The 56,303-nt window shown below is 35.4% G+C and carries 71 protein-coding genes and 2 riboswitches (2 of these 73 only partly in view); of the genes, 23 read left to right on the top strand and 48 right to left on the bottom strand.

Translation table 11 applies throughout. The annotated features are described in order from the left end of the window. From DN393_RS09195 to DN393_RS09185, 3 genes are all read right to left on the bottom strand, one after another. On the bottom strand, positions 1-37 hold the 5' end (the start) of the coding sequence (locus DN393_RS09195; RefSeq protein ID WP_064474918.1) for an SDR family NAD(P)-dependent oxidoreductase. It extends 473 nt beyond the left edge of the window; 37 of the gene's 510 nt are visible here — the first part of the coding sequence; its start codon is at positions 35-37; its stop codon lies off the left edge, out of view. 64 nt (positions 38-101) lie between these two features. Beyond that, on the bottom strand, positions 102-200 hold the full coding sequence (locus DN393_RS09190) for a hypothetical protein (protein WP_000145657.1): 99 nt from the start codon (positions 198-200) through the stop codon (positions 102-104). A 181-nt stretch (positions 201-381) separates the two neighbouring features. Continuing rightward, positions 382-837, bottom strand: a complete 456-nt coding sequence (locus DN393_RS09185; RefSeq protein ID WP_098092797.1) for an RDD family protein — start codon at positions 835-837, stop codon at positions 382-384. 131 nt (positions 838-968) lie between these two features. Here DN393_RS09185 and DN393_RS09180 point away from each other — a divergent pair, with 131 nt between their 5' ends. After that, positions 969-1,400: a DUF3997 domain-containing protein gene (locus DN393_RS09180; RefSeq protein WP_149173468.1), complete on the top strand. Its 432-nt coding sequence runs from the start codon at positions 969-971 to the stop codon at positions 1,398-1,400. 45 nt (positions 1,401-1,445) lie between these two features. Here DN393_RS09180 and DN393_RS09175 read toward each other — a convergent pair whose 3' ends face one another. Beyond that, positions 1,446-2,210: a hypothetical protein gene (locus tag DN393_RS09175; protein ID WP_064474916.1), complete on the bottom strand. Its 765-nt coding sequence runs from the start codon at positions 2,208-2,210 to the stop codon at positions 1,446-1,448. 36 nt (positions 2,211-2,246) lie between these two features. Then, entirely contained in the window at positions 2,247-2,975 is a 729-nt protein-coding gene (locus tag DN393_RS09170) for a DUF4184 family protein (protein WP_064474915.1), read from the bottom strand. Between the two features lie 215 nt (positions 2,976-3,190). Here DN393_RS09170 and DN393_RS09165 point away from each other — a divergent pair, with 215 nt between their 5' ends. Continuing rightward, positions 3,191-3,916, top strand: coding sequence for an AAA family ATPase (locus tag DN393_RS09165; RefSeq protein ID WP_000567976.1), 726 nt, complete (start codon positions 3,191-3,193; stop codon positions 3,914-3,916). Positions 3,917-3,947: 31 nt separating this feature from the next. Here DN393_RS09165 and DN393_RS09160 read toward each other — a convergent pair whose 3' ends face one another. The 3 genes from DN393_RS09160 to DN393_RS09150 form a co-directional block, all read right to left on the bottom strand. Continuing rightward, positions 3,948-5,123 (bottom strand): acetyl-CoA C-acetyltransferase, encoded by a 1,176-nt coding sequence (locus DN393_RS09160; protein ID WP_149173467.1) that lies wholly within the window; start codon positions 5,121-5,123, stop codon positions 3,948-3,950. A 139-nt stretch (positions 5,124-5,262) separates the two neighbouring features. After that, complete coding sequence (locus tag DN393_RS09155; protein ID WP_149173466.1) at positions 5,263-5,712, bottom strand: NUDIX hydrolase; 450 nt, start codon at positions 5,710-5,712, stop codon at positions 5,263-5,265. Positions 5,713-5,822: 110 nt separating this feature from the next. Further along, entirely contained in the window at positions 5,823-6,116 is a 294-nt protein-coding gene (locus DN393_RS09150) for a DUF3928 family protein (protein WP_000288329.1), read from the bottom strand. 161 nt (positions 6,117-6,277) lie between these two features. On the opposite strand from DN393_RS09150, the gene DN393_RS09145 reads away from it, so the two are divergent. Continuing rightward, entirely contained in the window at positions 6,278-6,895 is a 618-nt protein-coding gene (locus DN393_RS09145) for a hypothetical protein (protein WP_048562415.1), read from the top strand. Positions 6,896-7,055: 160 nt separating this feature from the next. Here DN393_RS09145 and DN393_RS09135 read toward each other — a convergent pair whose 3' ends face one another. From DN393_RS09135 to DN393_RS09125, 3 genes are read right to left on the bottom strand one after another with little or no spacing between them, the layout of a single operon-like run. After that, a complete protein-coding gene (locus DN393_RS09135) occupies positions 7,056-7,820 on the bottom strand; it encodes a DUF1129 domain-containing protein (RefSeq protein WP_149173465.1) in 765 nt (254 codons plus the stop codon). 13 nt (positions 7,821-7,833) lie between these two features. Then, on the bottom strand, positions 7,834-8,601 hold the full coding sequence (locus DN393_RS09130) for a DUF1129 domain-containing protein (protein WP_149173464.1): 768 nt from the start codon (positions 8,599-8,601) through the stop codon (positions 7,834-7,836). After that, positions 8,601-8,933: a PadR family transcriptional regulator gene (locus DN393_RS09125; protein ID WP_149173463.1), complete on the bottom strand. Its 333-nt coding sequence runs from the start codon at positions 8,931-8,933 to the stop codon at positions 8,601-8,603. Before DN393_RS09125 ends, DN393_RS09130 begins: the two co-directional genes overlap by 1 nt. A 195-nt stretch (positions 8,934-9,128) precedes the next feature. Here DN393_RS09125 and DN393_RS09120 point away from each other — a divergent pair, with 195 nt between their 5' ends. Then, positions 9,129-9,905 carry a 3-hydroxybutyrate dehydrogenase gene (locus DN393_RS09120; RefSeq protein WP_048562412.1) on the top strand — a complete coding sequence of 259 codons (777 nt, stop codon included), beginning with the start codon at positions 9,129-9,131 and terminating at the stop codon, positions 9,903-9,905. A gap of 94 nt (positions 9,906-9,999) precedes the next feature. On the opposite strand, the gene DN393_RS09115 is transcribed toward DN393_RS09120, so the two are convergent. The 4 genes from DN393_RS09115 to DN393_RS09100 all read right to left on the bottom strand — a co-directional run bounded on the left by DN393_RS09115 (position 10,000) and on the right by DN393_RS09100 (position 13,613). Further along, a complete protein-coding gene (locus DN393_RS09115; RefSeq protein WP_000393326.1) occupies positions 10,000-10,137 on the bottom strand; it encodes a YvrJ family protein in 138 nt (45 codons plus the stop codon). 67 nt (positions 10,138-10,204) lie between these two features. Further along, positions 10,205-11,266, bottom strand: coding sequence for an S-methyl-5-thioribose-1-phosphate isomerase (gene mtnA / locus DN393_RS09110; RefSeq protein WP_000104620.1), 1,062 nt, complete (start codon positions 11,264-11,266; stop codon positions 10,205-10,207). Beyond that, a complete protein-coding gene (gene mtnK, locus DN393_RS09105) occupies positions 11,263-12,444 on the bottom strand; it encodes an S-methyl-5-thioribose kinase (RefSeq protein WP_000542694.1) in 1,182 nt (393 codons plus the stop codon). Before mtnK ends, mtnA begins: the two co-directional genes overlap by 4 nt. 91 nt (positions 12,445-12,535) lie before the next feature. Further along, positions 12,536-12,678: riboswitch (SAM riboswitch) on the bottom strand. Positions 12,679-12,749: 71 nt separating this feature from the next. Continuing rightward, entirely contained in the window at positions 12,750-13,613 is an 864-nt protein-coding gene (locus DN393_RS09100; RefSeq protein ID WP_142315327.1) for a carbon-nitrogen family hydrolase, read from the bottom strand. Between the two features lie 14 nt (positions 13,614-13,627). Between DN393_RS09100 and DN393_RS09095 the strand changes: the two genes are divergently transcribed. The 6 genes from DN393_RS09095 (at position 13,628) to DN393_RS09070 (ending at position 18,649) form a co-directional block, all read left to right on the top strand. After that, positions 13,628-14,806 (top strand): pyridoxal phosphate-dependent aminotransferase, encoded by a 1,179-nt coding sequence (locus DN393_RS09095; protein WP_098110676.1) that lies wholly within the window; start codon positions 13,628-13,630, stop codon positions 14,804-14,806. 64 nt (positions 14,807-14,870) lie between these two features. Then, positions 14,871-14,976: riboswitch (SAM riboswitch) on the top strand. A gap of 64 nt (positions 14,977-15,040) precedes the next feature. Continuing rightward, positions 15,041-16,285, top strand: a complete 1,245-nt coding sequence (gene mtnW, locus DN393_RS09090) for a 2,3-diketo-5-methylthiopentyl-1-phosphate enolase (protein WP_064474906.1) — start codon at positions 15,041-15,043, stop codon at positions 16,283-16,285. After that, on the top strand, positions 16,282-16,941 hold the full coding sequence (gene mtnX / locus DN393_RS09085; protein WP_000027482.1) for a 2-hydroxy-3-keto-5-methylthiopentenyl-1-phosphate phosphatase: 660 nt from the start codon (positions 16,282-16,284) through the stop codon (positions 16,939-16,941). The genes mtnW and mtnX overlap by 4 nt, the downstream gene beginning before the upstream one ends. After that, entirely contained in the window at positions 16,938-17,576 is a 639-nt protein-coding gene (locus DN393_RS09080) for a methylthioribulose 1-phosphate dehydratase (protein WP_088047225.1), read from the top strand. The genes mtnX and DN393_RS09080 overlap by 4 nt, the downstream gene beginning before the upstream one ends. Then, positions 17,554-18,066, top strand: coding sequence for a 1,2-dihydroxy-3-keto-5-methylthiopentene dioxygenase (locus tag DN393_RS09075; RefSeq protein WP_000057324.1), 513 nt, complete (start codon positions 17,554-17,556; stop codon positions 18,064-18,066). The genes DN393_RS09080 and DN393_RS09075 overlap by 23 nt, the downstream gene beginning before the upstream one ends. Positions 18,067-18,373: 307 nt before the next feature. Next, complete coding sequence (locus DN393_RS09070) at positions 18,374-18,649, top strand: hypothetical protein (RefSeq protein ID WP_000054671.1); 276 nt, start codon at positions 18,374-18,376, stop codon at positions 18,647-18,649. 42 nt (positions 18,650-18,691) lie between these two features. Here the strand turns inward: DN393_RS09070 and DN393_RS09065 are convergent, their stop codons facing one another. From DN393_RS09065 to DN393_RS09050, 4 genes are all read right to left on the bottom strand, one after another. Beyond that, positions 18,692-19,024: a DUF3909 family protein gene (locus DN393_RS09065; RefSeq protein ID WP_149173462.1), complete on the bottom strand. Its 333-nt coding sequence runs from the start codon at positions 19,022-19,024 to the stop codon at positions 18,692-18,694. 5 nt (positions 19,025-19,029) lie between these two features. After that, positions 19,030-19,908, bottom strand: a complete 879-nt coding sequence (locus tag DN393_RS09060) for an NAD(P)-dependent oxidoreductase (protein WP_149173461.1) — start codon at positions 19,906-19,908, stop codon at positions 19,030-19,032. Between the two features lie 4 nt (positions 19,909-19,912). After that, the gene (locus DN393_RS09055; RefSeq protein WP_149173460.1) at positions 19,913-21,049 is read right to left on the bottom strand and encodes a serine hydrolase domain-containing protein; all 1,137 of its coding nucleotides are present in this window, start codon (positions 21,047-21,049) and stop codon (positions 19,913-19,915) included. A 90-nt stretch (positions 21,050-21,139) separates the two neighbouring features. After that, complete coding sequence (locus tag DN393_RS09050) at positions 21,140-22,432, bottom strand: GGDEF domain-containing protein (protein WP_149173459.1); 1,293 nt, start codon at positions 22,430-22,432, stop codon at positions 21,140-21,142. Between the two features lie 329 nt (positions 22,433-22,761). Between DN393_RS09050 and DN393_RS09045 the strand changes: the two genes are divergently transcribed. The 3 genes from DN393_RS09045 (at position 22,762) to DN393_RS09035 (ending at position 24,453) form a co-directional block, all read left to right on the top strand. Continuing rightward, complete coding sequence (locus DN393_RS09045; protein ID WP_000180385.1) at positions 22,762-23,379, top strand: nitroreductase family protein; 618 nt, start codon at positions 22,762-22,764, stop codon at positions 23,377-23,379. Between the two features lie 290 nt (positions 23,380-23,669). Then, a complete protein-coding gene (locus DN393_RS09040) occupies positions 23,670-23,888 on the top strand; it encodes a hypothetical protein (protein ID WP_000100492.1) in 219 nt (72 codons plus the stop codon). Positions 23,889-24,084: 196 nt separating this feature from the next. Then, positions 24,085-24,453: a DUF3915 domain-containing protein gene (locus DN393_RS09035; RefSeq protein ID WP_060749672.1), complete on the top strand. Its 369-nt coding sequence runs from the start codon at positions 24,085-24,087 to the stop codon at positions 24,451-24,453. Between the two features lie 97 nt (positions 24,454-24,550). Here DN393_RS09035 and ptsP read toward each other — a convergent pair whose 3' ends face one another. The 4 genes from ptsP to glcT form a co-directional block, all read right to left on the bottom strand. Further along, the gene (ptsP, locus tag DN393_RS09030; protein WP_000174214.1) at positions 24,551-26,263 is read right to left on the bottom strand and encodes a phosphoenolpyruvate--protein phosphotransferase; all 1,713 of its coding nucleotides are present in this window, start codon (positions 26,261-26,263) and stop codon (positions 24,551-24,553) included. Next, positions 26,263-26,526: a phosphocarrier protein HPr gene (gene ptsH, locus DN393_RS09025; RefSeq protein ID WP_000411080.1), complete on the bottom strand. Its 264-nt coding sequence runs from the start codon at positions 26,524-26,526 to the stop codon at positions 26,263-26,265. Before ptsH ends, ptsP begins: the two co-directional genes overlap by 1 nt. Positions 26,527-26,662: 136 nt before the next feature. Beyond that, the gene (gene ptsG / locus DN393_RS09020) at positions 26,663-28,726 is read right to left on the bottom strand and encodes a PTS glucose transporter subunit IIABC (RefSeq protein ID WP_098102737.1); all 2,064 of its coding nucleotides are present in this window, start codon (positions 28,724-28,726) and stop codon (positions 26,663-26,665) included. Positions 28,727-29,065: 339 nt separating this feature from the next. Beyond that, a complete protein-coding gene (glcT, locus tag DN393_RS09015; protein ID WP_048546230.1) occupies positions 29,066-29,914 on the bottom strand; it encodes a glucose PTS transporter transcription antiterminator GlcT in 849 nt (282 codons plus the stop codon). Between the two features lie 165 nt (positions 29,915-30,079). On the opposite strand from glcT, the gene DN393_RS09010 reads away from it, so the two are divergent. Next, the gene (locus DN393_RS09010; protein WP_064474900.1) at positions 30,080-30,886 is read left to right on the top strand and encodes a Cof-type HAD-IIB family hydrolase; all 807 of its coding nucleotides are present in this window, start codon (positions 30,080-30,082) and stop codon (positions 30,884-30,886) included. 70 nt (positions 30,887-30,956) lie between these two features. Here DN393_RS09010 and phnF read toward each other — a convergent pair whose 3' ends face one another. From phnF to scpA, 6 genes are all read right to left on the bottom strand, one after another. Further along, a complete protein-coding gene (gene phnF / locus DN393_RS09005) occupies positions 30,957-31,688 on the bottom strand; it encodes a phosphonate metabolism transcriptional regulator PhnF (protein WP_002194085.1) in 732 nt (243 codons plus the stop codon). Further along, the gene (gene nagB, locus DN393_RS09000) at positions 31,618-32,406 is read right to left on the bottom strand and encodes a glucosamine-6-phosphate deaminase (RefSeq protein ID WP_064474899.1); all 789 of its coding nucleotides are present in this window, start codon (positions 32,404-32,406) and stop codon (positions 31,618-31,620) included. The genes phnF and nagB overlap by 71 nt, the downstream gene beginning before the upstream one ends. A gap of 4 nt (positions 32,407-32,410) precedes the next feature. After that, positions 32,411-33,553, bottom strand: a complete 1,143-nt coding sequence (gene nagA / locus DN393_RS08995) for an N-acetylglucosamine-6-phosphate deacetylase (RefSeq protein ID WP_064475087.1) — start codon at positions 33,551-33,553, stop codon at positions 32,411-32,413. Between the two features lie 207 nt (positions 33,554-33,760). Next, positions 33,761-34,663, bottom strand: a complete 903-nt coding sequence (locus DN393_RS08990; protein ID WP_098102736.1) for a ComEC/Rec2 family competence protein — start codon at positions 34,661-34,663, stop codon at positions 33,761-33,763. A gap of 78 nt (positions 34,664-34,741) precedes the next feature. Further along, positions 34,742-35,314, bottom strand: a complete 573-nt coding sequence (gene scpB, locus DN393_RS08985) for a segregation/condensation protein ScpB (RefSeq protein WP_060488364.1) — start codon at positions 35,312-35,314, stop codon at positions 34,742-34,744. A gap of 158 nt (positions 35,315-35,472) precedes the next feature. Next, positions 35,473-36,216, bottom strand: a complete 744-nt coding sequence (gene scpA / locus DN393_RS08975; protein ID WP_001199757.1) for a segregation/condensation protein A — start codon at positions 36,214-36,216, stop codon at positions 35,473-35,475. Positions 36,217-36,385: 169 nt separating this feature from the next. Between scpA and DN393_RS08970 the strand changes: the two genes are divergently transcribed. Beyond that, entirely contained in the window at positions 36,386-36,481 is a 96-nt protein-coding gene (locus DN393_RS08970; protein WP_000510194.1) for a YjcZ family sporulation protein, read from the top strand. 97 nt (positions 36,482-36,578) lie between these two features. After that, positions 36,579-37,097 (top strand): DUF309 domain-containing protein, encoded by a 519-nt coding sequence (locus DN393_RS08965; RefSeq protein ID WP_000283580.1) that lies wholly within the window; start codon positions 36,579-36,581, stop codon positions 37,095-37,097. A gap of 20 nt (positions 37,098-37,117) precedes the next feature. Here the strand turns inward: DN393_RS08965 and ribT are convergent, their stop codons facing one another. The 3 genes from ribT to DN393_RS08950 form a co-directional block, all read right to left on the bottom strand. Further along, entirely contained in the window at positions 37,118-37,486 is a 369-nt protein-coding gene (ribT, locus tag DN393_RS08960) for a GNAT family N-acetyltransferase RibT (RefSeq protein WP_000908397.1), read from the bottom strand. Between the two features lie 67 nt (positions 37,487-37,553). Then, a complete protein-coding gene (locus DN393_RS08955) occupies positions 37,554-37,736 on the bottom strand; it encodes a hypothetical protein (RefSeq protein ID WP_064475086.1) in 183 nt (60 codons plus the stop codon). A gap of 218 nt (positions 37,737-37,954) precedes the next feature. Further along, positions 37,955-38,392, bottom strand: coding sequence for a peptidylprolyl isomerase (locus DN393_RS08950; protein WP_000853785.1), 438 nt, complete (start codon positions 38,390-38,392; stop codon positions 37,955-37,957). A 187-nt stretch (positions 38,393-38,579) separates the two neighbouring features. On the opposite strand from DN393_RS08950, the gene DN393_RS08945 reads away from it, so the two are divergent. Next, a complete protein-coding gene (locus DN393_RS08945; protein ID WP_000850512.1) occupies positions 38,580-39,446 on the top strand; it encodes a DUF1002 domain-containing protein in 867 nt (288 codons plus the stop codon). A 31-nt stretch (positions 39,447-39,477) separates the two neighbouring features. Here the strand turns inward: DN393_RS08945 and DN393_RS08940 are convergent, their stop codons facing one another. The 14 genes from DN393_RS08940 to dacF form a co-directional block, all read right to left on the bottom strand. Then, positions 39,478-40,281 carry a Cof-type HAD-IIB family hydrolase gene (locus DN393_RS08940; protein WP_064474897.1) on the bottom strand — a complete coding sequence of 268 codons (804 nt, stop codon included), beginning with the start codon at positions 40,279-40,281 and terminating at the stop codon, positions 39,478-39,480. Between the two features lie 95 nt (positions 40,282-40,376). Beyond that, positions 40,377-41,849: a spore germination protein SpoVAF gene (spoVAF, locus tag DN393_RS08935; RefSeq protein ID WP_048562394.1), complete on the bottom strand. Its 1,473-nt coding sequence runs from the start codon at positions 41,847-41,849 to the stop codon at positions 40,377-40,379. Continuing rightward, a complete protein-coding gene (gene spoVAEA, locus DN393_RS08930) occupies positions 41,836-42,405 on the bottom strand; it encodes a stage V sporulation protein SpoVABEA (RefSeq protein WP_001254417.1) in 570 nt (189 codons plus the stop codon). Before spoVAEA ends, spoVAF begins: the two co-directional genes overlap by 14 nt. Before the next feature lie 5 nt (positions 42,406-42,410). Beyond that, positions 42,411-42,761, bottom strand: a complete 351-nt coding sequence (spoVAE, locus tag DN393_RS08925; protein WP_000345909.1) for a stage V sporulation protein AE — start codon at positions 42,759-42,761, stop codon at positions 42,411-42,413. Between the two features lie 3 nt (positions 42,762-42,764). Next, positions 42,765-43,781: a stage V sporulation protein AD gene (gene spoVAD / locus DN393_RS08920; protein WP_064474896.1), complete on the bottom strand. Its 1,017-nt coding sequence runs from the start codon at positions 43,779-43,781 to the stop codon at positions 42,765-42,767. 13 nt (positions 43,782-43,794) lie between these two features. Next, the gene (spoVAC, locus tag DN393_RS08915; RefSeq protein ID WP_000147730.1) at positions 43,795-44,253 is read right to left on the bottom strand and encodes a stage V sporulation protein AC; all 459 of its coding nucleotides are present in this window, start codon (positions 44,251-44,253) and stop codon (positions 43,795-43,797) included. 14 nt (positions 44,254-44,267) lie between these two features. After that, positions 44,268-44,684: a stage V sporulation protein SpoVAB gene (gene spoVAB, locus DN393_RS08910; protein ID WP_000572950.1), complete on the bottom strand. Its 417-nt coding sequence runs from the start codon at positions 44,682-44,684 to the stop codon at positions 44,268-44,270. Then, positions 44,677-45,297, bottom strand: a complete 621-nt coding sequence (gene spoVAA / locus DN393_RS08905; protein WP_064474895.1) for a stage V sporulation protein SpoVAA — start codon at positions 45,295-45,297, stop codon at positions 44,677-44,679. Before spoVAA ends, spoVAB begins: the two co-directional genes overlap by 8 nt. A gap of 116 nt (positions 45,298-45,413) precedes the next feature. Beyond that, positions 45,414-45,512 carry a methionine/alanine import family NSS transporter small subunit gene (locus DN393_RS08900; RefSeq protein ID WP_000016829.1) on the bottom strand — a complete coding sequence of 33 codons (99 nt, stop codon included), beginning with the start codon at positions 45,510-45,512 and terminating at the stop codon, positions 45,414-45,416. After that, positions 45,512-47,038: a sodium-dependent transporter gene (locus tag DN393_RS08895; RefSeq protein WP_149173458.1), complete on the bottom strand. Its 1,527-nt coding sequence runs from the start codon at positions 47,036-47,038 to the stop codon at positions 45,512-45,514. Before DN393_RS08895 ends, DN393_RS08900 begins: the two co-directional genes overlap by 1 nt. A 136-nt stretch (positions 47,039-47,174) precedes the next feature. Continuing rightward, entirely contained in the window at positions 47,175-47,933 is a 759-nt protein-coding gene (gene sigF, locus DN393_RS08890) for an RNA polymerase sporulation sigma factor SigF (RefSeq protein ID WP_000350733.1), read from the bottom strand. Positions 47,934-47,945: 12 nt separating this feature from the next. After that, positions 47,946-48,386 (bottom strand): anti-sigma F factor, encoded by a 441-nt coding sequence (gene spoIIAB / locus DN393_RS08885; protein WP_001243399.1) that lies wholly within the window; start codon positions 48,384-48,386, stop codon positions 47,946-47,948. Continuing rightward, positions 48,387-48,737: an anti-sigma F factor antagonist gene (gene spoIIAA, locus DN393_RS08880; protein ID WP_000059133.1), complete on the bottom strand. Its 351-nt coding sequence runs from the start codon at positions 48,735-48,737 to the stop codon at positions 48,387-48,389. A 170-nt stretch (positions 48,738-48,907) separates the two neighbouring features. Next, on the bottom strand, positions 48,908-50,098 hold the full coding sequence (gene dacF / locus DN393_RS08875; protein WP_064474894.1) for a serine-type D-Ala-D-Ala carboxypeptidase DacF: 1,191 nt from the start codon (positions 50,096-50,098) through the stop codon (positions 48,908-48,910). 166 nt (positions 50,099-50,264) lie between these two features. Between dacF and DN393_RS08865 the strand changes: the two genes are divergently transcribed. From DN393_RS08865 to DN393_RS08850, 4 genes are read left to right on the top strand one after another with little or no spacing between them, the layout of a single operon-like run. Further along, positions 50,265-50,684, top strand: a complete 420-nt coding sequence (locus DN393_RS08865) for a GntR family transcriptional regulator (protein WP_000548033.1) — start codon at positions 50,265-50,267, stop codon at positions 50,682-50,684. Further along, positions 50,650-51,531 (top strand): ABC transporter ATP-binding protein, encoded by an 882-nt coding sequence (locus DN393_RS08860; protein WP_088047217.1) that lies wholly within the window; start codon positions 50,650-50,652, stop codon positions 51,529-51,531. The genes DN393_RS08865 and DN393_RS08860 overlap by 35 nt, the downstream gene beginning before the upstream one ends. Beyond that, positions 51,521-52,582, top strand: a complete 1,062-nt coding sequence (locus DN393_RS08855; protein ID WP_088047216.1) for an ABC transporter permease subunit — start codon at positions 51,521-51,523, stop codon at positions 52,580-52,582. Before DN393_RS08860 ends, DN393_RS08855 begins: the two co-directional genes overlap by 11 nt. A gap of 12 nt (positions 52,583-52,594) precedes the next feature. Further along, positions 52,595-53,659 (top strand): ABC transporter permease subunit, encoded by a 1,065-nt coding sequence (locus tag DN393_RS08850; protein WP_088047215.1) that lies wholly within the window; start codon positions 52,595-52,597, stop codon positions 53,657-53,659. Between the two features lie 24 nt (positions 53,660-53,683). Here DN393_RS08850 and DN393_RS08845 read toward each other — a convergent pair whose 3' ends face one another. Continuing rightward, the gene (locus DN393_RS08845; RefSeq protein WP_064474889.1) at positions 53,684-54,229 is read right to left on the bottom strand and encodes a hypothetical protein; all 546 of its coding nucleotides are present in this window, start codon (positions 54,227-54,229) and stop codon (positions 53,684-53,686) included. A gap of 102 nt (positions 54,230-54,331) precedes the next feature. Further along, entirely contained in the window at positions 54,332-54,751 is a 420-nt protein-coding gene (locus DN393_RS08840; RefSeq protein WP_001003312.1) for a MarR family winged helix-turn-helix transcriptional regulator, read from the bottom strand. A gap of 160 nt (positions 54,752-54,911) precedes the next feature. On the opposite strand from DN393_RS08840, the gene DN393_RS08835 reads away from it, so the two are divergent. Beyond that, positions 54,912-55,583 (top strand): SIMPL domain-containing protein, encoded by a 672-nt coding sequence (locus DN393_RS08835; RefSeq protein WP_149173457.1) that lies wholly within the window; start codon positions 54,912-54,914, stop codon positions 55,581-55,583. 134 nt (positions 55,584-55,717) lie between these two features. After that, on the top strand, positions 55,718-56,303 hold the 5' end (the start) of the coding sequence (locus tag DN393_RS08830) for an NCS2 family permease (RefSeq protein ID WP_064474888.1). 704 nt of this gene lie beyond the right edge of the window; 586 of the gene's 1,290 nt are visible here — the first part of the coding sequence; the start codon lies at positions 55,718-55,720; its stop codon lies beyond the right edge, outside the window.

Genomic DNA, 56,303 nt, shown 5'->3' with positions numbered 1-56,303 from the left:
TCATTTTCATTACCCCTTCTATAAGTCTTACCGTCATTCAGTATACTCCTTTATGAGATTAGTCTGCAAGCAAGAAAAGTTACTTATTAATTTGTAAGCGATTACTTTTTTACTCCTTCTTTTTTCTTACTATTACGCTGATCGAAAACTAAACCGATGAAAATTAAAATCCCCCAAAAGATTACGCTACCCCCAGTCATTTCAATTTCCCCCTTATTATATAAAGATATTATTTTAATTATTATAACATTTTCTTAATTTTCAATCTATTAAAATCAAAAATGATATGGATTAACTTTTTCTTATTATATATCCTTTAAAATATATTTATATAATAAAAAAAGACCTTCTTATTTTATGTATAAAAAGGTCTCTGTTTTATTATACAAGACTTATCACTTTTGTTTTTGTAATTAAATCTTGAAAACCACAATTATCTTTGCGGAATAACATCATATATACGTTACATAATATCGGAATTCCAAGTAGCACTATGTTCGGTAATAACAATACAAAAAACCTTATAATTAATGTTTGTAATGTTAACTTTTCACTCTTCAATGAAATTAATTTTATTCTCGTTACCTTTTTACCAAGTGTAACACCGTTCCAAATAAAGGGTACCAAAATAAAATATATCGCCATTAATATAAAAACTACTGCGAGATCATATCTATAATCACCAAAACTAATATTAAAGCGATTAAAAATAGCACTATAATTTCCGGTCATAATAGCTACTACTGCACCATACATAACCGAGATTAAAAACATGTCAATTAGGGAAGCACCTATGCGATTCATTACAAGCGCTGGACGATGCATCTTTAACTTCATTTTATGTCGACTCCTTCATATCCTTCTTTACCCGTCTCATCGTACCACTTCTAAAAAACATTGTAAACTAGCGTTTCTCTTACTTTTCTTGTACAATGTGTTACAACAGCATTGTAAAGGAGGTTCCCATATTGAAAAAATGGATAATCCTATTCGTCGCATTCCTATTAGCCGGTTGTGCTGGAAATACAAATCATATAACTTATACGATTAACGATGAATACGAACTCATACGTACTTCTGGAAATGCATTTGAACTTTTCCCAGCACAAGATGCTGTATATGCCACACAATACATTCCTGCAAAAATTGCAGACATAGCTTGGGATGATAAATACATTATTGCAAAACAAATTGAGGAAAAATCAGATCCGAATAACCCTGACGGAGCAATTGCAAATAAAAAAAGTGAGCATTATTGGATTATTGACGTAAAGCATAATAAACGTTTTGGCCCTTATAATGAAAAGCAATTTAATGAACAAAAAGATGCGTTTAAAATTAAGGTACCTTTTCAAAGTGTAGATTCATACATAAAAGAACAGAAAAAACAGTCAGCATAATAGTTTAAGCGCTGACTGTTTTTTCTTACATATTTTTAAAACACCTTACTCAGAAAGTGAGATATTAAAAGTTTGTGCCTCTTTTACAACATCTTGCGTTTCTGTATCTGCTGCGACTACATTATCTGTTGTAAACTTAATATCCTTTACCTTTTCTTTTCCATCATCAAGTATTAAGCCGATAATACCATCTCTTGTTTCACCAGGCTTATAGTCTTCCCTTGATACATTTTTTGTACCAACGAGCGTATCTTCATCATATAAAAAGTTTTGAGTTGCTACTTTAAAATGTTGCTTATCATTAATCGTAACATCATTCATAGAGAAAAATTGCATATTTTTATTTCCGCTATTTTCCACCTTATATGTAATTTCAAGGTAACGAATCGTATCACTAATCTCTGTACCACTTATCGATGCATATAACTCCGCATCTTCTTGGCTTACTTTATCTCCTAATCTACGCTTTACTTCTTCAGGAGTTAATGCCGTAAATACTTTTAATGTATTTTTTGCATCTTTACTCATCTGCGATAAAGAGATTACTTTTACATCTTGTATGTGAATTTTCATTGGTGCTACTTCAAATGTTTGATTTACAGATTGAATCTGTTCTAACTTAAAAGTACCCCACCCTGTTTCTTTCACTTTTTGTCCTACTTTTTTCAGCTCACGCCCACCATATTCTTTTGTTTCAGGAATAGATTCTTTCTTCTTCGGTTCAACTTTCTTTTCTTCTTGATGGAAGCAACCACTTAACATAAGAAGAAAACTACATAAAACAAAAATATTTTTCCATGCTTTCATCATATAATTTCTCCTAACACTATCATTCATTAATATAAATTAGTCCTTTGCTTTGTAGACTATAGAAACAATGAGAAGCCCACAAAACGAACTTGTCAGTCCAGATACTATTATACCCCCTATTTGGAAAATATGAAAATAGGGATTTACAAACGCGTGAACGATAAATACTAGAGCTGCCACGATGATTGCCGAAACCCAATACTTCCTTTTTTCTGAAGCTATCATAATATCTTTCCCTGTTTCATCTTTATACTTCCATAATACGTATAATAGTAATAAGAAACCAACACATGTACTCCCGTGTTGCATATATTTATACACCGGGATACTATGTAATTCCCTTTGTAACAATGGTATTTCCATAACGAAGTAGCCTGTCTTATGAGTAAACGCATCCCAAACGACATGCGTGAGCATACCGAATAAAGCAGAATAGCAAAATACAAAGAAATCCTTCCATGTATGAAGCCCCCACCTCTCATCTACTACATATGTATAGTAGCCAGCAAATGGTTTAGGTAAATGTGTTATAAACGGCTTTTTTAAAATGTGATGATATATGTATGCGAGTAGAAATACAAGCGGTAAATTTAAATATAAGAACCCAAGCCATGTATGGCCAATGACACCATACGGTCTAAAGTGTAAAAAATATTCAAAATCAGGCGCCATACTCCCTAATATAAGAGCCGTTACTGAAATATATTTGGACTGCTTTTTCACAAAAGGAAGGACTGCTGCTGGATGCGCAAATGTAAACGGCATGTTTGAACTCCTTTTCATATCTTCAATAGAATACCATCTATCATAACGAGAGAATTGATCTTGATGCAATATTTATTTTCACATTGGAATATGATAGTTTACATGTTATAATCCACATAAAATATTCAGAAAATAAGGAGAGGTTCACGTGTCATTAACACTTGTATTTACTGTTTTGTTACAATCAAAATCCGTTATGAATTGAGGTTTATATATTGATTGATGTACCCTTTTTAAAAAATGTCACATTAAAAAAAGAAAATATCCCTAGTTTTTCCGCATATCCTTACTGTCTACCCGCTATCCGAACTTTACAATCACTTGCCTTCCACCCAAATGTAACATTCATTATTGGAGAAAACGGAACGGGAAAATCAACATTACTCGAAGCAATTGCAATCGCTTTAGGATTTAATGCAGAAGGTGGAACGAAGAATTTCCGCTTTAGCACAAACGATTCACATTCATCTTTACATGAATACCTTCGAATTTCGAAAAGTTTCAATACACCAAACGATGGTTTCTTTCTTCGCGCTGAATCATTTTATAATGTTGCTTCTTATATTGATGAAATAGATGCTATAAAATCTTATGGAGGTGTTTCACTTCATGAGCAATCCCATGGTGAATCATTTTTCTCCTTATTTATGAATCGTTTTTCAGGACAAGGTTTATACATTTTAGATGAGCCTGAGGCCGCTCTATCACCAATGAGGCAACTTTCCATGCTTATTCGAATGCACGAACTAGCGGAACAAGGTTCACAATTTGTTATCGCGACGCACTCTCCTATTTTAATGGCTTATCCTGAATCCACTATATATTCTTTAACACAAGAAGGGATTCATGAATCCACATTAGAAGAAACCGAGCATTACCAAACGACAAAACTTTTCTTTGAAAATCGTGATCGATTATTTCATCATTTATTTGATTCTTAATAAAAAAGAAGCAGCGATTGCTGCTTCTTTTTTATAGTGCTTCTATAAATAATGCGACCCCAATACCGCCACCGACGCATAGAGAGGCAATTCCTTTTTCTAAACCGCGTCTCTTCAATTCATGAATTAAACTTACAGTAATACGAGCTCCTGTACAACCAATTGGATGTCCAAGTCCTACACCGCTACCGTTTACATTCACTTTTTCACGGTCTAAACCTAATTCTTTCTCTACAGCTAGGTATTGAGCCGCGAAAGCTTCATTAATTTCCAGTAAATCAGCATCTTCTAATGACCAATCTACTTTTTCTAATCCTTTACGAATTGCTGGTGCTGGTCCAATACCCATAATTTTCGGATCTACTCCAGCTACTGAATATCCAACAATTCTAGCTAACGGTTGTAAGCCTTTTTCTTTCGCTTTTTCTTCGCTCATTAATACTAGAACCGCACTTCCATCATTAAGGCCAGATGCATTCCCTGCCGTTACAGATCCATCTTTACGGAAAGCTGGTTTTAATCCTGCTAATTTTTCCGCTGTAATATCTGCGCGTGGATGTTCATCCTTCAAAAATACTATTTCTTTTCTACGTTCTTTTATCGTAATAGGAACAATTTGCTCGTCAAAATATCCAGACTCGATTGCTTGTAGTGCCAATGTATGACTACGAAGCGCAACTTCATCTTGTTCCTCTCTTGTAATTTCATATTGGTCAACTAAATTTTCAGCCGTTTCACCCATCATAATATGGTGAATCGGATCTTCTAGTACTTCCCACACCGTATCACGAATTTCTCCGTGCTGTAGACGTTGTCCCCAGCGGTGCTGTTTTAATGCATAAGGGCTCGAACTCATCGCTTCTACTCCACCTGCAATAACAACATCACTTACACCTAATTGAATTTGCATTGCAGCTGACATAATTGCTTGCATACCTGAAGAACATTGGCGTTGGATTGTATAACCCGTAACTGTGTCAGGAAATCCTGCCGCTAATGCAGCTGTTCTTGCAGTATTTGCTTCATCAGTTCTTTGAATACAATGACCTAAAATTACTTCATCAACTTCGTGTGGTTCTACCCCGCCTCGTTTTACAGCTTCCTGAAGTACAGGAACCGCTAATTCTACTGGCGTTACATTTTTTAGCGCTCCTCCAAAAGTTCCAATTGGCGAACGAACTGCAGCTGTAATAACAACATTATGCATTTTGCACTTGCCCCTCTCTTATGTACCCTAGTCAGTTTTTAGGTGAAATTCCATAAGATGTATGTCTACATCTATCATACTATAAACATACTAAAAAATCAAAATATTTAATATAATAAAAATAGAAGGAATTAACCTTCTATTCTGTTAATGCATATAAAAATTTTTGTAAAATTTTCTCTGTCGTTTCATTCAATTTTGGTAACTTATCTACCGGAAAATATTGAAGCTTCAATCCCTCATGATCAAGCCTTAATTCTCCACTCACATGATGCCCCTGATACAGATGAATAACATTAAAAATTTCATCCCCATTAGGATAACGGAAATATACTTCCTTTCCTGATAAGACACCTAGAAATTGCATTATTTTTGCAGTTAATCCCGTCTCCTCTAATAATTCTCGGCGAGCAGTTTCTTCCGTCGTTTCTCCTAGTTCCATCGCGCCGCCAGGTACACCCCAATCATATGTATCTGAACGATATTGAAGCAATACTTCTTGATTATCATTTAGTATAATTATTGCTGATCCAACGAGAATAAGTGGTCTTGTCCCAACAACTTTGCGTAAATCTTCAATATACCCCATTATGTAAATTCTCCTTTCCTCACCCTCCCTTATCATAACAAAATTTTTCTCCTTTTGTTGATGTAATTTCCAAGAAAAAAAAGGAAGCTTTCGCTTCCTTTTTTCCATTTTTATTTCTTAAAACTTTCATATTTTACAGCTTCAAAAGCTTCTTCAATTTCATCATTACGATAATGAACGTATGTAAAACGCCCTAATTCTACTAATCTTGCTATTTCTTGTAACGCTTTATGTTGCTCATATGTTTCCCCCAGCTTAATATGTACATAAAACTTCATTAATGGATGTTCATATAAAGGTTCTCCCACCTCTACATATACATCTTCCACCCCTTGCACAACTCTTACATAACTTGCAAATTGATAAAGAGCTTCTCTGTCTGAAACGATTTTTAATGTATACATATATTCTCCCCCTTTCCTTTACTATATCAAAAAGATGATCACACTACGTTATAGAACTATGAAATTTTTTCGACTTGTAATAAACAAGGCGTTTATCCATACATAGGGTCTTTTCCCAACATATATTATAGGAAGAATTTTTTTCAGTTGAGGTGTTCCTTATGGATCCATACGTCAATATATGTATTTGCATTACTCCAGGCGCCAATATTTCTGATGACCGTATCGCAAAAGATTTAGCAGTTGCAGAATCAATTTGGCACCCCATTACATTTCAAATTAAAGACGTAATTATTTTAAATGAACTTTTTCGTTTTTCTGACCGTGAAATTAGTTATAAAAATTCTATTCAAAGTCAGGAAAAATTAGCATCCTTTTTCCAAACGTGTGTAAATGAAGCTCCTGAATGCGACCTTTACATTTGTTATATTGGCAGTGATTATTTCAAAGAAACAGCCGTAATTGCCTGCGCTTACTCTTTAGCAAAACAACAGCAACTTACTGGTTATATCGTTTTAACAAACTCGGCTGCCCCCATGAAAAATATATACACGCTCGCTCACGAAGTCGGTCATATTTTATTTACAAGACGTATTCACGGAAAACTTACTCACGCAGATCCTCATTCCCCAACTGGCTCGGAGCACCATCCTTCTCCAACAAATCTTATGTACCCTATCGTACCTCGTCCTGAAAACGTCCATATTCATTCCTTATTAACAAACGAACAAAAAGAGCTCTCTTTACAAAGCTCTTTATTACAAAGAAAAAAACAGTAACTGTCATGTTACTGTTTAAAACAACTTATTTAATCAACAAACCAATTCTCGGCTGCCAAAGGATACACTATACATCTAAGCGTAATCTCTCTTAAAATCAAAATATAGTATTTCTTTGGAAATAATTTATTGTATATCCAGAGCAGCCACTTTTTTTGAACTACTCGTTTATACTTTTTCTCTCTTCAATTTTTAAAGACCATCTCATTAATCCATATATACTTCCATACATAAGTAATATCTTTGCAATTCCCCAAAATACATTTTTTTCTTCTAATCCTTTAAATATAAACATAATCGCTAAAGGAACAAGTAGCACCAAAACACCCATCCAACCAAGAACATACACTTCTCCAACGAAAAGCAATAAAAAGATACTTGCTGCTAATATATATGTTTGCATTGTCGACAATTGCAAAATAGGTGTCCCGTACCATTTATCAATAAACATCAATAATACTAATAATAAAATGGGAACCATTACTATTATGTAAATAATCCCGAACTCTACAAATTTATTTTTAAAAGAAGACATTCTAAACGCAACAATGGTTCCAATAATCGTAATGATTAAGACGATAGGATAGCCAATTAACTGTATATTCGTTAGTATAAATTGCTGATTCGGATTATTAAATAAAATATGAGTTAATATCCAATACCCGCCAATACCAATTATCATGGCAAGAATACTCTTTATACTCCCGCCTTTATCCTTATCCATTTCTTTCGCTAATTCTTCCGCATATTCTTTTGGTGAATCACCGAATATATCGCTTACCGTCTTTCCCTCTTTCTCACCTTCTATTAAATGAAGTTCTGCATCTTCTATAAAAGCGTCCACATCTTCTTCTTTCATTCCTTTTGTTATTAAATACACTTTTGTATCGATTAAAAACTTTTCTCCTTCTTTAGAAATTTGCATGATAACCTCTCCCTTATTTAACCGTTTCTTTTCTATTCGTCTTCATCATAATTTCAAGGAAAATTAAAATAAATAAACTTCCGTATAAACATATAATTTGAAATAACATTGGTACGAGATCTTCTGATGTAAATGTTTTAAACACTAACATAATTGAAAGCGGAATGATTAAATATAAGTTTTTAAACCATCCTTCAAAATACATATTTATCCCTATTGTGATAATAAAAATACCTCCAGCTAATATATAACTTTGCATTTCGGTGAATGTGAGCATTTTTGTAGGATATATTACATCTAATATCGTAACAACTCCTATTAGAAACATTGGCGCAATCATGACTAAAAACCACATAGAAAACCATGTTTTTGTAAAGCTTGTTACGAAGGTCATTTTACGAAGTAGAAAATTAGGACCCATTACAGCTACGATCAATGTAAAGCTATAGCCAATGCACTGAATAAGTGAAATCTGTAACATTCCGTTATTCACTATTAAGATAGAAGCAATAATCCAAAACGATACGATATTCATTACTGTAAAACCAATTTGCTTCCACGTTTCCTGTCTATCCTTTTCCATTACTTTTACAAGTTCATTTGCATATTCTTTCGGTGAGCTTCCGAAAATATCTTCTACACTTTTCCCATCACTCTCACCCTCAATTAAATGGAGTTCTGCATCTTCTATAAAATTTTCAATATCGCTTTCTTTCACACCCTTTGCCACTAAAAATAATCTCATATCTAATAAAAACTTTCGTGCTTCACTGGATATCATTATTTTTTTCTCCCCTTCCCTTCAAGTAGACGCTCTACACTACTTTGTATCGCTTCCCAGCGATCCATAAATTCATTAAGTGCTTCCTCGCCTTTTTCTGTTAATGTATAATATTTTCGCTTTGGGCCAGATGAAGATTCCTTCATTACACTTGTTATTAATCCTTCCTTTTGCATTCGTATTAATAACGGATAAATACTTCCCTCACTCGCCATTGTAAAGCCATACTTCGCTAGCTTTTCACTCATTTCATAACCGTATATTTCACCTTCAGAAATAATAGCAAGTAAGCATCCTTCTAAAATCCCTTTCAGCATTTGACTTGTCGACATAATTCAAATCCTCCCACTATCTTGTTTTACAAGATAGATAAGCGTAAGTATCTTGCTTTACAAAATAGTATAGCAGAGACTATTTTGCAAAACAAGATAGCTAACGATATTTTTCCAAATCTTTGCAGGATTTTCATTATCCACTCTCTAAATAGAGCAATATGAGAACTTTATGACGAAGGGATGTTTTTCATCATGGTTACAAATCGAGTTGTTTTTTTAACAGGCGCTGCAAGTGGCATTGGTTATGAAATGGGAAACGCTTTTGCAAAAGAAGGTGCAAAAGTTGTTATTACCGACCGTCTTGAAGAACGTGCAAAAGAAGCTGCTGAACAATTACAAAAAGAAGGCTATCAAGCTATCGGTTTAAAATGTGATGTTACATCTGAAGAAGAAATTACCGCTGCAATTTCTCAAACCGTTACGCATTTCGGTTCATTACATATATTAATTAACAACGCAGGAATGCAGCACGTTTCACCAATTGAAGATTTTCCAACCGAAAAGTTCGAACTGCTTATTAAAATTATGCAAATCGCTCCTTTTATCGCAATTAAGCATGCCTTCCCAATCATGAAAAAACAAAAGTATGGCCGAATTATTAATGTAGCCTCCATTAATGGCCTCGTTGGATTTGCGGGAAAATCCGCCTACAATAGCGCGAAGCATGGCGTAATCGGATTAACAAAAGTTGCCGCTTTAGAAGGCGCTACTCACGGAATTACCGTTAATGCGCTTTGTCCTGGTTATGTCGATACCCCTCTTGTACGTAATCAACTACAAGATTTAGCTACTACACGAAATGTACCACTTGAAAATGTTTTAGAAGATGTTATTTATCCACTTGTACCACAAAAACGCTTATTGCAAGTACAAGAAATCGCTGATTATGCTATGTTTTTAGCGAGTGAAAAAGCAAGAGGTATAACTGGACAAGCCGTTGTTATCGATGGTGGTTATACTGCTCAATAAAGTGAAGGCTTTTACTTCCCATTAATGCGGGGTAAAAAATAAAGTTTGCTCACGAAGAGCAAACTTTATTTTACTTTCTATCGCGAGGACCTTCCTACTTTAGTAATTGTTTAGGGAGTTTCTCGATTGCAACAATTACCCCATCTAATTTACTTTCAATACGATGGAGTAAATATAATGTTACAACAATCGGAAACCCTACATTACCTATCATCTTGATCCACTCTTCCATCTTTCTCTCCCCCTTTCATTATATAAATAAGAGTACGAAATACATTTAGGCATAAAAAAACAAGCTATTATGTATTAGCTTGTCTTTCAAATAATGATGCAATTTCCCGTTTATAATCTCCATGTATGATGCCTTTTTCAGTAATAATACCTGTAATTAATTCATTCGGTGTTACGTCAAATGCAGGATTATAAACATCAGTTCCAATTGGCGCCACTTGTTTTTCAAAAATTTTCGTAACTTCGGTTTCATCTCTTTCTTCAATAACAATTTCTGTACCTATTTGTTTCGTAATATCAAACGTAGATAACGGAGCTGCAACGTAAAATGGAATATCGAAATACTTTGCTAATATAGCTAAATTCATTGTTCCGATTTTATTTGCTGTATCTCCATTTGCGACAATTCGGTCCGCTCCTACAATAATTGCGTTTATTTCTTTCGTTTGAATAGCATGCGCTGCCGTATTATCTGTAATAAGTGTTACATCAATATTTGCCTGTTTTAATTCCCATGTCGTTAAACGCCCGCCTTGTAAAACCGGTCTCGTTTCACATGCATACGCATGTAAACGTACACCTTTTTCTTTCCCAATATAAAACGGTGCTAATGCAGTACCATATCTAGCAGTTGCAATACTTCCAGCGTTACAAATTGTTAAAATGTTATCACCGTCTTTAAAGCATGTTAATGCATGTTCTCCAATACTCCGGCATACCGCTTCATCTTCTTGCTGAATGAGAAGTGCTTCTTCTTCTAATATTTTTTGTGCTTCTTTTATTTTAGTAATTTCTCGAATGGATTCTCTCATACGATCGATTGCCCAAAATAAATTGACTGCTGTCGGGCGTGACGTTCCTAAATAATTACAATCTCTATTAAACTTCTTTTGAAATTCTTCCATATGTACAGTATTATATTTTTTTGATGCAAGCGCCAAACCAAATGCAGCTACAATTCCAATTGCAGGTGCTCCTCGTACTTCTAGCATGACAATACTTTTCCATACCTCTTCAATCGTCGTTAATGTTTTGTATTCTGTACTATGCGGCAACTTTGTTTGATTTAATACTGCAATGGCATCACCTTTCCAACTGACAGACCTCGGAACAGTAACAATTGTACTCATGCTTTTACCCCTCCAGAAACTGTCTGTTGAAATAACGTTCGGAACAGTTGAATGTCAGCGCTCTTAGATTCATATTTTATTAGTTCTTTACCTAAGGATAGCGCTTGTTTTTTAGCTTGGATTCTCGTTTCTTTATTTGCTATTTCATCTAAATCAGCTACATGTGCTAAACCAATTGTTCTACGTATAAGCTCACATCCAGCAAATCCAACGGCATCCGTAAAAATATTTTGCAAAATAATTGGCAACCATTGTTTCTCTTTCGTATATGCTTCTACGCCTTCTCCAATCCATAATTTCGTAAAAGCTTCTACAAAATAACTCCATGTTTTCTCAATATGGAAAAATAGCACACTTCTTTTTTCCTCTTCACGGGATAGTGCATTTAATAATAAATTTGCAATAAATTGACCAAGGTCAAATCCAAATGGACCGTATGTTGCAAATTCTGGATCAATTACTTTCGTTTCAGCAGGTGATGAAAAAATACTACCAGTATGTAAATCACCATGAATAAGCGCTTCTTTTCTTGTTAAGAACTTATATTTATACTGTGCTACTTTTAATTTTAAATTTTTGTCACTCCACAGTTCATCCACCGCTAGTTGTAACTCTGGTTCATAATCATTCGTATCATAATGACTAAACGGATCTGTAAACACTAAATCTTCCGTAATTTTACTAAGATCTGGATTAACAAATTCACTATCTAACACTCTTTTCTCTTCTGATTGTAAACCGAAATCTGAAGTATAAAACAAAACATGTGCTAGAAAGCGACCAATATGTTGGGATAAAAGTGGGTACTCCTCTCCATCTATTAATCCTTTTCTTGTAATTGTTAGCCTTGATAAGTCTTCTATGACCGTTACTGCTAACTCTTCATCATGACTGTACACTACCGGCACATATTCCGGCACATACTTCGCAAAAATTTGTAATGCTTTACTTTCAATCGTCGCTCTTTTTATAGACAGTGGCCAGCTCTCACCAACTACTTTCGCATATGGCAGTGCTTGTTTTATTATAATAGACTTCTCTCCATCATCTAATTTGAACACGTAATTTAAATTTCCATCTCCAATTTCATGACAAACTACATTTGCTTTCTTTTCAAAATAACCGTGTTCTTTCGCATATTGTATAGCTGTCGTTTCAGTTAATGAATAATATCCCATCGTCTTCTCCCCCTTTTTTAAATTCAGAGGTTTTTCTGACGTAGAAAAACCTCTTTCCACAAAGAAAGAGGTTTGAAGTTTATCTTCTCCCCTCTTATCTGCCAGAAAGGTTTACTTTCTGCTGGAATTAGCACCGTGCCTTTTGGCGTAAATAAACGCCCCATTTCACAATGGTATTACGGTCGGTTGCTGGGCTTCATCGGGCCAAATCCCTCCACCTGCTCTTGATAAGAGTTGTATAATTTTTTGAATTTTTAACTTTATGTTGAAGACTATACCAAGAATAAAAATCACTTGTCAACATTTTATTTGTATAATTCTGGACGACGATCTGCAAAAACTGGAATTCCTTTGCGTACTTCTTTAATTTTCTCAAAATGAAGCTCTCCAAATAAATTTGATTCTTCTTCATTCGCTTCTACAACAACTTCGCCCCAAGGATCGACAATTAGAGAATGACCGGCAAACTCATTACTCGGATCCTTCCCTGCCCTATTACATGCAACAACATAACATTGATTTTCAACTGCTCTTGCTTGCAATAGCAAACGCCAATGTGCTAAACGAACTAATGGCCATTCTGCTACAACAAATAAAACTTTTGCACCTTTCGCAGTATGAACGCGCATCCACTCCGGAAAACGAATGTCATAACAAATTGTGCCGGCGCACTCTACATCATCTAACTTAAATTCACCTGTACTATTTCCAGCGATTAAATATTTATGTTCATCCATAAGCTGAAATAAATGCACTTTACTATATTCATTGACTAGTTCTCCTTCCTTGTTTACCACATACATTGTATTTGTAACACCTTGCTCTGTTTGCTTCGCTATAGACCCACCGACAATATGTACACCATATTGCTTCGACCATTCTTTCAGCTTTTCTTTCGTTTGCAATCCATCCCTATCTGCAATTTCAGTAAGCCTCGTTAAATCATATCCCGTTGTCCATAATTCTGGTAAGACAATAACGTCTGGTCTTTCCTTCATCGCTTCGCTTATTTTATTTTTAGCATTCTCAATATTTTTTTCTACATCTCCAAAGACAATGTCCATTTGAATACATGCGACTTTCATTTTGTCAGCCCCATTCTTAATTTTTTCTTTACAAAATACTGGAAAGATTATATCATTTGTCACTAGAATTGTAACAACTTTCAAAAGAGGTGGAAAGTATGAAATTATTTCAACCTTCTGAGATAGTAACATCATTGCCTACACAATTTTTCGCTTCACTTGTTGCAAAAGTTAACAAAGTCGTAGCAGCAGGTCACGATGTTATTAATCTAGGTCAAGGTAATCCAGATCAACCAACACCGCAGCATATCGTAAAAGCTTTACAAGATGCTGCTGAAAAGACCATTCATCATAAATATCCGCCATTTCGCGGACACGAAAGTTTAAAAGAAGCCGTGGCAACATTCTATCAACGCGAATATGATGTAGTAGTAAATCCAAAAACAGAAGTTGCTATTTTGTTTGGTGGAAAAGCTGGATTAGTAGAATTACCACTTTGTTTTACAAACCCTGGTGATACTATTCTCGTTCCAGATCCAGGCTATCCAGATTATTTATCAGGAGTTGCTTTAGCAAAAGCACAATTTGAAACAATGCCGCTTATTGCAGAAAATAATTTTTTACCAGATTATACAAAAATTGATGCCACTACCGCTGAGCGTGCAAAGTTAATGTTTTTAAACTATCCAAATAATCCGACCGGTGCTACTGCATCAAAAGATTTCTTTGATGAAACCATTCATTTTGCTAATAAACATAATATATTAGTCATTCATGATTTTGCTTACGGTGCGATTGGATTCGATGGTCAAAAACCTGTTAGTTTCTTGCAAGCAGACGGTGCTAAAAATACAGGTATTGAAATTTACACTCTATCGAAAACTTTCAATATGGCTGGATGGCGCATCGCTTTTGCTGTGGGGAATGAAAGTGTGATTGAGACAATTAACTTATTACAAGATCATATGTATGTTAGTATTTTTGGTGCAGTTCAAGATGCTGCCCGCGAAGCACTATTAAGTTCACAGTCTTGCGTAATAGACCTTGTAAATAGTTACGAATCTCGAAGAAACGCTCTTGTTTCAGCTTGTCACTCAATTGGTTGGAATGTAGACATTCCAACAGGCTCATTCTTTGCATGGCTTCCTGTTCCGAAAGGATATACATCTGAGCAATTTTCTGATATTTTACTAGAAAAAGCACACGTTGCAGTTGCTCCTGGTGTTGGATTTGGTGAGCATGGCGAAGGGTATGTCCGTGTTGGTCTCTTGCATACAGAAGATAGATTACGAGAAGCCCTTAATCGAATTGATAAATTAAATTTTTTCAAAAAGTAATTGACAACATGAAAAATATCTGACAAAATTCAGTTATCTTAAAAATTTAAACATTTCTAAATACTTCTTATCAAGAGCAGGTGGAGGGACGAGCCCGACGAAACCCGGCAACCGATCTACAATTGTAGACACGGTGCTAATTCTCGCAGCATTACGCTGACAGATAAGGAGCTGGTTGTAAAAAAACCTCTCCTTAGCTGAGAGGTTTTTTTATTTAACTAGGAGGTTTTAACAATGAGCGGAATTATAGCGACGTATTTAATCCATGATGATTCACATAACTTAGAAAAAAAAGCTGAGCAAATTGCACTCGGTTTAACAATTGGCTCTTGGACTCATTTGCCACACTTATTGCAAGAACAATTAAAACAGCATAAAGGCAACGTCATTCATGTTGAGGAATTAGCTGAACAAGAACATACCAATTCGTATTTACGTAAAAAAGTTAAACGTGGGATTATTAAAATCGAATATCCGTTATTAAACTTCAGTCCAGACTTACCAGCAATTTTAACAACTACATTCGGAAAGCTATCACTTGATGGCGAAGTGAAATTAATCGACTTAACATTTTCAGACGAGTTAAAACAGTATTTCCCTGGTCCGAAATTCGGGATAGATGGCATTCGAAATCTTTTACAAGTGCATGAGCGTCCTCTTTTAATGAGCATTTTCAAAGGAATGATTGGACGAAATATTGGGTATTTAAAAACGCAATTACGCGATCAAGCAATTGGTGGTGTAGATATAGTAAAAGATGATGAAATATTATTTGAGAATACATTAACACCACTTACGAAACGCATTGTATCTGGAAAAGAAGTTTTAGACTCAGTATATGAAACATACGGACATAAAACGTTATATGCCGTAAATTTAACAGGACGAACTTTTGATTTAAAAGAAAATGCGAAACGCGCAGTGCAAGCTGGGGCAGATATTCTATTATTTAATGTATTTGCTTACGGACTAGATGTACTACAATCACTTGCAGAAGATGATGAAATCCCAGTTCCTATTATGGCACACCCTGCTGTAAGTGGTGCTTATTCAGCATCCAAGTTATATGGAGTTTCCTCTCCATTATTACTAGGAAAGCTACTACGTTATGCTGGGGCTGACTTTTCATTATTCCCATCTCCATACGGAAGTGTTGCACTAGAAAAAGAGGAGGCTCTTGCTATCTCAAAATATTTAACTGAAGACGATGCATTTTTCAAGAAGAGTTTTTCTGTTCCGTCTGCTGGTATTCACCCTGGTTTCGTTCCCTTTATTCTACGAGATTTCGGTAAAGATGTTGTTATTAATGCTGGCGGCGGGATACATGGACATCCGAGTGGAGCGCAAGGGGGCGGTAAAGCTTTCCGTACTGCAATTGATGCTACTTTGCAAAATACACCACTCCATGAAGTAGATGACATAAATTTGCATAGTGCACTACAAATATGGGGAAATCCCTCTCATGGGGTGAAATTATGAGTATTCAAGTATTTTGTGATTTTGATGGCACGATTACAAATAATGATAACATTATGTCCATTATGGAAAAATTTGCACCACCAGAAGCCGAAGAAGTAAAGAATAGAATTTTATCACAAGAGCTGTCTATTCAAGAAGGTGTTTCTCAATTATTTCAATTAATACCTACTAGTCTACACGATGATATGATTCAATTTTTAATAGAAACTGCTGAAATCCGTAGTGGTTTTCATGAATTTATACAATTTGTAAATGAAAATAACATTTCTTTTTACGTTATATCAGGTGGAATGGATTTCTTCGTCTATCCACTCTTACAAGGAATCATTCCAAAAGAGCAAATTTACTGTAATGAAACAGACTTTTCAAATGAATTCATTACAGTTAAGTGGCCTCATCCTTGTGATCATCATTGTCAAAATCATTGCGGATTATGTAAATCATCTTTAATCCGTAAATTAAGTGATACGAATGACTTCCATATTGTAATTGGAGATTCAATTACTGATTTACAAGCTGCGAAACAAGCAGATAAAGTATTTGCTCGTGACTTCCTTATTACAAAGTGTGAAGAGAATTATATTGCTTATACACCGTTTGAAACATTTCACGATGTTCAAACCCAATTAAAACATTTGTTGGAGGTGAAATCATGAAACAACTTTTTCGTCAATGGTATGACTTAAGCGAGATAAAAAAAGAATTAACAACACGAAATTGGTTTCCAGCAACGAGTGGTAATATTTCTATAAAGGTTAGTCATGAGCCACTTACTTTTCTTATTACAGCAAGTGGTAAAGATAAAACAAAAACTACTCCAGATGATTTTCTATTAGTAGATCATCTAGGGCTTCCCGTATTAGAGACTGAATTACGCCCTTCAGCAGAAACAATATTGCATACCCATATTTATAACAATACGAATGCTGGGTGCGTACTTCATGTTCATACAACTGATAATAATGTCATCACAAATTTATACAGTGATGCAGTCGTCCTTCAAAATCAAGAAATTATTAAAGCTCTCGATATTTGGGAAGAAGGTGCAACAATTCACATTCCTATTATCGAAAACCATGCCCATATCCCAACGCTTGGAGAAAACTTCCGAAAGCATATACAAGGAGATTCGGGAGCAGTATTGATCCGTAACCATGGTATTACCGTATGGGGCCGAGATAGCTTTGATGCAAAGAAAAGATTAGAAGCTTATGAGTTTTTATTCCAATTTCATATAAAACTATTATCAATTCAAGGAGGCGTTTCTAATGGCGCAAATTCGTATTCATGAAGTAAATACTCGCATTGAAAATGAAGTGGAAGTATCTAAATTTCTACAAGAGGAAGGCGTTTTATATGAGAAATGGAACATCTCTAAACTTCCTACTTATTTAAATGAAAATTATTCGTTAACAGATGAAAACAAGGCTGAAATATTAGCTGTGTTTTCAAAAGAAATCGCTGATGTTTCAGCGCGCCGAGGTTATAAAGCACATGATGTAATTTCACTTTCAAATAGCACACCTAACCTTGACGAATTATTAATTAATTTCCAAAAAGAACACCATCATACTGATGATGAAGTTCGCTTTATTGTTAGTGGTCATGGCATCTTTGCTATTGAAGGAAAAGATGGGAAATTCTTTGACGTTGAACTTGAGCCAGGCGATCTCATATCTGTTCCTGAAAATGCAAGACATTATTTTACCTTGCAAGATGATCGTCAAGTTGTAGCTATTCGTATTTTTGTTACAACTGAAGGCTGGGTTCCAATTTATTAAGGTAGTTAGTTGAATAAAAGGACTTGGATCCCCTTTTCCAACCTTTTATTCACTCTACATATATACATCCTCCTATGGAACAGGCTTATTTCCAAAAATGAAATAAGCCTGATTTTTTATTTTCTCAAGCATATGATTCCGTCTATTCCAAAACAATCTCCCCCTTCTATGTTTTAAGCGAATTTTTTAACACTTTTTGAACATTTATTGAACTTTTTTTGGATTTTTTCTGAAAATTCTGTTTTGTATATGATATACTACAATTAAATAAAAAGGAAAAGAATATCGCAAACAGAGGGGGATAATCATGAGTTTACTTATCGCACTTATACTAGGGGTTACGTGTGGAGCACTTCCTGTTATTCTAGGAGCTATTATGGAAGAGTTGGAAGTTGGTGTTTTAGGTTTTGTCGCATCTTGTGTAAGCGCTTTATTTTTCGGCTTATTCGGTGCTATTCCTGTTTCAATTCTGTGTGCATTTTATATAGTACGCCATGCTCGTGCAAAGCAATTCGGTCCTAATCACATCGCGCAAGTTATTCCATTCCCAATCGAACGATGTCGCCGGGCTTCTAGCTTATAATTTTAAAATTAAAAATAAATAAAAGTCCTCAAATGAGGACTTTTATTTATTTTCTTCTAGAAATTGAAACAATTCTTGTAGGTGCAAGACGTCTTCACTATAGCTAACAGATACGTGACATATACCGTCAATCTCTGCTTGCATATAAAGGTCAACTCCATCTCGATCATATTTCAATGCCAAATAAAAATCCATTTCTTCTAACATCTTTTTTGAAGTTCGAATAACATAATGCCCCTTCTCATCTCTTCCATATTCGAATTCCGGCTCAAAATCATACTTTTGTTTAAAAGCTTCTTTTTGTTTTTCATTAATTTGTATACAAGTTGCTCGTTGTACAGTATCAATCATCTCATCAAATTTTTGAAGATCCATCTCATTTACCCCTTTATATATTTTTTGTATAACACTTGTGTTCCGCTATTCTCTTCCCCATCTTTTATTAACTCTTCATACAATTCCTTCGCCAAACTTAAACCTGGTACTGGTAATTCTAATTTTTCAGCCTCATCTAAAGCTATCTTCATATCTTTCATAAAGTGCTTTACATAAAACCCTGGTTCAAAATCTCCCTTTAACATTCGAGGAGCTAAGTTACTCAATGACCAACTACCTGCTGCTCCCGTTGAAATACTTTCTAATACTTTATCCGGATCTAGTCCAGCTTTTTTTGCATAAGCAACAGCTTCACATACTCCAATCATGTTAGAAGCAATCGCAATTTGATTGCACATTTTTGTATGTTGTCCACTTCCAGCTGGTCCTTGCAACTGAATGTTTGTTCCTAGTTTTTCAAATAACGGTAAACATTTTTCATATATTTCTTTTTCACCACCGACCATAATTGCGAGCCTTGCTTCTTTCGCACCAACGTCTCCTCCAGATACAGGCGCATCTAACGTATATACATTCTTACTTTTACCGGTTTCATTAATACGTTTTGCCAATGTTGGTGTAGATGTCGTGAAATCAATTGCAATCGTACCTTCATTTGCATTCTCCAAAATCCCATCTATCCCAAAGTACACTTCTTCTACATCATGTGGATATCCAACCATAGTCATTACAACATCAACTTGCTTCACTAACTCTTTCGGTGTATCACACCAATTCGCACCATCTTGCACTAAAGAGTCTGTCTTCATTTTCGTTCTATTATATACATATACTTGATAGCCGTCTTGCATTAAATGACGCATCATACTTTTTCCCATTACACCAATACCGATGAAACCTATTGATACATTTTTACGTTCCATTTTCTCATCCCCTTTGTTCTAATAAATCACTTACCATCTTTCGAAACTCATTATTAAAATCATCATCTATACTATTTTTCACATTTGAAAATAATATAACAAAAGTGCCTTTTTCTTTATTAAAATTATTGAAAGTGTTCCAACCAGATAGTACACCATGATTATAAAAATAATCCGGATATATGTAAAAACTATATGCATATTTTCGTTCTGTTGAAGGTGAAAACATCGCTTGTCTACTTTGTTCAGAAAGAAGTTTCCCATTTATAATCGCTTCGTCTAACTTCTTCATATCGCCAACTGTCGTATACATCTCACCGCATCCGTATAACCACTCCATTAACAATTTTTGTGCAGGTTCAAGTACATTCTCTTTCTTTACATATCCTTTAGTAAAATGCTGATCTCCCTGAGCCATATTTCCCATACCAGATTCATACATTTCTGCTTTAGTAAATATATTTTCTTTTATGTAATCTCCTAAAGGTTTTTTTGATATGCTTTCTATAATATAGGCAAGCACCATATAATTATAATCTGTATATCTCCAACCTGCGCCTGGTGGAAATTCTAACTTTTGACTTCCAATCCAATTTACTAAATTTATACGAGAAGCTGCATTCACTTTCCCTTTTCCGCTTTCTGGTAAACCTGATGTGTGTGTTAACAAATGATATAAGGTGATATTTTTATCTACCGGAAAAGAGGGAATATATTTATTTACATTATCTTGAATATTTAACTTCCTTTGTTCCTGCAGCTGTAAAATAGATGTGGCCACGACTGTTTTCGTAATAGAACCGACACGATATTTTGTTTGAGGCGTATTTTCTATCTTATTTTGAACATCAGCATATCCATATCCTTTATTCAATATAACATGCTCTTTATCTGTTACTAAAACTGTTCCATTAAATTGCTTTCCTATTAAATATTGATCTAACTTTTGAGATATACTAGCATAATCAATTCGTTGTTCTTCTTTTTCTTCTATATTCTCTTGTACTTCGGATTCAATAGTAGGATTCACCTTAGTTGTTAATACAGTGCTTTCCTTTATATTGGGATTATAGAGAAAATAGTATACTCCACCACAAACTACAGCAGACAGCGAAGCCATCGTCATTATTTTTTTTATCATGTTGTTCCTCCATAATTCCTTCGTCCAAAATCCCCCCCACATTCTATTATCAAACAATAAAAAAAAATCGCAACAATTTGTTGCGAAAAATCACTTTTTTTCTTTTCTATATACACACACTTGATTTTTTCCATTTTTTTTCGCTTCATATAATGCGATATCCGCTCGTTGCATTAATTCTTCTCTTGTAATCCCTTGTTCATATAACGCGACTCCAAAACTCGCTGTTAATTTCGAAATTCCGGAGAAATGCTTTGTTTCAATGAAAAATCGTAATGATTCCGCAACCTGAAATGCTTCTTTTTCTACTGTATTCGTTACTAATATAATAAATTCTTCTCCTCCCCACCTTGCAAATACATGTTGCTGCTCCACTTTAGATTTCATAAGCTCTGCAAGCTGAATTAATGCTAAGTCACCAAAATCATGGCCGTACGTGTCATTTACTGTTTTAAAATTATCTATGTCAAATAAAATAAGTGCTATTTTTTCATCGTTACGCATTGCATTATCCCATTCTGCCTCTAGTATTTGTTGGAACTTCAAACGATTATAAATCTCTGTTAACGAATCTATCATAGCAAGCCTTTCTTGTTCTTGATAGATTTCATCTAATTCTGTAATCTCTGTACACTTCACAATAAATCTTGATAAATCTTCTGGCAGTGGTGTCGCACGCAATAAAAAAATTGACACTTCTCCTTCATAATTGGACATCTTAATTCTTCTATCATATGATAATGTATCATCTAACCATGTTATATCATGGGTTGTTGAATAGTATCCGTTTTCTCTAATAAAATGTTCAGCAAATACTAAATGTTGCTCACGATAGGCAAATAAATTTTCATATCCGAAAAACTCTAAAAAATTTGTATTACAATCAACAATCTCATCGTCTTCTACTATAAATAATAGATCATTTTGAAAATCAAACATCGTTTGAAGTAGTTCTTGTTGCAAACTTACTTGCCGCACTAAAGAAAGCTGATACAAACTCTTATTCACTTCCTCTAACACCATTTGTGGGGTCACAGGGGCTATCACAATATTACGTATTCCTAACGTAAGCACCTCTGTAAACTCGCTTGTTATTTGTTGATCCCAAATGACAATAAATGTACTCTGTGGATTATACATATTCTTTATATATTTTATTTGAGAAAAATCTGTTACATACATAATTACAATATGTGGTTTAGTCCTCTGATACAATAATTCTCCTTCTTCAAAACTATTTGCTATAAACATACATTTTGGATGAATATTTTCTATCGTTTGTTGATGTGTGCATCCATTTTCTATATAAAGGACATTTAACTGAAGATCTTGTAATACATTTTGGAAAACCGTATTCTCTAATAAAAAATGTAGTATGTTCATCACTAGTCTTCACTCACTTCATATATCTTGTTCTACTGCATTCCTCACAAACATTTTATAAAAAGACTGTTCTCTAAATACTTTAATGAGTAAGGGACACATATTAACAAGCTAATTGAGAATGCTCTCTTCGCTTTTTCTCTATAAATTCCTTTTTTAGTGTATGATGATAGGAATTGTATCGTTTGTATGAATGCCCTAGCTTCCTCTTTAAAACTTGACAATTAAAATAAAGATATTATATTCTTAAATTCGACAACTTACAAAATGTAAGTAGAATATATTACATGTATTTTTTATAATTTGATATGTTACTTGGAGGATATATAATGACAAACGACAACTTTTTTAATGTTCTATACGAACGCACATCTACACGTGCATTCAACCCAGAGAAAGAAATTTCATCTACAGAGTTACACGAGATTTTAAAGGGAGCTGCTCAAGCACCTTCTGCTTGGAACTTGCAGCACTGGAAATTCCTTGTATTCCAAGGTGAAGATGTACAGAAACGATTGCATCCAATTGCTTATAACCAGCAACAAATACTTGATGCTTCTGCTGTAGTCGCTATTTTAGGTGATTTAGAAGCTTATAAAAACGTTGAACCAGTTTATGGTCCAATTGTAGAACAAGGATTTATGAAAGAAGAAGCAAAAGAGCGCTTAGCTAAAAATATTGAGTCTGCATATGCTCGTGAGCAATTCCCAAGAGATGCAGCCTTTTCAAATGCATCTTTAGCAGCAATGCAACTTATGCTTGCGGCTAAAGCAACTGGCTGGGATACTTGTGCTATTGGTGGTTTCAACCCACAAGCACTTACAGAAGAATTCAATGTTTCATCTCGTTACGTACCAATTATGCTTATTACAATTGGTGAATCAACTTTAAAAGGTCATCCTGCACCACGAATGAGCGTAGAACAAGTGAGTGAATGGGCAAAATAATAAAGTGAACCTTTAATCAATGTGAGGGGCTTACTGCCTGTTAATACGGTATAAAAAAGAAACGAAGGTAATTTCATTACCTTCGTTTCTTTTTCTTCTGTCACACACCCGTAATATTACAATGTATTATTCGACATCTATACATAAACAAATAGTAAATTTCATGCTATCCCCATACACATAAATGGCGTTTCGTGTCGAATTTTGTTAAAGCATTGAAATATAACCGTGTGTTTTTGTTACAATTATGATACAATGATAACAAATAGATAACAAGAGAGGGATTTTCATTGAGTTCATACGGAAGCTTTATCGCACTTTTAAGTTACATAGTAACTGTACTACTGTTATATTTTATTGGCGATGCTACAAACATATCAGTGTTACAATTCCCAAAAGAAGAAACGTTCCAATTAGACGCAGAAAAACATACTGCAAGATCCATTGCACCACTACTCTTAGCTCTCCCTGTATATATCATCGTTTTATATAAAAGTAAAAAAGTGTAAAGCCTACCTATTTCATTCATTTCGGTGGTCTTTACACTTTTTTGTGATATTTCCCCTATTTTAAACATCATTCCGTACTAAACACCCAGCTAGTCTTTTAAAATGAGAAAATCCCCCATAAAAAATTCCACTCTCTGTCCAGTCACTAACTACCGAACTTACATAGATTATAAGTGTGAAGGGGGTGATGAGGATTATGTTTGGATCATTTGGATGCTGTGATAACTTTAGAGACTGTCATCATCGTGAAAGAGAGTGCGACCATCGTGACCATCGCGAGAAAGAGAGAGAGGTAAAACCACAACAACCAGCTGTATGTAACGTACTTGCTAGCATTTCAGTTGGAACAGAACTTTCTCTTTTAAGCATTAAAGGTATTGGATCTTTCAACAATGTAATTTTTGAAGGTTTCGCTAACGGCGTTGCTCTTTTCTCTGCTTTAGCTCGTAACAATAATGATAAAGATGATAAAGACAACGACAAAGATGATAAGAACCGTCAACGTAATACTTTTAATGGTATTTTACGTGTATGCCCAACTGATATCGTTGCTATCGCTATCTAGTTCTGTGTCTTATCCTCTATAGTAAGAAAATAAGAGTTACTTTTCTCATAGAAAAAACCTGAGACCGATTTCAAATCGACTCAGGTTTTTTTATTAATTATATGCTTTTAACTAGTTCAACAACTTCTTCAGCAGTTGACATCATTAGTGCTTTTTCTGCTAATGTTTCCATTTCTGCTTTTGACAACTTGCTTAGTTGTGTTCTTGCAGGAAGAATAGATGTTGCACTCATACTGAACTCATCTAAACCTAATCCTAATAATAATGGGATAGCAAGTGAATCTCCCGCCATCTCACCACACATACCAGCCCATTTGCCTTCTTTATGAGCCGCATCAATAACCATTTTTACAAGACGTAAAATAGATGGGTTATACGGTTGGTATAAGTAAGCTACTTGTTCGTTCATACGGTCTGCAGCCATTGTGTATTGGATTAAGTCATTTGTTCCGATAGAGAAGAAATCAACTTCTTTTGCGAATTGATCTGCTAATACTGCTGAAGCTGGGATTTCAACCATCATACCCACTTCAATAGAATCAGAAACAGTTGTACCCGCTTCTACAAGTTTCGCTTTCTCTTCTAATAAGATTGCTTTCGCTTGACGGAACTCATCAAGAGTTGCAATCATTGGGAACATAATTTTTAAGTTACCGTATACGCTAGCACGAAGTAATGCACGAAGTTGTGTACGGAACACATCTTGCTCATCAAGGCATAAGCGAATTGCACGGTATCCTAAGAATGGGTTCATTTCTTTTGGTAAATGTAAGTATGGAAGCTCTTTATCTCCACCGATGTCAAGTGTACGAACAACAACAGGTTGACCTTCTTTTACACCTTCAAGAACTGCTTTATACGCTTCGAACTGCTCTTCTTCTGTTGGAAGATTGTCACGGCCCATGTATAAGAATTCTGTACGGTATAAACCAACGCCTTCTCCGCCATTATCGATAATACCTTGTACATCATTTGGTGTTCCGATATTTGCAACAAGCTCAACGTGATGTCCATCACTTGTTACAGTAGCTTGGTCTTTTAATTTTGCCCATTCAGTTTTTTGCTCTTCAAATTTCGCTTTCTTTTCTTCAAAAGAACGAAGAGTTTCTTCTGATGGATTTACAATTACTTCTCCATCTAAACCGTCGATGATTACGATATCGCCGTTTTGGATTTTCTCCATAACAACTTTCGTACCAACAACTGCAGGAATTTCCATAGAACGAGCCATAATTGCAGAGTGAGATGTACGTCCACCGATATCAGTTGTAAAACCTTTTGCATACTTACGGTTTAACTGAGCTGTATCAGATGGTGTTAAATCTTCAGCAATGATGATTACTTCTTCAGAAATTGTACCAGGGTTTGAGAAGTTAATTCCTAGTAAATGTGCAAGAACGCGTTTTGTTACGTCACGAATGTCCGCAGCACGTTCTTTCATATATTCGTTATCCATGTTTTCAAACATAGAAATAAACATTGATGCAACTTCATCCATTGCAAATTCAGCATTTACTTTTTCACTATTTACTTTATCTTTTACTGGGTTTACTAGTTCTGGATCATTTAACACTAATAAATGTGCTTCAAAGATCGCAGCTTTATCAGCACCCAGCTCAGCAAAAGCATGGTCCTTAATTGCTTCTAATTCAGTTTTTGCTTTCTCAAGCGCAGCGTCTAAGCGTGCAATTTCAGCAGCTTCGTTTGTAATTGATTTCTTTTCGATGTTAAATTCAGGATTCTCAAGTCTGAAAGCCTTTGCAATAGCAATCCCACTTGATGCAGCGATCCCTTGAATGTTAAGAGTCATTATTCTCCTAATCCTTCGTTTTTCATAGTTTCTTCGATAGCTGCTAGTGCTTGAGCTGCATCATCACCATTTGCAGTGATTTTAATTTCTGCGTTTTGTTGAATGCCTAAAGACATAACACCCATGATTGATTTTAAGTTAACGTTTTTTCCGTTATACTCTAAGTTAATGTCAGAACCAAATTTGCTTGCAGTGTTTACAAGTAGAGTTGCTGGACGAGCATGAATTCCTGAGTCGCTAGTTACTTTAAAGATTTTTTCCATGATAATTTATCTCCTTTAAATTACAGTATTTTTTTAGTTGTATAGACGTGAGTACTACATCATCTATTGTATATAATAGGCGATGTTCGGTCAACCACATCGCCTATTATAATTATAAACATTTTGCGTCAAATTCCTACTGAATGTCAATAATAGCGTTTTCGCCCTTCTTAACATTTCCATCTTTTTTCAATTCGACTTGTTGTCCTTGTTGTAAATTCGTAAAGACAATTGGTGTAATGATAGATGGTGCATTTTCTTTTACAAATGCAAGATCTACTTTTAATAATGGTTGTCCTTGTTTCACTTTGTCGCCTTGTGCTACAAGTGCTTCAAAACCTTCACCATTTAATTTTACAGTATCAATACCGAAGTGGATTAAAATTTCTTTTCCGCCTTCAGATTGAATACCAATTGCATGCTTTGTAGGGAATACGTTGACGATCTCACCGTTAACTGGAGAAACTACTGTTCCTTCTGTTGGCTCGATTGCAAATCCGTCTCCCATCATTTTTCCTGAGAATACTTGATCAGGTACTTCTGTAATCGATAAGATTTTCCCTTCAATTGGTGATACGATTGTTTCGTTTTCATCAACTTGTTTAGGAGTTTCTTCTACCTTTACAGGCTCTTCTTTTTCAACATGAGGTGTACGACCTGACATAATATCATGAATTTGTGATTTTAATGTGTCAGATTTCGGTCCAAAAATAGCTTGAATGTTATTTCCAACTTCAAGTACACCAGCTGCTCCAAGCTCTTTTAAGCGATCTTTGTTTACATTCTTTTGTTCGTTAACTTGAACACGTAAACGAGTAATACAAGCGTCTAAAGAAGCAATGTTTTCTTTACCACCAAGTGCTACTAATACTTCACGTGGAAGTTCTCCTGCTTCTGTTTTACCTGCGCCGTCATTCGCATTTGCTACTTCACGACCAGGTGTTTTTAAATCCCATTTACGGATTGCAAAGCGGAATCCGAAGTAGTAAATAACTGCTAGTACAAGACCAACAATAATTACCCACCACCATGCTGTACGGCCTGGTAGTACACCGAATAACATAAAGTCGATTAAACCACCAGAGAATGTCATACCAATTTTAACACCTAAAATTTGCATTGTCATAAATGATAGACCAGCGAATACTGCGTGAATTCCGAACAGTACTGGTGCTACGAATAAGAATGAAAATTCAAGTGGTTCTGTAATACCTGTTAAGAAAGATGTTAATGCAGCAGAGCCTAAAATACCCGCTGCTAATTTTTTATTTTCAGGACGTGCTTCATGGTACATTGCTAATGCTGCTGCTGGAAGACCGAACATCATGAACGGATACTTACCAGTTGTAAATGTACCTGCTGTTATTTCTACACCGTCTTTTAACTGTGCCATAAAGATTTTTTGGTCACCACGGATTAATTCGCCAGCTGCATTTGTATACTGACCGAATTCGAACCAGAACGGTGAATAGAAAATGTGATGTAATCCAAATGGAATTAATGAACGTTCAATTAAACCGAATATGAATGCTGCTAATGTTCTATTTGCATCAATCATTTGATGTGAGAACGTATTTAAGCCACCTTGAATGTATGGCCAAATGAAACACATGATTATACCTACTACTAAAGAGAATGTTGCAGTTGCGATCGGTACGAAACGCTTACCTGCGAAGAAACCTAAGTATGATGGTAATTCAATGTTGAAGTATTTATTGTAGCAATATGCGGCTACTATACCGACGATAATACCACCAAACACTCCCGTTTGTAGCGTTGGAATTCCTAATACGTTTGCATATGCTGGATCTGTAAATCCAATTTTTACTGGGTCTGCTCCAGAACTTGTTACTTTCACTAACTTATCTACTTCTAAGAACACACTCATCGTTTTGTTCATAATTAAGTAGCCGACGAACGCTGCTAATCCAGCTACTCCGTCTCCACCAGCTAAACCAATTGCTACCCCAACTGCGAATAATAATGCAAGGTTAGCGAAAATAATATCACCAGATTGTTCCATAATTTTTGCTACCATTACGAACCAATCTGCTTTTAAAGCAGGAATAACATTTGTTAACTGTGGATTTTGAAATGCATTACCAAATCCAAGTAAAATACCTGCTGCCGGTAAAATCGCTACTGGAAGCATTAACGCTTTTCCGACTTTTTGAAGAACACCAAAGATCTTCTTAAACATGGAAACCCTTCCTCTCTTATCTATATTGATACCTTCCGACAAACGCCAAAAAGACATGAGGAAAAAAAGATAGAACGATAGCTATACAAAGGGTAGTATATCCCTTTCTCTAGCTTACATTCCTTGCTTTTCTCCACTCATGCCTGATCGAATCAGTAACACGTGTCAAAAATAGGTTTACGTATAAGTTCACTATAATTAAGGCAAACGTTTTCGTTACTTACCTTAATGTGTTTGTCGAAATTTGTATAACTTTGCAATAGTTATTATACATAACTATTGTAAGCGATTCAATGATTTTTTTTAACGTTTTCATTTTAGACAAAAATATATGTCTTTTTACACATGCTCTGCTTTCACTAAGCGCTGCAGGTGCATCGTTAAATATATGCTCTCTGCTTCATACACAGGAAGTTGCAATTCTTTTTGCATGACCTTAACTAGCTTCCAAGCTAAATTATAACAGACGGGATATTCCGCCTTTAATAAATCAGCAAAACTTTGTGATTCCTCTACTTTCTCCCCTTTTTTCACCCGTTCAATAGCATATTGTAAATGACGAATAAGGCGTAAGTAGTGGATACTTTCTTGGTCTAATGTAATTTGTAAGTTTGTCTCAATTAAAGATACAAGATGTGCAATGAGACGGGAGTTTTGATTAACTGAAGATAAATCTGAATTTGTAAGTGAACTGTAAATATGGAGTGCAATAAAACCAATTTCTCCTTCTGGCAATGTAATTTGCAAACGAGAATTTAAAAGGTCTACAACACCTTCAGCAATTTCATATTCCTCTGGATAGAGCATTTTCGTTTCAACTAAAAAAGGATTATCAATTGTAAGTCCTTGTTTTAACCGCTTAATCGCAAAAGAAATATGATCTGTTAAAGCGATATGAATATGTTCATTCAATGGTGATTTTGCTTTTTCTTGAATGTAGAACATAATATCATTCATTAATTCGATTAATTTTTCACTCACATGCGGCACTAACAGTTTGTATTGTTCACGATCACGTTCATTTTTTAAAACAAACATTTTTTCAATTTGTTCTTGCTCCAATATGTCTTTCGCTTTTTTCCCAAATCCAATTCCTTTACCGATCACTACTACTTCCTCATGTTCAGGATGGCTAGCAATGATGACATTATTATTTAAAACTTTTTTAATTTCTAGATAATTACTCATATAACACCACCCTCGTACTTAAATAGCCTGCTTTTATGTTACAGAACATTCTTCTTTGTCGTCAATATAAAACATCTACCATTTCATAAAAATTCGTTTTTTAGACATGTTTATATATGATGCGTATAATGTAAGAGCAACTGTACATAGAAAGGGGATAACAACATGATTAAAATGTTTGTAAGTGATATCGATGGTACAATGATGCAACACGGAGGGTTAATTGACGAACAGGATATTGTAGCACTTCGTAGTCTTGCTGAGCAAAATGTTATTCTTTGTTTCGCTTCTGGCCGACTGGATAATGAAATTGCAGACTTAATGAAAGCTGTAAATACAAATTTCCATCGTATTAGTGTAAATGGTGTTTTCGTGTACACACATGAAAACAAGCAACTATTATCCGCAACATTCGATTCGAGTATTCTACCTGATCTGTTAGCAATGACAAATGAAGATCCTTATTTTCGTTATGTAAGTGATGAGCATAATTATTACATTGAAGAGAAAACACCATTTATTCATGAACTTGAACAACAAGTAACGATGACTTCTGTTGAAGAACCGCGTCTATTACAGAAAATTGATGATACAATTTTTCCAAATAAAATCTCTGTCGGTGGAACAAAGGAAAGCTTACAACTCCTTCAGAAAAAAATTGATGAACAATTCCACGGAAAAGTTAGTACATTCATTTCAGCAGAACAATGTTTAGATGTAATGCCACCTAATATTAGTAAAGGGGCTGCTATTTCTGTTTTATTAAAAGAGTTTCAACTACAACCAGAGGAAGTTGCTTGCATAGGGGATTCTTATAATGATATCCCGATGTTTTCTTTAACTCCTCACAGTTTTGCTATGTTTCAAGCAGATGACGCAGTAAAAGAACACGCTCACTATGTAGTAAATACAGTTAAAGATGCTGTTAACCACGTAATTGCTCATAATAAAAATACGACTCACTCCTTATAAGGATGAGTCGTATTTTTTCTTTACATGTTAAACAATTTGACATTAACTGTACTTCACAAACTGAAATATATTATTTGTTACGTGCGATGTTTGTAATAAACTTATAACGATCCCCACGATAAATACATTTCACATACTCTAACGGTACTTCACCTTCTGAATATGACCATTGACGCATTACAAGCACTGGCGCCTTTTTAGGAATATGCAGATGTTCAGCTTCATTATCCGTTGCAATTGAAGCTTCAATTGATTGAGTAGCGCTAACAAGTTTAAAGCCCAGTTTTTTCTCTAAATGTTCATATAAAGATTGTTGCAATATTTCTTCGTTAATATCTTTTACAAGAGCTGGCGACAAATATGTCGTCTCAAAAGCAATCGGTTCATCATCAGCTAAGCGTATACGCCTCACTTCATAAACCGACTCTCCCTCCTGTATTCTCAACCGGTCTGCTATTTTTGCAGTAGCTGGAACTAGGCGGAAACTAAGTAATTGACTACTTGGGTTCATCCCACGAGAAATCATATCTTCTGTGAATCCCGTCATTCCTTGCAATTTTTGTTCCACTTTCGGAAGTTGGACAAACGTACCGATTCCACGTTTCCGATATAAATAACCTTGTTCCACTAAATTATTAATCGCCTGTCTGATTGTCATACGACTCACTTCGAACTTATCGCAAAGTTCATTCTCAGATGGGATTTTATCTCCCGGCTTCCATTCGCCGTCCTCAATTAGCTGTTTCACCCACTCTTGAATCTGATAATAGATCGGAAATGGTGAATACTTGTCGATGTTCATCAGCAATCGCCTCACTGCATAAAGATAGAGCTTCTTGATCAGCGATTACGGTTACATTCGGATGACGTTGTAAAACTGTAGCAGGACACGCTTCACTATATTCACCTTGTAATAATTCTTTCACAGCTTCTGCCTTTTTAGAACCCATAGCAACAAGTAGAATTTGTTTCGCTTTCATAATGCTTCCAATCCCCATTGTAATCGCATGAGTTGGCACATCTTCTTCTTTTTCGAAGAAGCGAAGGTTTGCTTGGCGTGTAGACTCTGTTAATTCAACAATGTTTGTTGGAGAATTAAACAGTGTTCCTGGTTCGTTAAATCCGATGTGACCGTTTTCACCGATTCCAAGAATCTGTAGGTCAACTGGGTTAGCAGCTAGAATGCCCTCGTAACGTTTGCACTCTTCCTCTAAATCACTTGCCATCCCGTTTGGTACATAAGTTTGTTTAAATGGAAGATGATCAAACAACTGTTCTTGCATGAAATAGTGATAGCTGTTTTTATCTTCATGTGGTAAATTTACGTACTCATCTAAGTTTACAGTGGTTACACGGCTTGTATCAAGTTTATTTTTTCGCATTTCTGCATAAATACCTAATGGAGAGCTTCCTGTAGCCATTCCTAATGTTGGATTTTCTTTTGTGTTTACAACTTCTTCAATTAATTTATAACCTGCTTCTGCTAGTTCTTCTGGAGTTTTTACAACAAGAATATTCATTTAATTACTTCCCTTCCTTCATATGAATTCCTAAACGAACCGTATCATATACATGTAAATCTTCATTCATCACAACAAAGTCTGCATCTTTTCCTACCACTAATGCACCTTTATGATTTAATCCAAACTCTTCTGCTTGGTTAACTGATGTCATCAGTACTGCATCTTCGATTGAACAACCTGTAAATTCAATTACATTTCGGAAAGCTTGATCCATTTTTAGAATACTGCCAGCTAACGTTCCATCTTCTAATCGAGCACTACCATCTTTTACATGTACTGGCTGTCCGCCAAGCTCATATAATCCATCTTCAAGACCTTTTGCACGCATTGCGTCAGTAATAACACTTACTTTTTTCGGTCCTTTTAATTTATATGCTAATTTCACCATATCAGGGTCAATATGAATACCATCTGTAATTACTTCAACCATTACATCTGGATTTAATAACACATGACCAACAACTCCTGGTTCACGGTGATGTAATCCACGCATTTGATTGTATAAATGCGTTGCATGTGTAATGTTTCTATTTTTTAGTTGCGCATCAATTGCATCTGTATGCCCCATTGTGCCAACAACACCAGTTTCAGCAAGATACTGCTCAAATTCTAACGCACCTTCTTCTTCAGGTGCATATGTTACTAATTTAATTAGATTCCCGCTTGCTTCCTGCCATTGTTTAAATTGTTCAATATTCGCAGGAACAATATGTTCAAGTGGTTGTGCACCTGCACGTTTTTTTGAAACATACGGTCCTTCTAAGTGAATATATTCGAAATGTGCTCCTTTTTCTTTCGCTTCCTTCGCAGCATGTAGTGCCGCTTCGATTGCTTCTGGAGCTTGTGTCATTGTTGTTGGAAAGTAAGTTGTAACTCCTTCTTTTAACATTTCTTTACCTAGAGTTACTAATCCATCGCTATTTGCATCCATCGCATCAATATCGTACCCACCATGAATATGAACATCAATCATACCTGGAATCACAATCTTCCCTGCCGCATCTAAAACCGCTTCATTTTCTTGTGATACATATTGAGCCATCAAACCAATTTCTTTAATTGTTTCTGCGTAACGAATAAATCCGTTTTCCACTACTTCTTGACCTGTATAAATTTTGGCATTGATGACAACTTGCGTTTTCATTTTCATCGATCCTTTCCCATGAAATACCTACTTGTTATTATTACCTTATTCGCCTAATTCCATCTTAATATATGCACGAGTAGTTGTCTATACATTCGAATGAAATTTCCTCTTTGTTTAACAAAAAGGAAACTTAGTACGTCTCTTGCAATTATAATATATGTTATTCAGTTTTCCAAAAAGGGAGAATATCCCCTATCATATTACTCACTTAAGTAATGGCATTAATCCACTAGAGCCTATTGTAATATGCTCGCCGTCTGTTTCCATTTCTACTGTACGTTTGTTTGTTCCATATATCATTATACCATGCTGTTTTAAGCGTCTCACTACACTTTGATGCGGATGTCCATACGGATTTCTGCTTCCATATGAAAGAATTGCAAACTGCGGTTCTACTTTCTTTATAAACATTTCATTTGTTGAAGTATAGGAGCCATGATGTCCCACCTTTAACACATCTGCATGTACATCAAATTGCTTTAATATTTCAGTTTCCGTCCGCACATCAGCATCACCCATTAGTAAAAAATCCGCTTTTCCGTATCGTACCTTTAACACAATTGAAGATTCATTATTTTCATCTTTTGATTTCCCATTGTTTAATACTTGTATGGAAACATGCGGATCTAGCGGTATGTATTGTCCCTCTTTTACTGAAACGAAAGGAATTCCTCTTTTTTTAATATGATTCCGGTATGTGTGATACGTAAAAGAACTATATGTTTTTCCACTATCTAATATAAGTGCTACCGGCATTTGCTCTACAATCGGAATGAGTCCTCCAATGTGATCCATATCAGGATGCGTACTGACGATAGCATCTAAATGGTTAATCCCTTTTTCGATTAGTTTTTGAATGATAACCTCACCTGCTTCATAAGGTCCCCCATCAATTAACATCGTTTGTCCATTTGGCAATGTAATAAGTGTCGCATCACCTTGCCCAACTTTTAAAAAACTCACTTTCATTTTACCAAAATGTTGCCGCTGCATATGTAAAGGAGACGCGGTATGAATAGACATCATATATCTTTTGGCCGATGCACTATTTAAAGAAAAGCATAACAAAACAGAAACTAACAATAAAATACTTCGCATACTTCTCATAACTCGTCTCCTTTTTTCAATTAGTATGGCACGGTATATAATTGATATACAAAAAAAGCTTAGCAAAATGCTAAGCTTTTATTTCGATATCTCCTGTAAAGAACCAAAGAATAAATCTGCTTCATTCATTTGTTCATTCTCTTCAGAAAGTGCCGGTAAATCATCTAATGTTTTCAATCCAAATGTATCCAAAAATTCTTTCGTTGTTCCATATAAAATAGGACGCCCTGGACCTTCTGCTCTTCCCATTTCTTTTATAAGTAAGTGTGAAACTAACGTTTGTAACGCCTTATCGGTTTTCACCCCTCTAATCTCTTCCATTTCAGTCCTTGTAATAGGTTGACGATATGCCACAATCGCTAACGTTTCTAAAGCAGCCTGAGAAAGTGAAGCAGCTGTTGGGATATCTATTAATTTTTGATAGTACGAAGCATGTTCTTTCTTTGTAGCAAAACGATATACTTTTGCATACTGTACAATTTGCAAACCGCGGTGTGCACCTTCACATTCTTTTTGCATTTCTTCTAAAATATCGATTACTTCATTTCCTTCAATTTCAAGCACTTTCGCTATTTGTTCTGGATAAATCCCTTCATCACCAGAAACAAATAAAAGCCCTTCAATGATTGATTTCTGTTCTCTTCTATCCATTTTACGAGCTCCTTCCTCCAATTTTCTCCATAAAAATACACATCAAAAAACCGAATCACAATCAATGCGTTCGGTTCAATATTTTTTCTCTTGTTCCAAACGATACATTCAAACCTAGCATGAGATATATTATTTCCATCCCATTTTCCATACTAACTCTATGCAGATTTAGTAGAGCTTGATACGAAAATTTCATCAAAATTATGTTCCTGTTCAATTATGATTTGTTGATTTTTCATAAGCTCAAGAACCGCTAAAAATGTTACAACCATTATTTCCCGTTCATCATCAACAAACAAATCATAAAAACTTTGACGACCACCTTGTATTTCTAACTGTTTTAAAATATCAATCATGCGCTTTTCAATTGGTATTTCTTGACGAGTAATACGTGTTGTTACAGGTTTCTTTGCTTTTTTACGGCGCATTAATTTTTGAAATGCCGCTAGCATATCATATAACGTAACATCAAGAGGCAAGTTTGTCTCCTCTTCTTGTTGCAACGATGTAAAATCAATTGGCGGACGTGTATATAGCTGTGCTCTTTCTTGTTCTCTTTCTTTTAGCTCAGTAGCAACTTGCTTATATTTCTTATATTCAATTAACCTCTCCATCAATTCTTGACGAGGATCATCTATAAAGTCATCACCGTTATCAAGTACATCTTCTTCATGTTTCGGCAACAACATTTTACTTTTAATTTGTAATAAAGTCGCAGCCATTACTAAATACTCACTTGCAACATCTAATTGTAGTTCTTTCATCGTATGAACATAAGATAAATATTGCTCTGTAATTTCCGCTACAGGAATATTATATATGTCAATTTCATAACGATGTATTAAATGTAACAATAAATCTAAAGGCCCTTCAAAAGCCTCTACTTTAAAATTATACTGCACAAAGCATCCCACCACATTTTTTCTATAACAACATAAGTATAGAGCATACTCATGTTCTATCCAACCTTTTTAAGAAATTTAATTAAAAATAGACCTATGCCTATGTCATCATGCCCACCGCTTCATATGATAACAGTGTAGTAAGAACAATGTAGGAGGTCAAAAAACTATGGGTCACGTTGATTGCGGTTTTAGCGGTGGGTTCGCATTACTTGTTGTATTGTTTATTTTACTAATTATTGTAGGGGCAGCTTGCTTCTGCTAATATGAACAATAACGGCTAGGGAAAATTCCCTAGTCGTTTATTGTTTATATTTCTATGATAAACTTGTATTTATAACCGTTAAACAGGGGTGAAGAAAATGTATCCTACCGAATACATCCAATTTTTAATTCATTTTCACGGAGATTATGATTATTTTGAATGCCACGAGATACTGGAAGAATATTGGAAAACAAAACCGAGAGAAAATCGTGATAATTATTTAGTCGGTCTTATTCAAATTGCAGTTTCTTTATACCATCAAAGACGCTCTAACTGGAATGGCGCAGAGAAAATGATGAAAAGCGCCATAAAGATTTTAGAAATAAACAGTGCACCTTTACTACGTTTAGGAATAAATCAGACACAACTTCTATGCTTACTCCAGGATAGATTGCAATCTATACAGAAAGAAGAGAGTTTTACACCGTTATTTTTACCATTATCGGATACAGCATTAGAAAAGCACTGCATGGAATTATGTCAGAAACAAAACCTTCCTTGGAAAGACGTGAATGCTACTTCTAATGAATATATAATACATAAGCACACATTACGTGATCGAACAGAGGTCATCGCTGAACGAAACGAACAATTACAAAAAAGAAAGCAGAGATAATAAACTACTTATCTCTGCTTTCACGAATGTATATTTTGTTCTAGCCCTTTACACTTTTTGCAAAAACTTGCTGTTTGCTCATTTCCGCAAATTGTAAACTCAAGAAATTTACTCTTTAACTCTTGAACCATCTTCGTCCCAATACCCATATGACGGTGAGACGGGTTCACACTCAAATGCTGAATTTCCAACACTTGATTCTCTTTTTTTACAATCCCCATTATCCCAACAAAATCTTCGTTTTGTTTCCACAAATACAATTGCCAATCATCCTTTGCTTCATAATCTTTCATAGTCAATTGTAATGTTTTTACATCTTTTTCAGTTGGCATAAATGAAAGAAGCCCCATTGCAATCTTTTCATAACTTTTTTTAAAACGAATTAACATAACCCTTATCCCTTCTTACAAAAGTTACAAACTATTAATCCCCTCAACCACTCTTTTCATATCACATTCATTTTACAATATTTTCAACAGAGTGAGAAGGGCCTAAAACAACTTGATAATCATACAAAGCGAAAAGAAGAAAGTCAAATATATGTTTCAGTACTATTTTTTCTAAGTAGATTAAAGAAGAAACGCTGTTATATGAAAGCAAAAAGAAACATCCACCGCTCATTACCACTTCAATATTCATCACCTGAGCGCAAATGAATTCTAGCAAAATTAATGTAATAAAAATATTTCTTGAAACATGTAATTTAATGTATTCTATGTAATTTGTTAAAATTTTGTTCTTATAGGCGCCATATTTTCGCTTCAATATAGTACTACTTGTATCATGTACTGCAAACGAAATACCCATTCCTATTAAAAAAACAAAAAAGAGAGCCATAGCTCTCTTTTCCCATTAACTTATTCTTCCCAAACTTTAACTTCTTTCATTACATCGCCTTGACGCATGTTTAATACTGTTTCAATACCGCTTGTTGCTTTACCGAATACAGTATGTACACCATCTAAATGCGGTTGTGGCTCATGAACAACAAAGAATTGGCTACCGCCTGTATTACGGCCAGCATGAGCCATAGAAAGTGAACCTACAAGATGTCTATGAGGATTTCCATCAGTTTCACATGGGATAGAGTAACCTGGGCCACCTGCACCTGTTCCTGTTGGATCTCCACCTTGACTTACGAAGCCAGGAATAACGCGGTGGAATGTCACACCATCATAAAATCCTTGCTCTGCTAATTTTTTAAAGTTTTCTACTGTTTTTGGTGCCTCTTCTGGGAAAAATTCTAAATCGATTTTTTCACCATTTTCCATTAATATGTATCCTAAAGTTTTCATACGTATATGTCTCCTTTCAACTATCTCAGCACTATATTACCACATTCATGACTAGAAACAAAAAGAATCCGACAATCTAGATACTTCTTTTTCGAAATGTGGAAAAAGCTAGGTGACAAATAAGAAATATATACTATAATAACTGTGTTGCCCGAAAATTTTAGAAAGAGAAAGGGAGCGATTTTTCGTGAAAACGAAATTACTAGCTCTGCTATTGGCTGTAACGGTATTTATGATGCCAACAGCTTCGTTTGCAGACATCATCGAAGGAGAATCAATTGTTACACTAGGAGAAAACTTGTCTGAACAACAAAAACAAGATCTGTTAAAAGAAATGAAAGCACCAAAGGATGCTACAATCATTACTGTGTCTAATGCGGAAGAACATAAATTTCTAGAAGGGATTGTTCCAAAAGCGCAAATTGGTACGAGAGCAATTTCCTCTTCTATGATTACATACACAAAACCAGGGTCTGGTCTCATTGTACGTTCAAAAAACATTAATTCGATAACAGATGCAATGTACACAAACGCACTTATTACAGCAGGTGTGAAAGATGCAGAAATTCAAATTACTGCACCATTTAAAGTTTCAGGAACTGCTGCTTTAACCGGTTTAATGAAAGCCTATGAAACAACATCGAACAAAGCAATTCCTGAGGAAGTAAAAAAAGTAGCCAATGAAGAAATGGTGCAAACAGCCCAGCTCGGCGATAAAATTGGTGAAGAAAAAGCAGTTCAACTTGTTGCAAAAATTAAAGAAGAAATTGCCAAAGAACAGCCAAAAACGACTGAAGATTTACGTTCATTAATTCAAAAAATTGCGGATCAACTTGGCATTACATTAACGGATGAACAGTTAGATAACTTAGTTGCGCTATTTGATAAAATGAAAAATCTTAATATCGATTGGAATCAAGTTGGCAGTCAGTTAAATAAAGCAAAAGAACACGTTTCTGCCTTTTTAGGATCTGAAGAAGGGCAAGGTTTCCTAGATAAAGTTAAAGATTTTTTCTCAAGTATCATTGATTTTGTTAAATCGTTATTCAAGTAAAAAGAAGCTCGTCAGTGACGAGCTTCTTTTTTTATACAAGTAATGGCAATTTCATAACAGCTTCTTCGACCGAACGAACAATATGATTTGCCTTCTCCTTCACATATGGATGAGCATGATGTAGAGTAAATGAATGCGGAGTTACTTCAAACATAGAAATATCATTGAAAGAATCGCCAATGCATGCAATTTCATTTGCTTCAATTTGTAAATGTTCCATTAGTCGCCTTAAAGCACTCCCTTTACTTACTCCCCTTGGCATAATGTCAACATAGCGTTTACCCGACATAAAAACTTCCGCTTCGCTCTGAAATGTATCTCGTAACTCTTGATCTAATGCTGCAATTGTCTCTTCTTCCCCAAAAACAAACAATTTCGCAGGATGTACAGTCTTACCAAATTCCTCTTCTAATGCTTCTATTTCAGCAATATGCACGCCCATATACGTTTCAAAAGTATGATGATGTTCATTCTTTCTTTTTGTATACCGTTGCTCATTTGCACAAACAATATCTGCTAGTCTCTTTTTATGGATATATCGATATATTTCCTGGGCAATCCCATCTTCAAAACTTGATTCATGAAATATTTTTCCATCCGGCAGTAACATCGTTGCTCCATTTAAACTAGTTGTGTAATACGGGAATGCAAACCTATTTACGACTTCATCAATTCGATGAGTAAAGCGGCCAGAGGCAAAACAAATATTTGTCCCTTTTTCAGCTAACCAACAAAGTGCACGTTCATCTTCTTTTTGCATATGATTCACATTGTAAACGAGCGTATCATCTAAATCACTTACAAATAATTTAATCATGTCCTCTTCCCCTTCCATACACAATATCTACTCTAAGTGTACACAAAAAATGTTTGATTTTTGTTAAAAAACAATAAATTTTCGATAAAAAATAAGCAGGAGATTAATCCTGCTTATTTTTGCCTTCTTACATTTTGAGGTTTTACAATACTTGGGCGCACTTTTAAACTAGACATCGTTGGACGGAGTAGAATTTTTGTTAACGCTCCCCAATCAAATGGTAAAAACGGCCATAAATACGGTGTTTGTAAACTTTTTATAGACGTTAAAAATAAAATCAATATCGTCATTCCAACTACAAATCCCATTTCATGAAATATACCTGTCAAAATAATGACAAATAGCTTTCCGACTTTATTCCCAAGCCCTAATTCATAACTCGGTGTTGCATATGCTCCAATCATAGAAACTGCTACGTATAAAATTACTTCTGGTACAAACAAACCTACATCAATGGCAATTTGACCAATTAATATGGCAGAAATTAATCCTGCTGCAGACGACAATGATGTCGGTGTATGAATGGCAGCCATCCTTAAAAATTCGAGTCCGATTTCGGCCATCAAAATTTGTAATAAAATTGGTAAATGCGTCATCTTGTTCGGTCCAATGAAAGCAAGACTTTCCGGTAAAAGAGTTGGATCAAAAACAAACACTAACCAAAATGGCAATAAGAACAGTGAAAATATAACACCTAAAAAACGTACCCAACGTAAAAATGTACCTACAGCTGGATTTTGCCTAAACTCTTCTGCATGCTGTAAATGATGAAAATATGTTGTCGGTGTAATCATAGCACTTGGCGATGTGTCAACGAGTACTAACACATGTCCTTCTAATAGATGATTTGCTGCTACATCTGGTCTTTCTGTATATCGAATAAGCGGGAAGGGATTATAGCCTTGTTTAACTACAAATTCCTCTATCGTTTTATCCGCCATCGTAATCCCGTCTACTTCAATGTTATTTAATTCTTGTTTTATAATTTTAACTAAATCCGGATTTGCAACATCTTGTACATATGTAATACAAACATCCGTTTGTGATCTATCTCCTACTCGAATCATTTCATTTCGAAGACGTGGGTCACGTATCCTTCTACGAATTAACGCTGTATTTACAACGATATTTTCAACAAATCCGTCCCTTGCACCACGTACTACCTTTTCTGTATCTGGTTCTGTCGGCGTCCGGCCCGGATAACTACGAACATCTATTGCGAACGCTTCCGTTTCACCTTCCACAAATATAACGATGAGTCCCGATAATACTTGAAGCATTACCTCATCCATCGTTTTCACTTTGCTTACTTGTTGATGGATTAAACGATTCTCTAAAAGCTTCACTGTATCTTCTTCTACATCCCTTATCTCATTTGTATCCACCGCTTCTTCTAAAATAGGGATAATATAATTTGTATCACAAAGTCCATTTACAAATAACACACCAATTTCTTTATTCAAAATTTGAAATTTACGAATGCCAACGTCGTATGTAACACCCAGTCCAGCTGTTTGCTTTAAGTAATTTTCATTATCACTTATGAAAGATGAAATAGGGATTTCCACTTTTTTAGGTTTCGTCATAAAAACCACTCCTTTCCAAAATTAATTGAATCGCTTTTCTAGTAATAGGTGATCCTCTCTCCCATTCATCGTTTCCACACATCTTACCAATATCACCAACTCCCACAATGACAGGAACATTCAGATCATCTAAACAATAAATTGTATCTCCGCTAATTCTGCCAATTTCACCATCTGGAAGTCCAAATTTATCAACACCGTATTCGGTTAAATTCCCGTTCCGATCTACACTGACATCTACACGTGCCCATTCCCAATGATGTGTGTTAGACGCTACTGCCAAAATCCCCAGTACATCAATTTGTTTATGTGTGGCTACATATTTTAAAGCCTTTTCACCAGATCCTTCTCCAATAAATCCACTGTCATCAAACATGACAAATACAGGGTCATATGGCGTTTGCATAATAAGCTCAACAACTTTCTTCCCTGTCAATTTGGTTGGATTACTTTGTGATGCTGAAATACACCTTCCCCCAAATTCCTTCGTTAAAAGCTCAATTGTCCGCTTTGCATATTCATCCCCATCTGTGACCAAAACAACCCTTCGTCTCATTTGATTTATCCTTTCGGTTTACATATAAGTGCTACAAAAAATGAAAATAATATCGCTGCAGAAATGCCTGCAGACGTTAAACTAAACATACCCATACCAATCCCAATATATCCGTGTTTTTCTGCCGCATGCATTGCCCCATGTAATAGTGAATGTCCAAAACTTGTAATAGGAACTGTCGCACCAGCACCAGCAAACTTTATAAGCTTATCGTACAATCCGAATCCATCTAAAACTGCTCCTATAACTACAAAGGTAGCCATTAAATGGGCTGGTGTTAACTTTGCGAAATCTAACAATACCTGTCCAATTACACAAATGGCGCCTCCTACAAGAAATGCATATATAAAATCCACAATTCACTCTCCCTTCACTCTCTCAAATACGACACCATGTGCAATTGTTGGAATGGTTTCTTTCTGCTGCATCATCATCGGACTTAATAACGCGCCAGTAGCAACGACAAAAATTCGTTGTAAATTCCCTTTTTGCATCTCGCTTAATAAATGACCATATGTGACAACAGCTGAACAAGCACAACCACTACCACCGGCAAATACTTCTTCTTGACCGGAATCATAAATCATTAATCCGCAATCATTATATATATGCCCAAGATCATAACCTTCTTCCAGTAACAGTTGTTTTGCGATTGGTGTCCCAATAGCTGATAAATCACCGGTAACAATCAAATCATAATCTGCTGCACTCCTCTTCAAATCTTCAAAATGTTGTTGAATTGTATGAGCAGCAGCAGGTGCCATCGCCGACCCCATATCTAAAGGATTCGCAATCCCTAAATCTTGCACTTTCCCAATCGTAGCTGCCGTAATTTTAATTGCACTTTTTTCTTTACTAATTAATATGGATCCCGCACCTGTAACAGTGGAATTTGCTGTTCCTGGTTTCTGTCCCCCATACTCTGTTGGATAACGGAACTGTCTTTCAGCCGTTGCATTATGACTACTTACCGTCGCTAAAACACGATTTGCGAATCCACCATCTATAAAGGCTGATCCAACCGCTAAAGTCTCCATCGAGGTTGCACAAGCGCTAAACATCCCTAAAAAGGGAATCCCCCAATTACGTGCAACATAATTTGCTGTCACTGTTTGATTTAATAAATCACCCGCTAAAAAAAAGTCGATTTGTGATGTTTTTACATTTCCTTTTTGCAAGACTTGTTGAATTGAATCTGACATTAATCTTCGTTCAGCAAGTTCCCAGTTTTCCTCTCCGCAATGTAAATCATCATATGAAATATCAAAATCCTTCCCAAGAGGGCCTTCAGCTTCTTTTGGACCAACAGCAGTACCGGTTGCATTCACATAAATATCATTTTGAAATACCCACGTTTGTTTTCCAGTCAACCTCATACTAGCCCCTCCTTTAAGACATAAAAATGTTAAAAGTATATCTTATTAATCCAATAACGTATGCACCAACGACCCCAAAAACGATAACACTTCCCGCTAGCTTAAACATATTTGTAGCAACCCCAAGCACAATTCCTTCACTCTTATGTTCTAGCGCAGCGCTCGCCATAGAATTCGCAAATCCTGTAACAGGTACGGCCGATCCCGCTCCAGCAAATTGACCGATTTTATCATATACACCACAACCTGTTAAAATCGCCGATAGTAATACAAGCGTTGCAACTGTCGGATTTCCTGCCTCTTGTTCACTGAAATGAAAATAATGTATATAAAATTTCATTAATACTTCTCCGACAGTACAAATGAATCCACCTACAAGAAATGCCTTGACACAATTTAGGAAATAGTTTGGTTTTGGATGGTACTCCTTCACTTTATTTATGTAATCATCCTTTAGTTTTCGCCCTGTCATTTATATATTGCCTCCTACTTTACGAAATAAATCCAGTGAAACAATGAGCCTATTACTTTGCCAAGTACAAGAGCAACGAGTAAAACAACAATTTTCCCTTCTACCCCTACTCGTTTCGCTAAAATAGGTAAAACATTTAACACTTCTGTTAATGCGGCTGCAAGCATTCCAATGAATGTGCCACAAAATAGTCCTAGTATAACAAGCCAATATTGCGATGTTTGAAATGTAATGTTTTTCAAACTACACCAAGCTCCTGTTAACGTACCTGCAATAACTGCCCACTCAAAATATTGAATGTGCTTTCCACTTCTCGTTAATTGAGCTAGTCGGGGGATTATACCAAGTACAGCTAAAAATGCGACATATCCGCTACCTACTGCAATTCCTCCCGCTAAACCAATTAAAATAACAAGCCCAGACTCAATCATCGGCAAGTTGTTTCATATTGTCCTTGTTTTCATGAACAATTACATATTGGTCAAGTGACTGCTGGTATTGGAACATCTCCACTTCTAACGGACTCGGCTCTTCATTAATTCGCTTTTGAAATACATGATTAAAAAATAAAACCATGCCTAACCCAAGACCTACTGAATAAGGAATTTGAAATAGAAGTGGCTGTGCCTTAAATTCTCCCGTAATCATGTAATATAACCGCTGGTGTACTTGTTGCATACTTACATCTTCATGGAAATAAATGATCGCAAGAGCCGCTCCAATAAAAAGTAACAACCATACAAGTCCGAAGAAAATCGGATGTACTTTCTTTTTTTCATATATAATTTCAACAAGAGTTTGTCCAGAACCGAGTAAATTAATTTGTATATGAGCCGCTTTTTGTTGAATAATCTCAATAATTTTCATAACATCAATTACAACATGCGTCTTATCATGCGCTGTTATTTTGTAAACTACCTCATTCTGTAATAATTCAACTACCATAGCATCTCCGGCAAGTTGAGCGACATCACCCAGTTTCACTTCATACGTAGGAGAAACTTTTAATCGATTACGCATTTTAATATAAATTGTTTGTTCCAATTTCCATTCACCTCTTCACTCTTCCTCGTAGTTGTAGTATGGTTATTGAATTTTTTTCTAATACAATTTTTTCATAAAAAAACATCTGTACCGTTTCGGTACAGATGTTTTTTAGTTTATGCCTTTTTCTTAAATAAATTTGCAATACTTAATGCGAGTCCTCCCCAAATGACTACCATACCAATAACCATCATCATAATCGCTGATCCGCTCATTATGAAACACCCCGATCTTTCCATTCTTTTTCAAGCTTAGCAGAATCTGAATGTATTTGTGCATTCCATTTCTTTATACTAATGATTAGTGCAACGATAAGGAACGCTGCTGCAATTGACCAACCATATGTTACGACAAACTCCGTTGGATAATCTCCGTAGTTCTTTTTAATATTTTGGATTGTCCCATCAATTAACATGTATCCTAACATAAGCGGGGTAATAACGAGTAAACTCACTCTCCAAAACGTCCCTAACTTAATATCAGATACGAAGTTTGCGTGATTTTGATAAACTGGTAAACGGCGTAGAATGAGCCCTATCGTAACTACTTCCACTAATGCAATTGAAATTAACCCGAAGTTATTAGCGAAATAATCAACAACATCTAGGATCATAAGCCCACCACGTGTTGCAAAAACAAGAGACACTAGTACGAGAAGCGTTCCCATAATTCCAATTGTTTTTTGGCGGCTTAAGCTGAACTTTTCAGATACGGCCGCAAAACATACTTCCGCAAGCGAAATGAGGGATGTAATTCCGGCAACCGTTAATGATAAGAAAAACAATACGCCAAATAATGGTGACATCGGTAATTCAATAATAATTTGCGGGAATACTACGAATGCAAGTCCTACACCAGCACTTGCTACTTTATCAACTGGTACTCCCATATTGTTTGCCATAAATCCAAGCGCTGCAAAGACCCCAATCCCTGCTAATAATTCAAATCCTGAGTTTGCAAAGCCAGTAATAAAGGCATTATTTGTTGTATCTGAGTTTTTCGGTAAATAACTAGAATACGTAATCATAATTCCAAATGCTAAAGATAAGCTAAAGAAAATTTGACCATAAGCAGCAAGCCATACCTTCCCATCAAAAATACGACTCCAATCTGGTTTGAAGAATGCATCTAATCCTTGCATCGCACCTTCCATCGTCACTGCACGAACTACGATAATAAGGAACATAACAACTAGTAAAGGAATGAAAATGCGGTTAACCACTTCGATTCCTTTTTTAACTCTTTTGAATGCAACACCAAGCACAATAATCCAAACGAGAGCTAATGGAATCAATACTTCCGGCACAAGCCCCCCAAACTGCCCTGGCTTATCTGCAACATGTAAGTACTCTTTAAATAAAAATGATTGCGTGTCTTTCCCCCATGCTCCAGTAATTGCAAAGTACGTATATGAAATAGACCAAGCAATAATTACTGCATAATATGTTGAAACGATAAATGTTACACACATTTGCCACCATCCGATGAATTCAGCACGCGGACTAATACGGAAGAACGTAAGTGGCGCGGAACCACGGTGACGATGCCCAAGAGCAAATTCAAACGCCAATAATGAAATACCAGTCGTTAATAATGCGAATAAGTACGGTAAAAAGAATGCGCCTCCCCCATTTTCATACGCTGTATAAGGAAAACGCCATATGTTTCCTAATCCAACGGCAGAGCCGACCGCTGCGAAAATAAATCCAGCCCTCGTTCCCCATTGTTGCCTCGTTTCCATATTTTCTTCCCCCTTTGTGACAAGTTCATACTTGGATTACATTTTAAATTAACCGAATTATTAATAAATTCTGTCATTTTTTACGAAAGTTTACAATCTCCTCCAATTTAAAATCAAAAAAAAATCGAATAGATAGCTATTCATCTATTCGATCTTTCATCTGTTTTAATATTTTCTTTTCAAGTCTTGAAACTTGTACTTGCGAAATGCCTATTCGTTCCGCTACTTCCGATTGGGTTTGATCTTTATAGTAGCGTAAATACACAATTAAACGTTCTCGATCATCTAATTCTCTAATTGCTTCTTTTAAAGCAATTTTATCGAACCATTTCGTTTCAGATTGATCGGCAATTTGATCTAAAATAGTGATTGGATCTCCATCGTTTTCATACACCGTTTCATGTATGGATGAAGGAGCTCGACTCGCTTCTTGCGCCAGAACCACTTCCTCTGGCGTTAGTTCTAACGCTTCGGCTACTTCATTAATTGTTGGCGCTCTTCCAAATTCTTTCGAAAGCTCGTCTCTCATCTTTCGTATTTTATTTCCTGTTTCTTTTAAAGATCTACTTACTTTCACTGATCCATCATCACGTAAAAATCGTTGTATTTCTCCAATAATCATTGGAACTGCATATGTTGAAAATTTCACGTCGAAAGATAAATCAAATTTATCTACCGATTTTAAGAGCCCAATACATCCAATTTGAAATAAATCGTCTGGTTCGTATCCTCGATTAAGAAAACGCTGCACAACCGACCATACGAGACGCATATTACTTTGAACGATTGTATCTCTCGCTTGCTGATCTCCATCTTGACTTTGTTGAATTAACGCTTTTAGCTCGTGGTCCTTTAACTGAGGTTTCTTCTTCTCATTTTTGACCTCTATGTCCATAGGCTATTCTCCTTAATTGCATAGAGCGTTACTATTTGATAAGTATTTTGTCAAATGGATTGTTGTCCCGAAAGATTCGTTTGAAATAACTTCTACTTCATCCATAAAATTTTCCATGATAGTAAATCCCATTCCGGAACGCTCTAATTCAGGTTTAGTTGTAAACAGGGGTTGCCTTGCTTCATCTAAATCAAAGATGCCAATCCCTTCATCTCGAATCGTGAGTTTCACCATTGCTTCTTCCAAAATTACAGAAATATAAACAACACCTTCTGCATTTCCTTCGTACCCATGAATAATTGCATTCGTAACTGCTTCTGACACAACTGTTTTAATCTCCGTAAGTTCTTCCATCGTTGGGTCTAGTTGCGCAATGAATGCAGCTACTGTAACGCGAGCGAACGATTCATTTTGACTTAATGCTGAAAATTGAAGGTTCATTTCATTTCTCATTTATGCCACCCCCAACGTCGCGAGCGCATGCGCTTCACTTTCTTCTAAACGAACAATTTTAAATAAGCCCGACATTTCAAATAAACGTTTAACAGGCGGTGAAATTGCACAAACAACCATTTCTCCACCTAATCCCTTTACATGCTTATATCGGCCTAATATAACACCTAAACCAGAACTATCCATAAACGATAAGTTCTCTAGGCTCAAAACAATATGATGAACACCATGTGTCTCAATCATATCTGTTACTTTCGTTCGCAACTCTTCAGCAGTATGATGATCTAATTCACCCGCTAGTCTCACACATAGGACGTCACGTTTTACTTCTAATTGCATGGAAAGACTCACACGATTTCCTCCTTATGCTCAAACTTTACTCATTTACATACATAAAGATTTTCGTGATACAACATAAGAATCCTTCCTACTGACAAAAGAAGAACTATTTCGCCATAAAGTGAAACGATTCAGCAATTATTTACTTTCATACGAATAGAAAAGCGGCAAAATGTTTGCCGCTATTTTGATGTTGAAAACATCCCAAAACTTCTTTTAAATAACTCCCACCAGCTCGCTGCAGCAACATCTTCTTTTGCTACAATTGTTTGTTTTAATAAAACATCTTTATCTTTTTTAATAACTAGTGTACCAAGCGCGTCACCTTTTTTAATCGGCGCTTTCACTTTCTTTTCAGCAATTACTTCTTGCTTTACTTTGTCCATATTTTCGCCCTTCTTCATAAGAAGAGACACATTGTCTGACGCAACTAAATCTACTTTTTCTTTTTTCCCTTTTCCTACTTGTACAGTCTTAATTTTTTCGCCGCGTGTATACATTTTTTTTGTCATATATTGTCCAAATGCGTAGTCAAGAAGCTTTGTTACTTGGTTGTTCCGTTCTTTCGATGTAGGTGCTCCCATAACAACTGAAATAACACGCATCCCATTCTTTTCAGCCGATGCTGTTAAACAATATTTTGCTTCTGTCGTAAAGCCCGTTTTCACACCATCTACTCCAGGATAAAAACGTACTAACTTATTCGTATTCACGAGCCAAAACTTCTTATCCGTATCTTCACGTAAATAGTCTTCGTATTTACCTGTATATTTGCGAATAAGTGGGTACTTCATCAATTCTTTTGCCATTATAGCCATATCATTTGCTGTGGAATAATGGTCTTTAGCCGGAAGACCTGTTGGGTTTTGAAAATGAGTATTTTTCAGTCCTAAATCTTTCGCTTTTTTGTTCATCATATTTACAAAACCTTCTTCTGAACCCGCGATATGCTCCGCTACTGCAACAGACGCATCATTTCCAGATGCAATAGCAATACCCTTTAGCATTTCATTTACAGTCATCTCTTCTCCAGGCTCTAAAAAGATTTGTGATCCACCCATTGAAGCGGCATGCTCACTTGCTCTAACTTTATCGGTCAGTTTTAGTTTTCCTTTTTCAACTTGTTCCATAATTAATAGCATTGTCATAATCTTCGTCATACTAGCAGGTGGTAATTTCTCATTTGGATTTTTATCAAACAAAACTTTACCTGTATCTTGTTCAATTACAATTGCTGACGACGCTTGTTCCGCTAACTTCGGCGCTGTTTCTTCTGTTTTCTCCTGCTTCGTCTTCTCAGATTGTGCGAAACTAACTGAAGTACCAGAAAGCAATAACATGAAACAAACAAGTATTCCAAAAACTCGCTTCATGACTAACCCTCCATTCTATATCAGACCTATTTTTTCCAATTTTTTATTTTTTAATACCATATTTTTCTAATATTTTCAGTTGACAAATACATTCATTACCTATATCGTATTAAGTGTATTACATACAGTAGTACACTTAATACACGTCAGAAAGGAGACATTGCTCTTGCATATTCAACTTGATCCAAGAAGCAACACTCCGATATGGGAACAAATTGTTCAAAATATAAAAGAACTCGTATTGAAAAACATGTTAGCTCCAAGTGATAAACTTCCTTCTGTACGCGAACTCGCTTCTTTACTCGTTATAAATCCAAATACAGTAAGTAAAGCGTATCAGGAGTTAGAGCGACAAGGGATTATTGAAACATTACGAGGAAAAGGAACATTTGTATCCCAATCGATTACCCCAACATTAGACGAAAGGAAAATCGCTATGGTTGAAAAGCAATTTCATCAATTACTATTAGAAGCCTCTTATCTTGGTGTTACGAAAGATAAAATTCATGATTGGATAGATTCATACTACAAAGAGATTGGAGGAAATGCGGATGCTGAAAGTGACAAGCTTGAAGAAAACAATTGATAATCAAACAATTTTAGATGATGTTTCTTTCACATTACAAAGAGGAAGTATCATCGGATTACTCGGAAGAAACGGTGCGGGGAAAACAACTTTATTACGAACGATGGTCGGTATTTTAGACCCTGATGCCGGGACTGTTACATATGAAGATACAAACATTCATCAGTGTCCTGAAATAAAGCAAAAAATCGTATATGTTCCGGATTCTACTAACATACTGAACGGATATACGGTAAAAGAAATTGTAAAGTTTTATAAAGAAGTTTATACCGCATTTGATGAAGCATATTTCTATGAACTGTTAGAACGTTTTAACTTACCAAACAAACGAATTCGTAGCTATTCAAAAGGAATGAAAGCACTCCTTGCCATCATTTTAGCCGTTTCTACAAAAGCAGAATATATCATTTTAGATGAACCGACAAACGGACTTGATCCTATCGTTAAAAGGCAGATTTTACAGTTTCTCGTTGGAGAAGTTGCAGAAAAAGAGATTACCATTTTCATCTCAACTCACCATTTAGATGAAGTGGAACAAATTGCAGATACAATCATTATATTAAAAGGCCATACTATATCGTCTATTACATCACTAGACGATGCAAAATCACGATTTGCTAAAATCCAAGTTGCTTACGAACGTTCATTACCTCAAAAACTAGAAAACTTAAGCAATATTAAAATATTAAATCAAACAGGAAAAGTATATACAATCTTAATTGAGGGAAATGTGGCTACAACACTGGAGAAGTTTTATAAAGAACAACCTATACTCATTGAAGAATTAACAATGTCACTTGAAGATGTCTTCGTTACGACACTGGAGGAGGATGGGTATGTTTCATAAGGCGTTATGGATGTGGAATTGGAAGCGCGGGAAATATGCTGTGTTACTGTTCTTCTTTTATACACTTTATCTTCTATCTTTCGGATACTATAAAGCAGCTCAGCAACAACTTGCTAATTATTATAAATTACATGAAAAGGGAACGTTCTATTATGATTATGCTTTTTGGTCAAATACAGGTAATAGTTTTTGGATAACTATCCTTATTATTTCTATTGCTTGTCTATTAATAGGGTGGGAACGTAGCAGCCAGTCTAATGCACTACTTTTAACAATGCCATTTAAAAGAAAAGATGTTTTCTTATCTAAATGGGCTTTCGGTTCATTTTGGATTATTGGGTCTCTCCTTGTAAACTGGGGGCTTATGTACGTTATTTATAGAACAACGATTCATTTTGATTATCAATCATTCGGGACATTTCATCGATACTTTCTTTATGCAATTGTTTCATATGTTGCAGTATATACAGCTGCATTATGTATCGGTGCCTTTACTGGAAGCGTTGTTTCACAAGTTGTTTTTTGTATTCCTTGGTTACTAATGGGTCTTACATTTATTTCATTGCTGTACAATTTTACAATAAATCATTTAGATGCTCAAAATAATAGAAACTCTCACTTATATGAAAGTCTTTCTGAAATAAATAATAAAACAAATATTGTTGCACCAATATATAATTTTTCTATTTATTACGATTATGATCCAAAATCACGTAAAAAAGAAAACGATCCAAACACTTTAAGAGATCCAGCATCTTATAGATATTATTCAGCTAAATCCATATTGGTCCCGATTTTTTATACAATATTTTACTTACTACTTGGCGCATATTTATATACAAAATCACCAAATGAAAACACTCAAAAGATATTTATTTTCCAAAAGCATTTACGAATATGGATATGGGGGACAACCCTCTACTTTGCATTACTAGGTGGCTATAAAATAAATCAATTTCTTTTCTTACCTAGCTACTATATCAGTTTGTTTCTCGCTGGAATCATTACTTATGTTGTATTATCACGCCTAACAAATTATAAAGTTTTTTAAAGGAGAGATCCTATGTTTCAAAAAGCATTGTGGCTAAGAACGTATCAACAAAGTAAATATGTTGTATGGTTATTTTGGCTCGTCAGCTTCTATACTTTGTCATATAAATACTATATGACTTCTATTCAACAGCAACAATTTCTAAATGACAATAAAAAGTGGAACTCTATATATCACTATCACTTTGATTTAACACTTCTAGATTCTGTCATGCTGTTAGGTAGCGTACTGATCGTTCTAGCTTGTAAGTTAATTGGATGGGAAAGACAAAATAACTCTAGCGACTTGTTATGGTCTATGCCATTTAAACGTTCACACCTCTATATAACAAAGTGGTTGTTTGGAATCTGTAATATCGCCGCTGTTGTCATTTTAAACTGGGGACTATTTGCTATTATGAAAAAGTTGACTTTTCATAATAAATATCAAGTATTCTCCCCCTTTCATAGTTACTTTATATACATGTTAATTGTATTAATTGCTATTTATACACTTACCTTATGTGTAGGTACAATTACAGGGAATATTATATCGCAAGGATTTCTCACTACAGCTATATTAATCTTCCCAGTTTTACTTCCATCACTTATCTCAGGAGTCATTGCTGTTCACTCAAACACTGAATTTCATGAGGGCAATGGCCTTATACATGATCTGATGGAAAACATACGTATTTCTAGTCCAGCAGAAGGGTTTACTATTAGCTTTAATTACGATCCTCAAAACGCTTATACTGATTTAAATGGAGTGCGTCATAACGAACCAAACTTTACAAAGATTCCCCCGGCAAAAACATTGCTTGGACCTATCGCACAGATCATTATTTTATTACCACTCGGTATATATTTATATGCCCGTTCAGTCAATGAGCGAAATGGTAACTACTTATTATATCCGAAACTACAAAAAGTAGTTTTAGCTTGTGCGATTTTCTTTGGTGGGATCGCTGGAGGTTTAATGCTAAGTCGCGCGCAGTCATTGTCCAGCTTTTACATCGGATTTTTAGCGACTAGTTTAATTACGTATTTCTTCCTACCTAAAATATTAAAATGGAAAGTCTCTTGGAATTTCAAATGAAATAACCTCCTCTCGATGAGGAGGTTATTTCACATTCTCTCTTCTTTTCCCATACTCTTTTTCTTGCTTCGTTCCAAATCCATCACCATTTGCCACGATTTGATCTGTTGGAGCAACTATGCTTTCAGCAATTCGCCATTCCCCCCCTTGTTGAATAAACACTTGCATAAAATAATTCATTCCATTTAACTGATACGGATTTTCTTTTTTCACTTCATAACGAGCTGCAACATAGTACACTTGCACATTCTCAGCTTCAAACTTAGAAATATATTGCGATAATCTCGGGATATACTTCGATGCTTTCTGAAGTGGAAGCTGTTTTACTTTTATAAGAGAAGACTTTGTCACATTGCTTATCGTATCTTCATGCCGAATGTTATCACTATGATGAAATAAAATAGCATTCTGCATTGAACGAATCCATAGTTTTGAATATAAAACAGGTTGCTTATTTGAAATATGTTGTAATTCTTTCTGAACGACTTGAAGAGGCGTTGCGGCATCCGCGAATTGATTAAAGCAGAAAAAACTTCCAATCATAATGAAAAGCGTACAAATACGTTTCATAATTTTTCACTCCGATTCTTTTTAATTAAAGTATTGGAGTTTCAAAATGTTTTTATTCAAAAGAAAAAGGATAGGAAAGCTTTCGCTTCCTATCCTCATTTATTATAATACGCGGCCAAATAAATCTAAAACCATTTCGATTTCTTGGTCGCTCCAACCTTTAAATCTCTCTTTATAATATTCTTTACGCACAGCTTCAAGTTTTTCAGTTACTTCTCTTCCGTGTTCTGTAATTTCTAGGTACACGATACGACGGTCTGAATTTGAACGCTTTCTTTCTACAAACCCTTTTCGTACGAGACGATCAGTAACAGCTGTAATATGACTGGAGGTTACGTTTACTTCACTCGCAATTTGCGAAGCCATCTGTGGACTGTTTAAAAATAACGCGCGTAATACAGAAAATTCATTGTATGGCATATGTTCTGCAAAACGTGTATTAATATCATTTTGTAATAAACGTATCATCTTTCGGAATGATCCGGATAACTCTAAAATCAGTGTTTCTCTTTTTTCGTTCACTAGCCTCGTCCCTTTTTTATCATATTTACACATATTATAATCTATAAATACCTATGTTGTATATGCTTTCTTCCCTCAACATTCTCATTTATGTAACTTTTTTCATATAAATTTCTTTTTTGTTCACACATATACATATAAATAAGGATGGTGATGGAAGATGCAAGGTGGAATGAATCCTTATTTACACAACGTACGCACAGCTACTACTGGTAAAGAAGCGACTATTACTGTACAAGGTGAAGGCGTTGTCAAAGCAAAACCCAATGTTGTTATATTAACACTTGGCATTAGAACTGATAATAAAAATGTGAAACAAGCGCAAGAAGAAAATGCAGTGCAATCAAAACAATTATTGAATGCACTAAAACAACTAGGTATTGCCGACAAAAATATAGAAACCATTTCATATACGATTACGCCCCAGTACGAATATGTAAATGATAAAGCATTATTACAAGGATATCGTGTAGAACATTTGTATGAAATTACCGTTTTAAATGTACAAAAAGCAGGGGAAGTATATGATATAGCCGTTTCAAATGGAGCAAACTTAGCAAAAGGATTACGTTTTCGAATATCTCATCCAAATAAATATTATGAGCAAGCTCTCATTCAAGCTCTGCAACAAGCGGTAGAAAAAGCTCGTGCTATTGCGAGTACATACAATTTAAACATTAATCCAGTTCCACTCTCATTCGTTGAAGAATCTGCCCAATTACCACGGGAAGTGACGTCCTATGCTACTTTACATGCGCAAGCAGCTCCGCCCATTCAATCAGGAGAATTAGAAATCATTTCAACAATACGAGCTATTTTTACGTATTTATAAATAATTTCTTTTATAAGTAAACGTTATCATTTTCCTTGTTGTAAAAACATGATGTTCTGATATAATAAAGGACGGTGAGCTCTTACGAAAGAGATATCACGGGTGGGAGAGGGATATGAAAAAGAAGGTTTAACATGAAAGGAATACTTGAAAGAACATTTAAATTAGGTTTACACGAAACATCACCAAAACAAGAAGTTTTAGCTGGAGTTACGTCATTTTTCACGATCGTATATATTATGATTGTAAATGCATCCATTTTATCGGATGCTGGCATTCCTCTTGAAGCTGGAATTTTAGCAACTGTTTTCAGTTCATTTGTCGGATGTCTGCTCATGGCATTTTGGGCAAATGCACCTGCTATTCTTGTACCTGGTATGGGCGTAAATGCATTCTTCACGTACACTGCTGTGCATACGCTCGGATTAGCTTGGCAGGAAGCATTAGCAGCTGTCTTCATCTCTGGTATTATTTTTGCAATTGCTGCGTTTACACCAATCGCTCGCGTGCTTTCAGTATCGATTCCAAAGTCATTAAAGGAAGCTATTACTGTCGGCATCGGATTATTTTTAGCATTTATCGGATTGCAAAAAGGTGGTTTAGTCGTTTCGAATCCAAATACTGCTGTTGCAATGGGTAAATTAAGTAACCCTGTCGTTCTTGCGACACTACTTACTCTTATCGTTGCACTTGTACTATTTATTCGTAACGTACGTGGAA

The organism is Bacillus sp. BPN334, assembly GCF_008368885.1.
Taxonomy (GTDB): Bacteria; Bacillota; Bacilli; order Bacillales; family Bacillaceae_G; genus Bacillus_A; species Bacillus_A wiedmannii.
This window is presented reverse-complemented; position numbering and strand designations above follow the sequence as displayed.

Bases quoted from the DNA above. Each gene is read 5' to 3' on its own strand.
- ptsG (WP_098102737.1), bottom strand. From the start codon at position 28,726: ATGTTTAAGAAGATCTTTGGTGTTCTTCAAAAAGTCGGAAAAGCGTTA.
- nagA (WP_064475087.1), bottom strand. From the start codon at position 33,553: ATGAAAACGCAAGTTGTCATCAATGCCAAAATTTATACAGGTCAAGAA.
- DN393_RS09010 (WP_064474900.1), top strand. From the start codon at position 30,080: ATGATTAAAATGTTTGTAAGTGATATCGATGGTACAATGATGCAACAC.
- DN393_RS09190 (WP_000145657.1), bottom strand. From the start codon at position 200: ATGACTGGGGGTAGCGTAATCTTTTGGGGGATTTTAATTTTCATCGGT.
- ribT (WP_000908397.1), bottom strand. From the start codon at position 37,486: ATGTTAATTCGTTTTAAAAAAAGTTATGAAAAGATTGCAATGGGGCTT.
- DN393_RS08855 (WP_088047216.1), top strand. From the start codon at position 51,521: ATGTTTCATAAGGCGTTATGGATGTGGAATTGGAAGCGCGGGAAATAT.
- DN393_RS08950 (WP_000853785.1), bottom strand. From the start codon at position 38,392: ATGAAAACTTTAGGATACATATTAATGGAAAATGGTGAAAAAATCGAT.
- DN393_RS09185 (WP_098092797.1), bottom strand. From the start codon at position 837: ATGAAGTTAAAGATGCATCGTCCAGCGCTTGTAATGAATCGCATAGGT.
- DN393_RS08860 (WP_088047217.1), top strand. From the start codon at position 50,650: ATGCTGAAAGTGACAAGCTTGAAGAAAACAATTGATAATCAAACAATT.
- DN393_RS09120 (WP_048562412.1), top strand. From the start codon at position 9,129: ATGGTTACAAATCGAGTTGTTTTTTTAACAGGCGCTGCAAGTGGCATT.
- ptsP (WP_000174214.1), bottom strand. From the start codon at position 26,263: ATGACTCTTAACATTCAAGGGATCGCTGCATCAAGTGGGATTGCTATT.
- DN393_RS08900 (WP_000016829.1), bottom strand. From the start codon at position 45,512: ATGAGCGGATCAGCGATTATGATGATGGTTATTGGTATGGTAGTCATT.
- spoVAD (WP_064474896.1), bottom strand. From the start codon at position 43,781: ATGAGGTTGACTGGAAAACAAACGTGGGTATTTCAAAATGATATTTAT.
- spoVAF (WP_048562394.1), bottom strand. From the start codon at position 41,849: ATGACGAAACCTAAAAAAGTGGAAATCCCTATTTCATCTTTCATAAGT.
- DN393_RS09115 (WP_000393326.1), bottom strand. From the start codon at position 10,137: ATGGAAGAGTGGATCAAGATGATAGGTAATGTAGGGTTTCCGATTGTT.
- DN393_RS09170 (WP_064474915.1), bottom strand. From the start codon at position 2,975: ATGCCGTTTACATTTGCGCATCCAGCAGCAGTCCTTCCTTTTGTGAAA.
- DN393_RS09130 (WP_149173464.1), bottom strand. From the start codon at position 8,601: ATGATATCCAGTGAAGCACGAAAGTTTTTATTAGATATGAGATTATTT.
- DN393_RS09175 (WP_064474916.1), bottom strand. From the start codon at position 2,210: ATGATGAAAGCATGGAAAAATATTTTTGTTTTATGTAGTTTTCTTCTT.
- dacF (WP_064474894.1), bottom strand. From the start codon at position 50,098: ATGAAGCGAGTTTTTGGAATACTTGTTTGTTTCATGTTATTGCTTTCT.
- scpB (WP_060488364.1), bottom strand. From the start codon at position 35,314: ATGGATAGAAGAGAACAGAAATCAATCATTGAAGGGCTTTTATTTGTT.
- nagB (WP_064474899.1), bottom strand. From the start codon at position 32,406: ATGAATATTCTTGTTGTAAAAACTCCAGAAGAACTAGCAGAAGCAGGT.
- DN393_RS09125 (WP_149173463.1), bottom strand. From the start codon at position 8,933: ATGTCGACAAGTCAAATGCTGAAAGGGATTTTAGAAGGATGCTTACTT.
- DN393_RS08850 (WP_088047215.1), top strand. From the start codon at position 52,595: ATGTTTCAAAAAGCATTGTGGCTAAGAACGTATCAACAAAGTAAATAT.
- DN393_RS08990 (WP_098102736.1), bottom strand. From the start codon at position 34,663: ATGAGAAGTATGCGAAGTATTTTATTGTTAGTTTCTGTTTTGTTATGC.
- glcT (WP_048546230.1), bottom strand. From the start codon at position 29,914: ATGAGTAATTATCTAGAAATTAAAAAAGTTTTAAATAATAATGTCATC.
- DN393_RS09035 (WP_060749672.1), top strand. From the start codon at position 24,085: ATGTTTGGATCATTTGGATGCTGTGATAACTTTAGAGACTGTCATCAT.
- DN393_RS09095 (WP_098110676.1), top strand. From the start codon at position 13,628: ATGAAATTATTTCAACCTTCTGAGATAGTAACATCATTGCCTACACAA.
- DN393_RS09135 (WP_149173465.1), bottom strand. From the start codon at position 7,820: ATGCAAATTTCTAAAGAAGGAGAAAAGTTTTTAATCGATACAAAAGTG.
- DN393_RS08955 (WP_064475086.1), bottom strand. From the start codon at position 37,736: ATGAATATTGAAGTGGTAATGAGCGGTGGATGTTTCTTTTTGCTTTCA.
- spoIIAB (WP_001243399.1), bottom strand. From the start codon at position 48,386: ATGAGAAATGAAATGAACCTTCAATTTTCAGCATTAAGTCAAAATGAA.
- DN393_RS09150 (WP_000288329.1), bottom strand. From the start codon at position 6,116: ATGTATACATTAAAAATCGTTTCAGACAGAGAAGCTCTTTATCAATTT.
- DN393_RS08970 (WP_000510194.1), top strand. From the start codon at position 36,386: ATGGGTCACGTTGATTGCGGTTTTAGCGGTGGGTTCGCATTACTTGTT.
- DN393_RS08940 (WP_064474897.1), bottom strand. From the start codon at position 40,281: ATGGAAGGGGAAGAGGACATGATTAAATTATTTGTAAGTGATTTAGAT.
- mtnX (WP_000027482.1), top strand. From the start codon at position 16,282: ATGAGTATTCAAGTATTTTGTGATTTTGATGGCACGATTACAAATAAT.
- DN393_RS08895 (WP_149173458.1), bottom strand. From the start codon at position 47,038: ATGGAAACGAGGCAACAATGGGGAACGAGGGCTGGATTTATTTTCGCA.
- phnF (WP_002194085.1), bottom strand. From the start codon at position 31,688: ATGAACATCGACAAGTATTCACCATTTCCGATCTATTATCAGATTCAA.
- mtnW (WP_064474906.1), top strand. From the start codon at position 15,041: ATGAGCGGAATTATAGCGACGTATTTAATCCATGATGATTCACATAAC.
- DN393_RS09050 (WP_149173459.1), bottom strand. From the start codon at position 22,432: ATGAACATACTACATTTTTTATTAGAGAATACGGTTTTCCAAAATGTA.
- DN393_RS09045 (WP_000180385.1), top strand. From the start codon at position 22,762: ATGACAAACGACAACTTTTTTAATGTTCTATACGAACGCACATCTACA.
- DN393_RS09075 (WP_000057324.1), top strand. From the start codon at position 17,554: ATGGCGCAAATTCGTATTCATGAAGTAAATACTCGCATTGAAAATGAA.
- mtnK (WP_000542694.1), bottom strand. From the start codon at position 12,444: ATGGGATATTATTCATTAACTGAAACGACAGCTATACAATATGCGAAA.
- DN393_RS08965 (WP_000283580.1), top strand. From the start codon at position 36,579: ATGTATCCTACCGAATACATCCAATTTTTAATTCATTTTCACGGAGAT.
- DN393_RS09055 (WP_149173460.1), bottom strand. From the start codon at position 21,049: ATGATAAAAAAAATAATGACGATGGCTTCGCTGTCTGCTGTAGTTTGT.
- DN393_RS09145 (WP_048562415.1), top strand. From the start codon at position 6,278: ATGGATCCATACGTCAATATATGTATTTGCATTACTCCAGGCGCCAAT.
- spoVAB (WP_000572950.1), bottom strand. From the start codon at position 44,684: ATGATTGAGTCTGGGCTTGTTATTTTAATTGGTTTAGCGGGAGGAATT.
- mtnA (WP_000104620.1), bottom strand. From the start codon at position 11,266: ATGAGTACAATTGTTACTGTTCCGAGGTCTGTCAGTTGGAAAGGTGAT.
- DN393_RS09065 (WP_149173462.1), bottom strand. From the start codon at position 19,024: ATGGATCTTCAAAAATTTGATGAGATGATTGATACTGTACAACGAGCA.
- sigF (WP_000350733.1), bottom strand. From the start codon at position 47,933: ATGGACATAGAGGTCAAAAATGAGAAGAAGAAACCTCAGTTAAAGGAC.
- DN393_RS09070 (WP_000054671.1), top strand. From the start codon at position 18,374: ATGAGTTTACTTATCGCACTTATACTAGGGGTTACGTGTGGAGCACTT.
- DN393_RS09160 (WP_149173467.1), bottom strand. From the start codon at position 5,123: ATGCATAATGTTGTTATTACAGCTGCAGTTCGTTCGCCAATTGGAACT.
- DN393_RS09080 (WP_088047225.1), top strand. From the start codon at position 16,938: ATGAAACAACTTTTTCGTCAATGGTATGACTTAAGCGAGATAAAAAAA.
- spoVAC (WP_000147730.1), bottom strand. From the start codon at position 44,253: ATGACAGGGCGAAAACTAAAGGATGATTACATAAATAAAGTGAAGGAG.
- spoVAEA (WP_001254417.1), bottom strand. From the start codon at position 42,405: ATGAGACGAAGGGTTGTTTTGGTCACAGATGGGGATGAATATGCAAAG.
- DN393_RS08835 (WP_149173457.1), top strand. From the start codon at position 54,912: ATGCAAGGTGGAATGAATCCTTATTTACACAACGTACGCACAGCTACT.
- DN393_RS09155 (WP_149173466.1), bottom strand. From the start codon at position 5,712: ATGGGGTATATTGAAGATTTACGCAAAGTTGTTGGGACAAGACCACTT.
- ptsH (WP_000411080.1), bottom strand. From the start codon at position 26,526: ATGGAAAAAATCTTTAAAGTAACTAGCGACTCAGGAATTCATGCTCGT.
- DN393_RS08845 (WP_064474889.1), bottom strand. From the start codon at position 54,229: ATGAAACGTATTTGTACGCTTTTCATTATGATTGGAAGTTTTTTCTGC.
- DN393_RS09060 (WP_149173461.1), bottom strand. From the start codon at position 19,908: ATGGAACGTAAAAATGTATCAATAGGTTTCATCGGTATTGGTGTAATG.